Raw genomic sequence first — 55981 nt, forward strand, 5'->3', positions numbered from 1 at the left:
GAAATGGCCGTCGGCGGCAAAGCAGACGGGCTCGGCGCCGTCGAACTGACAGTCGAAGCAGCTCCACGTGCGTTCCATGGCGCAATTCCCTTAGGCCCGAGCGGCGAGCTCGGTGTTCGGAGAATCGAATAATAGCGGCTTTCCGGCACGGTTATGTAGACGACGAGCATGTGCAGCTTCACGCCATCCGGCCCCCTGATCCGGGGGCCGGATGGCGGGCGATGCGAGGCAGCTCGGCAGCCGATAAGTCTAGCTCGCTCAGGCACTTGCCGATAAACCGCCGCGCCGTCCTCAGGCCGCCGCCGGGTGCCGGCACGCGGTGCCGATACAGGCGATGTGGCGATCGTCGGCGCCGCAGCAACCGCCGACAATGCGAATATGCGGATAGCTGCTCAGCAGGGAGCGGTACTGGGCGCCGAGTTCCTGCGGGTCGCCCGCATCGAGGTCCGGCGCTTCATTGAGTTCGGCATGGCTGCGTTTCGACGCGTTGGCGCGGATGCCGCGCAGCCGCTTCAGCCACGCGCCGCCTTCGCGCAACGTGCTCTCGAAGTGCGTCGGGTGCGCGCAATTGATCATGTAGTAGGCGGCGTAGGAGCCCGTGGCGGCATCGACGCTTCCGATGGCGTCGGCGAGGCGATCGCCGGTCGGCAGCTTGCCGTCCGTCTCCAGTGTGAACGACAGCGCGACCGGCATGCCGGCGGCCTTGGCGGTGCGTGCGATGCCGATGGCTTCCGCGGTGTTGGTCAGAGTGAAGGCGGTCAGCATGTCCGCTTCGGTGTCGGCAAAGACGCCGATCTGCTCGGCATGGTAGGCCTGCGCTTCCTGTGCGCTCATAAGCTCGCCCGCTACGTAGCCGTCGCCGCGCGGCCCGAGCGTGGCACTCACCACCATGGGCATCGCCGGCGTCTCGTGGGCGTCGCGCAGCTCCAGCGTCAGGGCCACGGCGTCGCGATTGACGGCGGCGAGAGCTTCTTTCGAGTAGCCGAGCTTCGTGCCCCAGTCCGAACTGGCGCGCCACGTCGGCCCGTCGAGGATGAAGCCGTAGCCGTTGCTGCGCGCGGCCTCGATGTAGGGAACATGGTAGTCGCGCAGCATCTCGCGCCCCTCGATGGTGCGCAGCAGGTCGAAGGCAGCGAAGTGCGGCAGCTCCACGCCCTTGTGGAAGATCAGCGTCGTCTCGAGACCGCCGTCGGTGAGGAACAGGCCGCCTTCGAGTTGGGGCAGGCGGTGGCGATACTTGGCCATGTCATGGTCTCCGGTCGTTCGGTTCGCTCCGACGCCGCGCAAGCTAGCCGAGCGGCGTCAGTGCCGGATAGCGCACCCGTGGTCCAGTCTCGGCGCCATCTGGTTTGTGAAGTGTTGTCAGCGATTTGCCGGGGACTGCCGGGGCGTGTTCAGCAACACGCGCCCGCGCGCTCCCGCCGCGACTGTACCTAAGGTACAGTTCGGGCATGGACACTGAAGCACCCCGGCGGCGCGGCGACGCCAAGGAACGCATCCTGCAGTTCGCAGAGACGGCGGTGCTGGAGAAGGGCTTCGCCGGCACCTCGATCGACGAGCTGATCGCCGCCGCCGGTATCACTAAGAGCGGCTTCTTCTATCACTTCAAGGACAAGACGGAGCTCGCCCGCGCGCTGCTCGCCCGCTACATCGCCCACGAAGACCAGCTGTTCGACGAGTTGTTCGCGCGCGCCGACGCGCTGAACGAGGACCCCCTGCACGGATTCCTCGTCGGTTTGAAGATGCTGGCCGAGCTGATGAGCGAGCTGCCGACGGGGCATCCCGGCTGCCTCATCGCCGCCTATTGCTATCAGGACCGGCTGTTCGACCAGCAGGTGCGCGACCTGAACGCCCAGGCCGTGCTCGCCTGGCGTAAGCGATTTCGCGCTCGCTTGGACCTCATCGGCGCGCGCTATCCCCCGCGCATCGAGGTCGATCTCGACGATCTCGCCGACATGCTTTCGGCGGTCGCCGACGGCGGCATCATCCTATCGAAAGTGCTGAAGGATAAGAACGCGTTGCCGCGGCAGATCATGCTCTACCGCGGCTACGTGCGCGCCGTGTTCTTGGGGGCGTGACGGCGGATGGCGCCGCTACTTCATGCTTTCGTACCGCTTGTGATGCTTCCAGTGCTTGCGGTGCTTCCACCCGCGTACTGCCCCGGCATCGGCGGTGCGGTAGCCGTGATAGCCGGCCTTTTTCCACTTGCAGGCGGCGGCCGGTGACGACAGCGCGGTGGCCATGACGAGAGCGACCGCAGTAGCGGCTGTGAGCGAAGCAAGTTTCATGATTGTTCTCCTCAACGAGCGGGAAGGAAGGCGCCCGTTGCGGCAACAACTTGAGGCGCGATTGGTTCCCCCCCGGGGGGCGCCGCCTGATGTGGCGGGCCGGGCTGGCTAACGCCGATTAGCCCTGCATTTACGACGTTTTGTACGCTGCCTCGCCACGGGCCATCGCGAATTCCTCCTCTGGCGAGAGGATCAGCTTGTGGCGGCCGATGAGCGCGAAATACACGATGCCCACGGCGAACCACGCCGCCACCCACGAGACGCCGACGACATACACGGGGTCCTGCAGCTGCATGTAGATCGTGATCAGCGCGATGATCACGGTGAGCGCCGCGCCGACGTTGCCGAGCGGGCTCTTGTACGGCCGGTCGATGTGCGGAAACTTGCGTTTCAACTGGATGTAGGTGAGGCCCTGCATCACGTACGAGAACATGGCGCCGAACACCGCCATGTTGAGCAGCGTGCCGCCGATCACCTTGGCGCCCTGGTCGGCGCCCTGGACGAACCACACCGTCAGCATCACCGCGAGGCCCAGCAATGCGCCGACGACCATGGCGATATGCGGCGTCTTGCGCGTGCCGTGCGTGATCGACAGCGCACGCGGAAAATAGCCGGCGCGTGACAGCGAGTAGATCTGCCGTCCGTAGGCAAAGATGATGGCGTGGAACGAGGCGACGAGGCCGGTGACGGCGACGAGCGCCAGCGCGCTGGCAAAGCCCTCGCCATAGATGGCGCGGAAGCCGTCGAGCAGCGGCTCGCCCGAGGTTCCGAGCTTGAACGAGCCGACGCCGATCACCGAGGGGTTGAGGAACAGCACTAGGAATGCGGAAAGCATGAGCGTGAACATGCCGAGCATGATGCCTTTGGGCATGTCGCGCTTGGGATCGACGGACTCTTCCGCGGCGAGCGGAAGCTGCTCGATGGCCAGGAACAGCCACACGGCGAAAGGCAGCGCCGCCAGCACGCCGTAAGCGCCGAACGGGAAGAGAGGTCCGTTGCCCTCGGGCAGCAGGCCACCGCCCTCGCCGATATTCAGCGCCCAGCGGTTAAAATCGATGTGCGGGATGGCGCTGACGTAGAACACCAAAAGGCACAGCAGCGCCAGGATGGTGATGATCAGCGAGAACTTCAGCGACTGCTCGACGCCCAGATAATTGAGGCCGACGAACAGCACATAGCCCGCCACCCAGAACAGCGGCTGCATCTCCACTGGTGCACCGACGATGGCGGCTCCATAGGTGCCGATGAAGAACACGATCACCGCCGCGGTCATCACGTACTCGACGTTTTCGGCAAGGCCGGTGAGGAACCCGCCCCAAGGTCCGAAAGCGGTGCGCGCGAACGAGTAGGCGCCGCCCGTGTGCGGCATGGCGGGACTCATCTCGGCAAGGGAGAAGGTGAGGCCGAGATACATGATGGCGATGAGGATGGTGGCGACGAGCATGCCGCCCCAGCCGCCGGACGCGAGGCCAAGGTTCCAACCCGAGAAGTGGCCGGAGATGACGGCGCCGACCCCGAGGGCCCAAAGGAGCCACACGCCGGCGTGGCGCTTTAGGCCGCGCGCCGCGAAGTACGCGTCATCGACCTTCTGGTAGGTGACGCTGCCCGACGTCGTCTTCTGCTGCATGACATCCCCCGCCCCTGGCGCCCGCGGCCCTAGACCGGTGCCCGAGCTTATGCCAGGGGCAGCGCACGGTCATGTCCTGCTTTTCGGCGAGCCGCGGGATTTGTGCTTATGTTTCAGGCAGCGCCGCCAGTCTGGGTCGCCCGAGAGTATCGTTGAGGGGCTGACAGTCCGCCGGCGCACCGTGGCATCTCGCTTTTGCTTGGCGCTCCGAGCGTCTAGAACCTGCGTGAATTCCGGTGGCTATGCGAAGTCGTGCAGGGAGCTTGTCATGATTGCCGATGTTCCGGTGACACGATTGGACAGAGCGACCCCGACACAAGTCGTGGAGCGGTTCAGCGAGGTATGGGCCGGCGGCGACTTCGATCGCGCCATGGAGTTCATTGCCGAGAATTGCGTCTACGCACTCTACATTTCCGAGGAGCTGTTGCCGGTCGGCGGCGAGACGCGGGGGAAACCGGGGATCGAGGCGGGACTCCGGCAGGTGCGCCGCGACTTCGACTACTTGGTCTACCGGCCGCTGGAAATGCGGGAAAAGGCCGACGAGGTCCGCTACCAGGTCGAGTTCATGTACCGCCATGTTCGCAGCGGCGAGATACTCAGCGGCCGGTTCCGCATGATCATGCGCATCGAGGGCGGCAAGATCGTGCGCGCCGACGAATATCACGACCGCGCCAAGGTCGAAGCGTTCCTCCGCCTGTTCAGCTGTTGAGCTAAGCGCGGGTCACCGCGCGCGGCGGTGGCGATGCGCCCGACGGCGCGGCGCTACTTGCGTCGGCTCGGCTGCGGCGACGGCCTCCAGGCGCGACTTTGGAACCAAGTGTACGACCTTGTAGCTGCGCTTCTTGAGCTCGGCGAGCACGGCCGGGATCGACTTGGCGGTGTTGGCGTGAATGTCATGGAAGAGGATGATGCCGCCGCCCTTCTTGTCCAGCCCGCTGAACACGTTGTGCATCACCTTCTCGGGCGTGCGGACGCGCCAGTCGAAGCTGTCGACGTCGATGCCGAACACCGCGATGTTGCGCTTCGCCAGATAGTCGCGCACGCGCTGGGGGTCGGACAGGTAGGGGAAGCGGAAGAAGGGCGCGACGCCGTTCGGCAAGGTCGCCTCGGCGACGTTGAAGGTGCTCTCGATCTGCTGCTCCGCCTGGCCCATCGAGGTGCCGCCGAGATTGCGATGCGTATAGGTGTGCGTGCCGACCGTGTGGCCTTCGGCCTGCACTTGACGCGCCATGTCGGGGAAATTCTTGATCATGCGGCCGACGTAGAAGAACGTCGCCTTCGTGCACTCGGCGGCGAGCGCAACGAGGATCTGCGGCGTGAATTCGGGATGCGGGCCGTCGTCGAAGGTGATGACGACCTCGCCCTTCTCGAGCAGCGGCCGTGGATGCATGTACTGCTCGCCGTATTCGCCGCCGGCGGTCGTATCGACCTCGAGCACGCGCGAGACGCCGAGGGCATTCTTGCAGTCGACAGGCGCTTTTGCAGCGGGCGGAGCGGCTTGCTCTGCAGTGGCCGGCTTTTCTGCCGTCGCGGCGGCGTTAGCGACGCGGTCCTCGGCTAGCGCCACCGTCGGCAGCAGCAGGGCGGCAAAAAGAAGAGCGTTCTTCATGGCGCATGTCCCTCGGCTCATGGTCGACTTCTCACCCGAGCCGCGCGTACGAAGCAAGCCGCAAACCATCGCCTGCCCCGTCTTAATTGCCGGTGAAGCCTTCACGCTACAGTGGCAAGCGTGTAACGCCGCATATGCGAAAGGCCGGCGCGGACCGGCCTTCCACAATGATGCATTGCGAGAAAAAGTCAGGCGCGAGCGGCGCCCTGCGAGTCCTTCGCCGCGTCCGGACAGGATGGATTGCCCATCGTCTTCAGCGCGTCCTGGATCTCGTCGAGCGTCATGTCCTTCTGATGGGTCGCGATCGACCACGCGTGGCCGAACGGATCGGTGACGATGCCGTAGCGGTCGCCCCAGAACATGTCGGCGACCGGCATGGTCGCCTTCGCCCCCGCCTTCACGGCGCGCGCGTACCACTTGTCGACGTCGGGGACGTTGAGGTGCAGCGTGACCGGCGTGCCCTTGAGGGACAGTGGTGACAGCGCGCCGTGCTCCGGCATCTCGTCATTGAGCATAACCGTCGCGCCGTTGATGCGCACCGCGGCGTGCATTAGGCGTCCGTCCGGGCCGGGCAGGCGCATCATCTCTTCAGCACCGAATGCCTTCTTGTAGAAGTCGATGGCCTTGGCGGCATCGCGGCAGGTGATGTGCGGCGCCAGCGTCGGCGCGAACTTGTCGATGCCGTTGGAATTTTTCTCTGCTGCTTTCGACTTGGCGGCGGGCTTCGTTTTGGTCGACGTTGCTGACTTACTCATGGCGTCTCCTCCAGAGGCTTCGACGAGTTGAACAACAGTTCGATGTAACGACGCAGGTGGTCGACACTTTCGGCGGCGACCTGCGCGCCGCCATTGGCTTTCGCGAGAATGAAGGCGCCCTGCAGCACCGCCTGGGTGTGCAGGGCGAGGCCCTTGGCGCTCCAGCCGGGCCGCATCCCGCGGGCGTCCAGCGCGGCAGCGATGTCAATTTCGACTTTGGCTGCGTGATCGGTGATGGCGCGCGCGCAGGCGTTGCGGATGGCGGGATTGGTCTCGTACGTCTCCTGCACCATCGTCCCGGCGAGGCAGGTGAAGTCGGGGATGTCGCCGACGAGGATTGCCTTGCGGAAATCGATGTAGCCGAGAAGGCGCTGCATTGGATCTGGGAGCGCATGGTAGGGGGCAGCGGCAAAGAACGCGCTCGTCGACTCCCCCCAGAACTCGGCCGCCGCGACCGCGAGGTCTTCCTTGCTTTTGAAGTAATGGAAGAAGGCGCCCTTGGTGACGCCGGCGGCCGCGCACAGATCGTCGACGCTGGTCGCTGCGTAGCCCTTGGTACGGATCACGGCGAGCGCCGACCCGAGGATCTTGCTGCGGGCTGACGGCTTCACCGGGGGCGACATCTGGGCTTCCTTGGGCTGACCCAGAAGAAATACCAACCGGTTGGTATGTTGTCAAGCCGACCATCTCATTCCACGCACGGAGGCGTTCGATCGAACAGGAGAATGCAGGGCGCAATTTCGCTAATAGGCGGGGGTGCACCGCACCGAAGGGCCTCACCAGCGCGTTCCATCTGGAGACGATCAAAAATGCCGCTTCCGACGATCCCGGCGCATATCCTGCCGATCCTGCTGCTCTCCCTCTCCAACGTCTTCATGACCTTCGCCTGGTACGGACACCTCCGCTTCAAGGAGCAGCCCCTTGCAGCGGTGGTGCTCGTCTCGTGGCTCATCGCCTTCTTCGAATACTGCTTGGCGGTGCCGGCCAATCGATACGGAAGTGCCGTCTACTCCGCTGCCGAGCTCAAGACGATGCAGGAGGTGATCACGCTCGCGGTGTTCGCGATCTTCTCGACGCTCTACCTGAAGGAGCCGATGGGTCTGAACCAGCTCATAGGGTTCGCGTTCATCGCGGTGGGAGCGTTCTTTGTCTTCTCGGGCCGCGCCTGAGGCAGGTAAGGTCGCCCAAATCAACAAGCGGTCACCTCAGGAGACCTAATGGCCGAAACACGTATTGCGCTGGTAACGGGCGCCAATCGCGGCATCGGGCTCGAGATCGTGAGGCAGCTGTCGCGCGCCGGCCTCATGGCCGTTCTGGCCTCGCGTGACGTTGCCAAGGGTCGCGAAGCGGCAGCCGAGCTTGCCTCGGAAGGATTGGAGCCACCCGTGGTGGCGCTCGACGTGACCGACGAGGGCAGCATTCGCGCGGCCGTGGACGAGGTGCTGGGTGTGTTTGGGCGCATCGACGTGCTGGTCAATAACGCGGGTGTCCTGCACGAGGGGCAGACCCCCGACGTATCCAAAGTCTTGCAGCTGTCGCCCGCAATGGCGCTCGCCACCTATGAGACGAACACGCTCGGGCCGCTGCGCACGATGCAGGCGGTCGTGCCGATCATGCAGAAGGGCGGCTATGGCCGCGTGGTCAACTTGTCGTCGGGAGCGGGCCAGCTCGCCGAGATGGGATCTGGATTCCCCGCGTATCGCATGTCGAAGGCCGCGCTCAACGCGCTGACACGGGTCACGGCCGCCGAATTGGGGGCGGCGCCGATCAAGGTCAATGCGATGTGCCCCGGATGGGTCCGCACCGACATGGGCGGCCCCGATGCCACGCGCTCAGTCGAGCAGGGCGCTGAGACGGCGGTGTGGCTGGCGACGCTGCCGGATACCGGCCCGACCGGCGGTTTCTTCCGCGACAAGGCGCCGATCGCTTGGTGATCGAGGGGCCTGCGGCCTTCAAACTCCGCGCACGAGATTGCCGACCATCAGCGTGACGTAGGCTGTGATCGCCAGCCAGAACTCCTGGTGCGGCAGGTAGCGCGGGACACCCACGAAGCCGAGCTTGGTGATGAGGGCCAGGATCGCGAGCGTCAGCGAGATGAGGAAGATGGCGATGGTCGGCGGATTGAGACGCATGGCAAGATCTTCCCCCAATTGGCACTCGTCACGGCGCGTCCGGCGCCGCGCGCACGTTCCCTTGCAACAGGGCGACCATATCATGGGGCATAGGCGTTGAGGCAATACGACAGCGGCCCCGACGCGGATTACGCGTCAGGGCCGCCGGTAGGCGCCAACTGTCGAACTTAGAGTGTGCGTGCGGCCTTGGCCGACGACAGGGCCGGTAACTCGTCTCCCGCCTCGATCAGGAAGCGGACGGGGCGGCTCTGCGGATCGGCTTCGTCACGGCACGTGACGAGCAATAGCGGCGTCGGCCGCTCCGATGAGATCGGCAGCACCTGGCTATCGAGCTTATCGACGGTGACCACGTTCAGCACGCGATCGCGTCCGTTGGATGAGATTGTGATTCGGTCACCCACGGTCACGGGCCTGCTCGACGCGGCACCGGCGTCGTGCACCAGGTGGGTCAGCCAGAACTCTTCGCTGCCGGCGACGACGGGCGTCGGCTTGCCCGGGGTTGCCTGGCCGTCCATGTCGGCGATCGCCCGCTTGAAGCCGCGCTCGACCACCGCGTCGCCGTTGCCGAGAGTCACGGCAGCCGCGCCCAGCCCGACAGCCGCCAAACCGACGACGGCGATCGGAACATTCTTCCGGATGGCGCCACTACCCATTGATCAGCTCCGCTTTGTTGCTGTGCCCGGCCTGCTTAACGCCTATTCGCCGAGTACAATAGCCGTATTACCGAAATGTTAGGAGTGGAGGAGAGACCGTCAAGGGCTCCCAGCAGAGCCGGGCCCCTCCTCCACAGCACCTCGCCGCGGGGAGGCGTACTCGCGACGAAGGTGTCGGAAAAAGGCGAGGTTAAAGGCGACTATCCCGGAGAAGATGCCGGCCAGAAGCAGCATTCCCGCGCCTTTGGGGATGGTGTGGGGGGTGCTGAAGGCAGCGGCTTGCGGTACCGGAACGGCGGTCGCTACGACGGCAGCAGCGATCAAGGGGCTGTCATCAATAGAGAATTTGAGAAGATCGCCGGCGTTGGAGCTGATCGACAGTAGGCCGCCGAGACGGTGGGTCGCAGCCGAGTTGCGCTCATAGGCGCCGACCGCAAGAGCGAAGGTGAGAAAGAGGATCAACCCGACGCAAGCATCGGCCGTGGTCCGCACGATCAACCTCAAGTGCCCCGCATTGGACATCGCATGAGATCCTTCTTGGCTCACGCCGGCCGCTCGGCCGACGCTTTCCGTGATGTGAGGATGGTCACCCCGTTTCGTGGCGGGTGTGGGGACACATTGTGGCGATGGCGGCGTATTGTTTTGATTAATGCGGGTCCGCTCTTCGTTGTGGCCCACCGGTCACAACGGCTGTCCGAGACCGCCGATTTCCGTGCCTAACCCACGGCACGGGAATGCAACGGCGCGATGTATTGAAGTCACCGCGACCTGCAGATAGTGTCCGCGCCGCTCGCGCCAAACGGACTATTTCGAAAGGCCAGACAATATGGGTTTCATCGCCGACAGCTTGAATCGCATTCAGCCATCCGCGACCATCGCGGTGTCGACGAAGGCGCGGCAGCTCAAAGCGGCCGGTCGTGACGTCATCTCGCTGTCGGCCGGCGAGCCCGATTTCGATACGCCCGACAACATCAAGCAAGCTGCGGTCAAGGCGCTGAGCGAAGGCAAGACGAAGTATACCGACGTCGACGGCACGCCTGAGCTCAAGGCGGCGATCGTGCGCAAGTTCAAGCGCGAGAACAGTCTCGACTACAAGCCGAACCAGATCTCGGTCGGCACCGGCGGCAAGCAGGTGATCTATAATGCGCTGCTGGCGACGCTGAACCCCGGTGACGAGGTCATTATTCCGGCGCCGTGCTGGGTGTCCTACGCCGACATCGTCATGCTGGCGGATGGCAAGCCGGTGTTCGTCGATACGAAGATCGAGGATGGTTTCCGGCTGAAGCCAGAAGCGCTCGAAGCCGCCATCACGCCGAAGACGAAGTGGCTCATCTTCAACTCGCCGTCGAACCCGACGGGCGCCGCCTATTCGCGCGACGAGATCAAGGCGGTGACGGACGTGCTTCTGAAGCACCCGCACGTCTGGATCATGACCGACGACATCTACGAGCATTTGCTCTACGACGGCCACAAGTTCCATACTGTCGCCGAGGTGGAGCCGGGCCTGTTCGATCGCACGCTCACCATCAACGGCTTGTCGAAGGCCTATTGCATGACCGGCTGGCGCCTCGGCTATGCGGGCGGCCCGGTGGCGCTCATCGATGCCATGCGCAAGCTGCAGTCGCAGTCGACGTCGAACCCGTCGTCGATCACCCAGGCGGCGGCGGTCGAGGCATTGGATGGCCCGCAGGACTTCATCGCCGCCAACAACGCCAAGTTCGTCGAGCGGCGCGACCTCGTGGTGTCGATGCTCAACCAGGCGAACGGCCTGAAGTGCCCGAAGCCGGAAGGCGCCTTCTACGTCTATCCGAGCTGTGCAGGGACCATCGGCAAGACCAGCCCGTCCGGCAAGAAGATCGCCAACGACGAGGATTTCGCCACGGCTCTGCTGGAAGAGGAGGGTGTCGCCGTCGTGCACGGCGCGGCCTTTGCCTCATCGCCGGCATTTCGCATTTCGTACGCGACTTCCAAGGATGTCCTCGAGGAGGCCTGCCGGCGCATCCAGCGGTTCTGCGGGAACCTGCGCTAGAGCACTGTTATGGCCAGCGCGCGAAAAACGCCATGCAACACCTGCCTGATCTGGCGGGTGGGGCTCGCGATCGCCGTGCTGGTGCTGATCGCCGTGTGGGTCGTGCCGAGACTGTAGCGGGCAAATAAAAAGGGCGCGCCAAGGCGCGCCCATTCGGACGTCGAACGACCCGCTTAGGCGGCCGCGCGGTGATCCCAATGGTCCGCGAACCACTGCAACCACATGCGCCGCATCGCGCGCTGTGCGTTGGCGACGACGCCACGATGCACCGGGCGCACGACGACCGCGGTCGATTGCGGAACGCGTGCAACGATCGTGCGCGGATCCGCGACGTCCTCGGCGGCCATGGCATAGCCCGCAGCGTGGGCCGCTGAAATCAGCCTATTCATACTCATCGCACGCCTCATTTCTCCGGGTCGGAATGCCCTCAGCGACCCTACCGGCTCGCTTTCTAGGCTGGACGAACCGGTGAATTCATCATGCGTTAAAAAGGTTCCAAAGCAAGTAATTTCCATTGTGCTGGTGCGAATTGGAAAGTCGAATTCTTGTCTCCTGTTGTGCGACGCAATATTCGTTCGAAATCGACTTAGATCAGCAACTCTCGTCAAGCAGCGCGCAAGTTTTCGCGAAGAGGGCTTGCGCGCGTTCCGTTGCGGCGCGAACATCGAGCAGTCGCGTTCCTCCTAGAGGCGCGAGGCGCGCGACCGACGCGGGTGCGTGCGCCTCCAACCAGAGGAGGAAGACAGATGGCCCAGTCCGAAGTTCCTAAAGCGGGAGCCAATGGGAGCGCCCGCTCCCGCTGCATCGCACTCGTCGGGCCCTATCTCAGCGGCAAGACGACCCTTCTCGAAGCCATACTGGCGCGCACTGGCGCCATTCTGCGGCCAGGCAGCGTCCCCGAGAAGAGTTCGGTCGGTGACGCCAGCCCCGAGGCCCGCGACCACGGAATGAGCGTCTCGCTCAACGTCGCCGACGCCACCTTTCTCGACGACCACTTCACCTTCATCGACTGCCCAGGCTCGATCGAATTTCAGTATGAGGGCGCCCTTGCCCTGACTGCCTGCGACGCCGCCGTCGTTGTGTGCGAGGCGGATGTTCGCCGCGTACCAGCACTGCAAATCATCCTGAAGCAGCTCGAGGACCGCGGAATCCCGCACTTCCTCTTCCTCAACAAGATCGACGAGTCGAACCTCTCCCTGCGCGAATTGATCCCGATGCTGCAGCCGGCCAGCGCGCGTCCGCTGGTGCTGCGCCAGATCCCGATTTGGGAGAAGGGCGTCGCCACCGGTTTCGTCGACCTCGCCTCCGAGCGCGCCTTCGTCTACCGGGCGAATGAACCGTCCGAGATCGTCGATCTGCCCGCGTCGGTTTCCGAGCGTGAAAAGGAAGCCCGCTTCCACATGCTCGAGCAGCTTGCCGATCATGACGACGAGCTAATGGAGCAACTCCTCACCGACATTCCCACCTCGCGCGACAAGATCTATCAGGACCTGACGCAGGAGTTCCGCGATGGACTGATCTGTCCGGTACTTCTCGGCTCGGCGCGCGACAACCACGGCATCTTCCGGCTGCTGAAGGCATTGCGCCACGAGGCCCCGACCGTCGATGTGACGGCTCGCCGGCTGAAGCTGGAGAACACCAAGTCAGCCGCCTACATCATGAAGACGCTGCACACCGCGCACGGCGGCAAGCTCTCTCTGGCCCGGGTGCTGACAGGCGAATTCGGCGACGGCACCGTGGTCACCGGCCCAGCAGGTCGCGACGAGCGAGCTGCCGGAGTGTTCGCGCTGCGCGGCGAGGAGCCGACGAAGCGTCCCACCGCGAAGGCTGGTGAGACGGTCGCGCTGGGCCGCCTGGAAGGCATCAAGACCGGCGATACGATCAGCACCGAGAAAGGCGGCGCGGTACAGGCGAAGGGACCTCCGGCTGCGCCACCGGTATTTGGCATCGGCCTCGGGTTGAAGGACCGCAAGGATGAGGTGAAGCTCTCCGCGGCGCTGGCCAAGCTACTCGAGGACGATCCATCGCTCCGCGTCGAGATGAACAGCGACACGCACCAGATGCTGCTGCTGGGGCAGGGCGAGATGCACTTGCGCGTGTCGCTGGAGCGCCTGCAGCGCAAGTACGGCGTGGCGGTCGAGCGGCAACCGCGGCTCGTGCCCTATAAGGAGACTATCAAGGGCGCGACGCAGGTGCGCGGCAGGCACAAGAAGCAGTCGGGCGGTCACGGGCAGTTCGGCGACGTCGTGCTGGAGATCCAGCCGCGCGCACGCGGCGCCGGCTTCGAGTTCAACGAGAAGATCACCGGCGGCGTCGTCCCCCGGCAGTTCATCCCGTCGGTGGAGATCGGCGTTAAGGACTACTTGCAGCATGGACCACTCGGATTCCCGGTGGTTGACGTAGCAGTGACTTTGCTCGACGGCAGCTATCACACGGTGGACTCGTCGGACATGGCATTCCGTCAGGCCGCACGCATCGGCATGACGGATGGATTGCCGAAGTGCTCGCCTGTGCTCTTGGAGCCTGTCATGGCGGTCGAGATTGCCGTGCCGAGCGAGGCAACCGCGCGCATCAACGGCATCATCGCGCAGCGGCGTGGGCAAATCCTCGGCTTCGACGCGCGCGAAGGCTGGGGCGGCTGGGACGTGGTGCAGGCCCAGATGCCCGCGTCCGAGATGGAGAGCCTGATCGTCGATCTGCGGTCGGCGACGTCGGGTGTCGGTACCTACACGGCGCGCTTCGATCATCTTGCGGAGCTCACCGGGCGCCTCGCCGACCAGGTGCTCGCCGCGCATCGGCAGGCGGCCGAATAGGCCTTCTGCCGGGAGAGTGTCGCGCCGGCGGTCGTATAGGCCGCCGGCGTTCGCGTGTTAAAGTCGGCGCGGACGATTGAATCGCGGCAGCGGAGGACGTGTGCAGCCCTATCTTTGGATCGCCGTCGGCAGCGCGCTCGGCGGCATGGCGCGATATTGGTGCACGGGTGCCGCGACGCGGCTGTTCGGCGAGACGTTTCCGTGGGGGACGCTGCTGATCAACATCTTGGGCTCGTTCATTATCGGCCTCTTCGTGGCGCTGACCGCCCCCGACGGCCGCTACGTCGTCGATCCGAACATCCGCGCCTTCGTCACCGTCGGGCTGTGCGGCGGTTACACGACGTTCTCCGCCTTCAGTTTGCAAACGATGGTGCTGATGCAGGAAGGCGAGTGGCTGCACGCCGGCGGCTATATTCTCGGCTCGGTGGTCCTCTGTCTTGTTTTCGTGTGGCTCGGCCACCTGCTGGCGACGCAACTCAACGCGATATAGCGACGTTCTTGAAGCTTCGTTCTTATTTGAACGTGCAAGGTAGGGCGCATGACAGGCTCCGACCGCGTATCCTACGCCGCAGGCTTTGTTGACCTCGATAGCGAGGTCGAGCCGACGCGCCTGCCGCTGCAAGGCGAGTTCCCGGCGTGGCTGACGGGCAGTCTGCTGCGCACCGGGCCGGCCAAGTTCGAAGCCGGCAGCACCAAGCTCAATCACTGGTTCGACGGCCAAGCGATGCTGCATCGCTTCGCATTCGCGGATGGCGCGGTGACGTACGTCAATCGCTTCCTGCGGGGCGACAGCTACTGCGAGGCAGCGGCAAAGGGCTCATTGGCGCGCGGCGAGTTCGCCACCGATCCGTGCCGGACGCTGTTCCAGCGCGTCGCCGCGGTTTTCTCGCCGCACCTTACCGACAACTGCAACGTCAACGTCGACATGTTCGGGGGCGAAACCGTCGCGTTGACCGAGACGACGCTGCCCGTGCGCTTCGACGCGGAGACGCTTGCGACGCTCGGGCACTACGCGGCGAGCGCCGAGGTGGGCGGCATGGTGTCGATCGCCCATCCGCACCATGACGCGGGGCGCGCCTGCCGTTTTAGCTATGTCGTTGATTTCGGCCGTCGCTCGCACTATCGGCTGTTCGCGATCCCCGACGATGGGTCGCCGGAGCGCGTCGTCGCCGAGATGCTGGTCGACAAGCCGGCGTACATGCACTCATTCGCGATGACCGAGCGCTATCTGGTGCTGACCGAGTTTCCTCTGGTCGTCGATCCGCTACGGTTGATGCTGGGATTGGCGCCGTTCATTCTCAATTATCGCTGGACGCCGGAACGCGACCTGCGCATCCACGTATTCGACAAGGACAGCGGCGCCCTTGTGGCTTCGCGGACATCCGGCGCGCTTTTCGCCTTCCATCACATCAATGCATACGAGGCCGGCGGAGACATCGTCATCGACGTCGCCACCTACGGCGATGCCGGCATCATCGATCAGCTGTACCTGTCGCGCTTACGTGCGGGCTTGCCGGTGGATGCTACCGGCAGCTTGACGCGCTTGACCGTGCCGATCGATGGTGCGACCGAGGTTGGTGTCGCCACGCTCTCCGCCGCGATGCTGGAGCTGCCGCGCATCGACTACGACCGCTGCGCCGGTAAGCCCTATAGCTACGTCTGGGGCACCGGGCGCCAGACCGGTGCCGACTTCCTCGATAGCATCGTCCGCGTCGATGTGAGGAGCGGAAAGGCCCAGACTTGGGCCGCCGACGGCTGCTTCCCCGGCGAGCCGGTTTTCGTCGCCACGCCGGGCGCCCAGCAGGAAGGGCAAGGCGTTCTTCTGTCCGTGGTGCTCGACGCGCGCCGCGGCACGTCCTTCCTCCTAGTCCTCGATGCAACAACGCTTGCCGAAATCGCCCGTGCCGACTGCCCGCATCACATCCCCTTCAGCTTCCACGGAAACTACTTCCCGGCCACCTAGCGGCTGCGACGTCGCGGCGCGGCGCTCGTTGACACGAACGTGTCGGCGGCGGCGAATAGCATCCCGAAGGTTGCCATCAGAGGGAGAACGGGAATGGGAGTGGTAAGAGCGCTAGCCGTCATGGCACTGGTGCCGGCGCTGTTTGCGCTGCCGGCATCGGCGCAGGAAGCACAGCCGGAAGAGTTGGTCGATGCACTCAATGGCGTGTTTGGCGCGCACGCAAAAATGCGGGCGGCCCATACCAAGGGTATTTGCGTCAAAGGGAATTTCACGCCGACACCCGAGGCTGCCGCACTCACCAAGGCGCCTCAGTTCGCGGCGCCTGTGCCCCTCGTCGGTCGCTTTTCACTCGGCGGCGGCAATCCAAGTGCGTCCGACAGCCAGAAGGACAACGTGCGCGGCATCGCCATGCACTTCCAGTTGCCCGACGGCAGCGTCAGCGACCTCTTGCTGATCTCCGCTCCCATCTTCGTGGCCAAGACGCCCGAGGTGTTTCTCGAGCTGCTGCGGACCGTAGCAACGAAGGACAAGGATAAAATCGACGCCTTCTTCAAGGCCAACCCGAACTCGACGAAGCAGAAGGCGTGGCTCACCGCCCGCGAGACGCCGGCCAGCTACGCCACGGCCGACTACTTCGGGGTGCATACGTTCTATCTGACCAACGCCAAGGGTGAGCGGCAGGGCGTCAAGTGGACGGCCGAGCCCGTCGGTGGCTTCAAGGGGCTCAGCGACAAGGACGCGGAGGCGAAGGGCGCCGACTTCTACGCCAAGGAGCTGAACGACCAGTTCACCAAGGGCCCGGTCGAATACAATCTCTTCGCGGTGCTCGGGCAGCCGGGCGACCAGGACGATGACCCGACCTCCGAGTGGCCGGCGGACCGCAAGTCGGTGAAGGTCGGAACGATCTCCATCACCGGCCTGGAGAATGCGGAAGCGTGCGACGTCGGCATCTTCGATCCGAACCAGCTCGCCGATGGCATCGAGCCGTCGCCGAACGACAAGATCCTGCCGATGCGCTCGCAGGACTATGCCGTGTCCTTCGGCCGGCGCACGCAGTGACGAGCAGGCGGCGCGCTTAGTTAGTGCGCTGCCGCATCGGCTTGTGAGCCCCACAGCTCCTTGAGACGGCGGTCGTGGCCGCAGCCGGCGCGGTAGCGCTTGTAGTGCGCCGTGTTCGTGTTGTGGAAGTTCTGGTGATAGTCCTCCGCCGGAGTGAACGGTCCGGCGTCGGCGATCGTCACGGCGATGGGCGTCGAGAAGCGATGGCTGGCGTCGAGCACCGCCTTGCTCTGTTCCGCCGCGCGCCGCTGCTCCGGCGTGCCCACGAAAATCACCGGACGGTATTCCTCGCCGCGATCGCAGAACTGACCGCCGGCGTCGAGCAGATCGACGTTGTGCCAGTAGTGGTCGACCAGCTGCGGATAGCTGATCACCTTCGGATCGAACGTCACCTGCACGCTTTCGGCATGGCCGGTGTTTCCGTGCGAGACTTGCGCGTAGGTCGGGTTGGGGGTTCGCCCGCCCATGAAGCCGGAGACGGTCTGCACAACGCCGGGCGCCTTGTCGAAGGCGTACTCCATGGACCAGAAGCAGCCGCCGGCGAACGTTGCGACCTCCATGCCGGGCGGAACGGAAGACTGCTGTGCCGGCGCCGCCGGGGAGGCCGAGTAGAGCGGCTGCGTCAGCGCCAGGGCGGAGATGGCGACGATCGCAGTGGCGATAGCGACGGCGAGACGTTGCATGGCAAGCCTCCTTTAGGCCGTAGGTGCAAAATAGCGGATGACGGCACCAAGCGTGACGAGCGCCAGGCCGATCCAGACGGCGATGATGACGAAGGCGGCGGTGCGGCTCGCCTGTAGTGGAACCTGCAGTGCCGTGGCGCGGTGTTCGGCCAGCACGCCTGGCGGAATGAGTTTCACCGCGACGATGATCCCGAGCGGAACGAGGATCAGGTCGTCGAGGTAGCCCAGCACCGGAATGAAGTCCGGGATCAGGTCAATGGGCGACAGCGCATAGGCGGCGACGGAGAGCGCAACGGCCTTGGCGTACCAGGGAACGCGTGGATCGCGCGCCGATAGATAGAGGGCGTGCACATCGCGCTTGATGCTGCGTGCCCAGGTACGCAGGCGTCCCACCATGGAGGCATCGCTCGATGAGGCCGTCATGGTAGGTCGCTCCGCTGCGGCTTAGCCGGTCGCTTTGGGTACGAACTTCAAGGAGACGCCATTCATGCAGTAGCGCAGACCGGTCGGCGGCGGGCCGTCCTCGAACACGTGGCCGAGGTGGCCGCCGCAGCGGCGGCAGTGCACTTCCGTGCGCGTCATGAAGTAGGTCTTGTCGACGGTATTCCCGACGGCATTGTCGAGCGGTTTATAGAAGCTCGGCCAGCCGGTACCGCTGTTGAACTTCGTCTCGGAAGAGAACAGCGGCAGGTCGCATCCGGCGCAATCGTACTTGCCGGCGGCGTAGTTCTTATCCAGCGGGCTCGTCCCGGCGCGCTCGGTGCCATGCTCGCGCAGCACCTGGAACTGCTCGGGGGTCAGGATTTTGCGCCATTCCTCAGGCGTTTTGGTGATCTCGAACGGGGCCGTGGTTGTTGTTGTCATTGTCTCCTCGTTGGCGATCGCAGACGGGTCGCGCCAACCGGCGGTCGTGGCGGCAAAGGCGAGGGTGGCGAGACCGAAGTTCCGACGTGTCAGCATATGGCACCTCCGGGGTGCGGACCGTAAAGAGCGCTAAGGCTTCGGTCGGAGATACGTTGCAAGCCGCCTTTAGTTACATGACGGAAAGTTCATCCGCCAATGCCGCTAGCGAACGAGACGCACGGACTTGTCGACCGCGATCTCCTCGGTGCTCATGCGGCAGCTGTAGGCCAGGGCCTCGACGCCGGCGTCGTGCGCCGCTCGGAAGGCCTCGGCATAGCCGGGATCGAGATCGCCCGAGATCGAAAAGCTCTCGGCGTCGGCGCGCTGGATGAGATAAACCATAACGGCGCGATGACCCTGCGCCACCATTGCCGCGAGCTCGCGCAGGTGCTTGGCACCGCGCGTCGTCACGCTATCGGGAAACTCGGCGCGGCCGGCGCGGCGCATGAGGTGGACGTTCTTGACCTCGACATAGCAGCGACCCTTGCGCGGGTCTTCAAGCAGAAGGTCGATGCGACTCGCCTCGCCGTACTTCACCTCGCGCCGCAGCGACTCGTATCCGCCAAGCTTCTTGATGCCCCCCGCGGTGATCGTTTCGCCGACGAGGCGGTTGGGGTGTAGCGGGTTGATGCCGACGAGCGTCGGTCCGCTGCCGAGGTCGGCCTCGACCATCTCCCAGGTATGCGGGTATTTGCGGTTGGCCGCCTCGCTGCGCGACAGCCACACGACTGCGCCGGGCGCCGTCAGCCCGAGCATGGCGCCCGTGTTCGGGCAGGCGGCGGTGATCGTCTCGCCGCTGTCCAGCCGCACGTCGGCGAGGAAGCGCTTGTAGCGCTGGACCAGGCGGCCGCGGACGAGGGGGGAGGGGAATCGCATGCGGCGAGCCTAGTGTGATGATCGAGAAATTCGCAATCATGAGCGGCTAGGTGCCGAGCGAATTTCTCGATCTGAATCACACTAGCAAGGGTACGATTCTAGTGTCCCTTATGATCCCGAAGTTCGCTCCAGCTCTAGCCACGAACACTGGCGAACTTCGGGATCGGGACACTAGGTGCTAAGAAGCGCACTCGCTAGGACACACGGAGAGAGACGTTGAGCGGCGACATCGTCACGGCGGCGGTGCTGGTCATCGGCGACGAGATCCTTTCCGGCCGTACACCGGATCGGAACGTCAACTATATCGCCGCGCATTGCACGCGCGTGGGCATCCGCCTGCAAGAGGTGCGCGTCGTTGGCGATGCCGAAGCGGCGATCGTCGAAGCGGTCAACGCACTGCGTGAGCGCTACACGTATCTCTTCACCACCGGCGGTATCGGGCCGACGCACGATGACATCACGGCTGATGCGATCGCCAAAGCGATGAGCGTTCCGATCGATCACGATCCACGCGCCGTCGAACTGCTGCACGCTTTCTTCGCGCGCCGCGGTATTGAAGCGACGCCCGCACGCATGCGGATGGCGCGCATTCCGCGCGGTGCCGAGCTCATTGCGAATACGGTTTCCGTGGCGCCCGGCTTCCTGATCGGCAACGTCATCGTGCTCGCCGGCGTGCCCGATATCATGCAAGTGATGCTCGACGACGTGACCGCGAAATTGCGCACCGGCGCCAAAATGCTCACCGCGACGATCCAACTTTTTCGTCCCGAGGGAGACGTCGCCGATATTTTTGCCACCCATCAAAAAAAGTTTCCCGATGTTGCAATGGGAAGCTATCCGACGTTCGCCGAAGGTCGCGTCTCTACTCAACTCGTTCTGCGTTCAACAGATTCAGCGCTGCTCGCGCGTGCGAAAGATCAACTGAACGACGCGCTGCGCGCGCGCGGTTTATTGTGAATTTAGCGGCCATCCGTCGCAGCGGCGGCATCACGCAGTGATTTGCCGCGTTATCTCCTCTTCCTGCTGTTTCATGCGGATCGCTCCGGGGGGCGTCGGCGCGGAACTGATCGTTCTGCACCGGTGTTCTCGCGGTCGCTAAAAGAAACAATCATGGAGTTCTGTAATGGCGTGTAACCGATCCACCTGGGCGAAGCGCGTTCGCCTGGCGTGCATCGCATCGATCGCGTCGGCGATCGGCGCGGTGGCCATTCCGGCAGCCCTTACGACAGCCGTTGAGGCCAAGACGCCGGGTAAGACCTATTGTTTCGTTGGCAAGTGCCATCGAGTTAAGACCATTGAAGAGACGCAGGCGCTGGTTGGCGTCGAGCAAGCCGTTGTCGCTTCGCATTACGACGACTGCAGCAAGGACCGCTTCAATCCCTGCGGTCTCACTTCATCGGGCGAGCGTTTCCATCCGGATCGTCCTGACAACACTGCGAGCCCGGTCTTTCCGGACGGTACGCAGATCCTCGTTTGGAATCCGGACAACAAGCGCGCGCTCGTCGTGCGCGTAAACAACGCCGGACCCTACTGGGGCAATCGCACGCTCGACCTGTCGCGCGCCGCCGCCGAGAAGCTTGGCTTCGAGGGCGAAGGGGTCGCCAAGCTGAAGATGCAGGTCATCAAGGCGCCGGAAGTGGCCGAGACGAAGTACGTCAAGAACCGCGAGTATGATCCGGTCCCTGGCGACATCGGCCAGTACGCGAGCCTCGGTGAGGCGCAGCGCGGCATGGCCGTGGTGCTCGCCTTCAAGGCAACGACCGGTTCGCCGTTCGCTCCGGTTACGACGGCCAACGCCTTCTCCGGTCAGAGCATCGGCTCCAACGATATGCTGGTCGCCGAGGCACCGCAGTCGATGGGCCGCACGATGACCATTGCCTACACGCCGCCCAGCACCTCGCTGGCGTTCGGCGGGTTCCGCACGCAGAGCCATCCGGATGAGAACGCCAGCCTCGCGGGCACGCAGTCGAAGTGGGGCGAGGATCGCGTCACCGATGGCCCGGTGAGACTGTCGGCCGTTACCGAGACGTCCTCCGTGACGGAGACATCCTCCATTACGCAGGCGGCTCCTGACTCCACCGCTAAGGCGGCACCTGAGCCCCGAAATGCGCCGGAGCCGAGAAAGGCACCGGAAGCCGAGAAGGGCGCGAAGGCGAAGCTTGCCGCCGCCGCTTACGACGATGCCAAGCCGCGCAAGAAGAAGACGGCGCGGAGCGACGACGAGGACGATAAGTCCGAGAAGTCGGCCAAGTCGAAGAAGTCGACCAAGACGGCGAACAAGTCCGAGCGCCGCCGCTCGCGTCGCGACGTGGCGAGCTACGAAGAGCGTGGCAGCCGCAGCTACCGCGAGGAGAACCCGCGCGTCGCCTACTCGGAGCGTAGCTACGGTGGCGGTAACGGTTACAGCGAGGGCGGCAGCCGCAGCGCCGGCCAGACGATGTCGGACAACCTCCGACCGCTGTAACGCGCGGCTAGACGTTCAACGCAACAGAGCGGCGGGAAGGCTGAAGGCCGACCCGCCGTCTTTGTATGCGAAGAACAGGTCGTATTCCGCCTCGAGGGTGTCGAGGAATTGCGCGACGAGGTCGAGCAGGGCGCCGAGCGGGAGGCGCCGGGCGACCAGGAAGTTTTCGCCAGCTACCAGCGGCGCCGTGTCGACGATTCCCGGCGCGTCCGCGGCGATCATCCCGCGGCTTCTCACATAGCCGACTAACCCGTTTCCGGCGTCGAAGTCGGCGGCGCTGACGTCGGCGCATTCCTCCACGGCATCGAGCAGGATCAGCGTGCCGGCCAGGTACAGCCGCGCCATCATGGCGAAGCGATCCTCGTTGAGCCCGACCTCCACGGCCCACTCGCGACCCTTCAGGATGCGTGCGATCAGCGCCAACTCGAAGGTGCGGATGCGCTCGATCGCGGCGCGCTGGCCGGCGCGCAGATCGGCGATCCGCTCGGGGTCGCGCGGCGGCGCGCCCGGCCAGATGAACAGCACGCTGGTCAGGTCCTCGCCGGCGGCGAGCGCGGCATCCAGATGCTCGGCCAGCAGGTAGACGCTGGCCGGCGCATCGAGGCGTTTCATCATCGCGTCGTCAGTCATTGTCGATGCCTTAGCTGCAGCCCGAGCGATCTTCGAAGTGTTGCGGGCCAACTACCTGCCGAAGCGAGCGGCGCACATTTCTAAATATGGAACGATCTTCCCGTTCTCTACGGTCCACCCGCATTGGGTCATCATATGAAATTCATTCCAGTCGATTCGAAATAGACCCGCCAAACGTACTTGTTCGGGAGGTTCTCCGCGGACGGCCGCCAGATTTTTCCAAAGCCTCAGCTTCTCTGCCGCGCGCCCCGCCGCAAGGAAAGCAGTTACTTCGCCGGGGCATTTCTTCGCGGTTGGGAACTGTGCAAAGCGCAGTGCTGCCTCACGTTGTGGGACGCGACAACACTTAGCCAGCGCCGACGCCGTGAGACTGCCGCGTACGAGCTTTTCCGGCATTAGGAAAGCACGCGCGCCAACCGTGGCCTGGAGCTCGTGCGAGTCGTCATTGTGGTAAATTGCTAGCAAGTCGTCTTTGCAGCGGAAATCAAGCTTCGCGTTCCCGTCGACAACGAGAAAGCTTCGCACTTCGGGATGAAGTACGACGTGAAATAGTTCGTGCGACAGGATGAAGCGAGTCTCTGGATCGTCCGGCTGGTTAAGCCGTGATTCTCTAATCGTGATTTCAGGAGGTGAAGTCGTTGCCCAAGCTTCCTTGTTGTCCATGTGATCGTCACTACGTGGCGTAATCCGCAGCCCATGAAGTGGGCCTGGAAGTTTCGCCAAGCGCCACAAAGCGCGGATGACATCGAAGTCAGGGTCGTCATCTGAGACGCCAGCCCGAGCACGGAGCGAGGCCGCTAATTCCTCCAGATGACGAGCTGGGATCGGACGCCCAAGTCTGTCCTCACGATCGTCCATTGTGGTTCTCTCCACTACAGCCGCGGGCTCTCAACTACAGCCGCTGGTGCCGCCGCACGTGTCGCACTTGAGGCAGGTGCCGTTGCGCACGAGCGTGAAGTTTCCGCACTCGCGGCAGTGCTCGCCCTCGTAGCCGCGGACACGCGCCTCAGCCCTCAAATCGGATTCGCGCGCCTTCACCGAGACGTCGGAGCGGGTCACCGTGCGCCGCGCGTACATCACCGTTTCGGCCTTCAGCGCCGTGGCGCCGTCGGTCATCGGATAGACGGCGGTGTCGCCTTCGACCGCCGGATAAGCGCCGGTGAGATCTTCGAGGGCGGCGACCGCCGTCTCCATCGGTCCGCGACCGCCGGAGGTGGCGAGGCGCAGCTTGTTACCGCGCATGAAGCCCTTGGACACAACCTTGCTGACGCTGTCGGGAAGCTCGAGGTCGAGCGTCTCGTCGGTCGCCTCATCGGATGAGCCGAGGCCCGTCTCGCCGACGATCTCGCGCGGGTCGACGTGCGCCAGGTCGTGGCGGCCGAGGTAGGACACGGCGAGCTCGCGGAAGATGTAGTCGAGCACCGAGGTGGCGTTCTTGATCGTCTCGTTGCCGGTGACGAGGCCGGCCGGCTCGAAGCGCGTGAAGGTGAAGGCCTCCACGTACTCTTCCAGCGGCACGCCGTACTGCAGGCCGAGCGAGATGGCGATGGCGAAGTTGTTCATCAACGAGCGGAAGGCGGCGCCTTCCTTGTGCATGTCGATGAAGATCTCGCCGAGACGCCCGTTCTCGTACTCGCCGGTGTGGAGGTACACCTTGTGGCCGCCGACGGTGGCCTTCTGCGTGTAGCTCTTGCGGCGGTTGGGGAGCTTCTCGCGCTCGCGCGCATTTGCCTGCTGCTCGGCATGCTTCAGATTGCGCTCCAGCTCGATGACGCGCCTGGCGAGCTTCTCGGCGGCAGCCAGCGCCCGCTCGATCTGCGGCTTGTCCGCGGTGAGCTGCTCGGCAACCTCCTCCTGCTCGTCCGCGTCGTCGCCGAGCACCTGCGAGTTGAGCGGCTGGGAGAGCTTCGAGCCGTCGCGGTAGAGCGCGTTGGCCTTCAGCGCCAGCTTCCAGGAGAGCATGTAGCTCGCCTTGCAGTCCTCGACAGTCGCCTCGTTCGGCATGTTAATGGTCTTGGAGATGGCGCCCGAGATGAAGGGCTGCGAGGCGGCCATCATGTAGATGTGGCTGTCGACCGAGAGGTAGCGCTTGCCCTTGCGGCCGCACGGATTGGCGCAGTCGAAGATGGAGATGTGCTCGGCCTTGAGGTGCGGCGCGCCCTCCAGCGTCATGGCTCCGCACACGTGCTCGTTGGCCGCCTCGATATCCTTCTTGGTGAAGCCGAGCGCGGTCAGAAGGTCGAAGGCAGGATCCTTGATCTTGTCGGCCGACACCTTCAGCTTGTCGACGATGTAGCTCTCGCCGAGCACCCACTTGTTGAAGACGAACTTGATGTCGAAGGCGCTTTCCAAGCCGGCGTGGATCTTGGCCAGGCCTTCGGCGTCGAAGCCCTTGGCCTTGAGGCTGGCGTTGTTGACCGCAGGGGCTTGAGCCAGCGAGCCGTGACCGACGGCGTAGGCCTCGATCTCGGCGATCTCGCTCGGACGGTATCCCAGAGTGCGCAGCGCCTCCGGCACGGCGCGGTTGATGATCTTGAAGTAGCCGCCGCCGGCGAGCTTCTTGAACTTCACCAGCGCGAAGTCGGGCTCGATGCCGGTCGTGTCGCAGTCCATGACGAGGCCGATCGTGCCGGTGGGCGCGATAACCGTTGCCTGGGCGTTGCGGTAGCCGTGGTTCTGGCCGAGCGCGATGGCTTGATCCCACGCGCGCTTGGCGGCCTCGATGAGCGACGCGTCAGGGCACGAGGCATGGTCGAGCGGCACGGGGAGCGTTGCGAGCTTCTCGTAACCGTCCTTCTGGCCGTACGCGGCGCGGCGGTGATTGCGGATCACGCGCAGCATGTCGGCGGCATTGTTGTGGTAGCCGGGGAAGGGTCCCAGCTCCCGCGCCATTTCAGCCGAGGTCGCATACGCGACGCCGGTCATCACCGCCGAGAGGGCGCCGCAGATGGCGCGGCCGGGAGCCGAGTCATAGCCAATGCCGCCCGCCATCAGCAGACCGCCGATGTTGGCGAAGCCCAGACCCAGCGTGCGGTAGCGGTAGCTGAGCTCGGCGATCTGGCGCGACGGGAATTGCGCCATCAGCACCGAGATCTCGAGCACGACCGTCCACAGCCGGCAGGCGTGCTCGAAGCCCTCGACGTCGAACGCGCCCGTTTCCTGGCTGCGGAAGGTCATCAGATTGACCGAGGCCAGGTTGCACGCCGTGTCGTCGAGGAACATGTACTCCGAGCACGGGTTCGAGGCGCGGATCGGCCCCGACTTCGGGCACGTGTGCCAGTCGTTGATCGTGGTGTGGAACTGGATGCCCGGGTCGGCCGAGGCCCAGGCGGCGTGGCCGATCTGATCCCACAGATCGCGGGCCTTGAGCGTCTTGTGCGGCTTGCCGTTGAGGCGGCGCATCAGGTCCCAGTCGGCGTCTTCCTCGACCTTGTTGAGGAAGTCGTCGGTGACGCGCACCGAGTTGTTGGAGTTCTGGCCCGAGACGGTGAGATAGGCCTCGGAGTCCCAGTCGGTGTCGTAAGTGGAGAACTCGATCTCCTTGTAGCCCTGCTTGGCGAACTGGATGACGCGCAGGATGTAGTTGTTCGGCACCTCGTCGCGGCGCGCCTCCTTGATGGCGCGCTTGAGTGCCGGGTTCTTCGCCGGATCGAAGCAGCGCTCTTCCATGCCCGCCTCCGGCAGGAGGTCTTTCTTGCCCGCCTCTGGCAGGACATCGGCGTCGCAGTTGACGCACGCCTTCATCACGGCGGCCAGGCGCTTCTGGCAAATCTTGGAGCCGGTGACGAGGGCAGCGACCTTCTGCTCCTCCTTCACCTTCCAGTTGATGTATTCCTCGATGTCCGGATGGTCGACGTCGACGACGACCATCTTCGCGGCGCGCCGCGTGGTGCCGCCCGACTTGATGGCGCCGGCCGCGCGATCGCCGATCTTCAGGAAGCTCATCAGGCCCGACGACTTGCCGCCGCCCGACAGCTTCTCGTTGGCGCCGCGCAGGCTGGAGAAGTTGGAGCCGGTGCCGGAGCCGTATTTGAAGAGGCGCGCCTCGCGCACCCACAGGTCCATGATGCCGTTCTCGTTGACGAGATCGTCGGCGACGGACTGGATGAAGCAGGCGTGCGGCTGCGGGTGCTCATAGGCGCTGTCGGAGACCGTCAGCTTGCCGGTCTCGAAGTCGACATAGAGATGGCCTTGGCCGGGACCGTCGATGCCATACGCCCAATGCAGGCCGGTGTTGAACCACTGCGGGCTGTTGGGGGCAGCCATCTGCATCGCCAGCATGTAGCGGTGCTCGTCGAAGAACGCCTGCGCGTCCTCCTCGGTCGAGAAGTAGCCGCCCTTGATGCCCCAATAGGTCCAGGTGCCGGCGAGGCGGTCGAAGACCTGGCGGGCATCGGCCTCGCCGCCGTAGCGGTCTTCCTTCGGCAGTTCGGCGAGCGCCTTCTCGTCGGGGATCGAGCGCCATGCCCATGAGGGGATCTGGGTCTCTTCGACCTTTTTCAGGCGGCGGGCGACGCCGGCCTTGCGGAAATACTTCTGCGCCAGGATGTCAGCGGCGACCTGGCTCCACTGCGCCGGCACCATGAAGCCTTCGAGGCGGAAGACGATCGAGCCGTCGGGGTTCTTGATTTCGCTGGTCGCGCGGCGGAATTCGATGAGGTCGTAGGGCGAGGTGCCGGCAGTGGTGAAGCGCCGCGTGATCTTCATAGAAGTAGTCCCCCGATGTGCATTGCGGGGCGCTAAGCGAGACTGGAAACGCCGTCTGTTTGTTGTCGGCTGCGTTAGGCGACGGGCACAATTCCGCCGTTGGCGGAAACGCCTTCCAGCGCCTTCGCCTGCCACCTACGCGATGTTTGGATTGGGTCGACGGACCCGATACTGAACGCGAACCTGAGAGCCACAGCGATGTCCCTTGCGGGACACTCGCGGCAACGTGGACCGCGCTCACTCAAAGTGGCCGATTCGACGTCCGACGCCAAAGAGTTTGTGTGTTGCGGGTCGCACCCATACTAGATGTAGATAGACACCCCAATAACTCCCGGGAAAAGCCGTGGATTTCATGTGGGGAGTTTTGTGCGTCGTGCCCGCTTTGCGCCCGGATTTCCGAGGGCTTGCGGGGATGGGAAAACGCATCTCGCCGCAACGGCCGACGACAGCAGCCTATGTCGATTCCGTGGCAGCGGACTGTGGCGCATCTGCCGCGCTTCCGCGCCGAGGTGAGCGGATTGCCGTGCCCGGCGATATCGGCGATGCTGCGGGCGCGAAACAGCGGGCGGGAATGATGGGCTTTTTCAGCGAGATCTTCTGCTGGTGGGGCGGAAATACCTGGGGTACCCGCCTTACGATCTGGCGGCAGGGGCACCTCGTCGGGAAGGACGAGTTCGGCAACCGCTACTACGAGCAGAAGAAGGGCGTGGGGCCGCTCGGCAGGCCGCGCCGCTGGGTGACGTACACTGACTTCGCCGACGCCTCGAAGGTCCCGGCCGGCTGGCACGGCTGGCTGCACTACACGGCGGACACCCCGCCTTCGCAGCAGAACTATCTGCCGCGGCCCTGGCAACGGCCGCATCTGATGAATCAGACGGGGACGCCCGACGCGTACCGGCCGCCGGGGTCGATTCTCGGCCAGGGCGTGCGGTCCAAGGCGACCGGCGACTACAAGCCCTGGCGTCCAGAGGTGTGACGCCTAGTCGGCCGCCACTCCCCAATTCGGCCCAACTCGCGGCCCAACGAGGCACGCGGCGCAGAGGTTCAGAGACATTGCAGTTCGAATGACGAAGATGCGGACGAGTTGGCGCAAATCGCAGGCAGCCTCGGTCGGCGCCATCTTGGCACTCGGCTTGCTCGCGGCGAGCAGTGCGCGTGCCGATCGCATCGACAACGGCGTCGCCGTGTTCTCCGCGCTCGACAAGGTTACGGCCCGCACGTCGAAGTTCGAGGTGCCGCTCAACTCCACCGTCCAGTTCGGCGCGCTGAAGGTGACGCCGCGCGTCTGCTATTCGCGGCCACCCGAGGAGCAGCCGAAGACGACATCCTTCGTCGAGGTCGACGAGATACAGCTCGACGGACAGGAGAAGCGCATCTTCACCGGCTGGATGTTCGCTGAGAGCCCCGGCCTCAACGCAGTCGAGCATCCGGTCTTCGACGTTTGGCTGACCGACTGCGAGAAGCCGAAGGGCAGCATTGCGCAACATAGCGCCGAGGACCCCGCTGCCGCTGCGAGCGACGCGCCGGCACCGGCGCCCGAAGAAGACCCCTTCGCGCAGCGCCGCCGCGTGCGTCGCTAAATAATCCACAGCGCTCGTCGCGCTTGCTCGGGCGCTTTTTCTCTCAAGTTTTCAGCACATATTCGCGTCGCGCCTCACGCCGCGCTCACTGAGCCACCTTCGCAAGATGGAACGAATGCCCACGCGTGGCTATTCCAGAACCGTGATAACCAGAAAAAACGGTATTGGAGGCTGCCAATGTATCCCAGACTTCTCCTTGCTCTCAGCATGGCGCTTGCGGCAGGTGCGATGGCCACTCAGCCAACATGGGCCGAGACCAAAGTCGACGCGGCGTTGATGAAGGTGCTCGATCCAGATGCCGACGGCACCGTTGATCTGGCGGAAGCCAAGGCAGCCGGCGCCGCAACATTCAAAAAGCTCGACCCCGACAACGACGGCACGCTCGACGCCAAGGAACTCGCGGGTCGCGTCACAGCGGACGAGCTCAAGGCGGCCGATCCCGACAACGACGGCACGCTCGATCTCAACGAATACAATGCGCTGATCGAGAAGCGCTTCAACGCTGCCAATCCGGACAACGACGGCACGCTCGACGAAGCGGAATTGAAGTCGCCGGCCGGGCAGTCGCTTCTACTGCTCATCCAGTAACGTAGCTGTCACACGCTGAAATGCACGCGGCGAGCCTGCGCGGTCGGTTGAACGCCGACGGCGCGGCCCGCCGCAGGTGTTCGTTCGGCTCGACAGCGGACTAAGGACACGACAGCGGCAAAGGAACACCACCGTCGGCGTGGACGTTCAACTGCGCACACCGGCAAACGCTTGCCGGCCAATGATAAGGAGAACGTCCAATGAAACGCATTTTGCTCGCTGGATTGCTGTCCAGCGCTGCGGCTTTCGGTGCTTATGCGCAGGCTGCCGATCAGGGCACGATGAAATTGTCGGCCGCTGAATGTGCGTCGCTGTGGAATCAGGCGAGCCCCGACGGCGGACCCATCACCAAACAGCAGGCCTCGGCCTACGTGACCGACTTCAAGGCCGCCAATCCCGACGGCGATACCACGATTGAGAAAGCCGAGTTCACCAAGGCCTGCAACAACGGCCTCGTGAAAAGCGGCGCTTCGTCGGGCGCCGGCACCGGTGAGGGGGGTACCGAAATGAAGTCTGATCAGCCGGCCCCCAAGAAGTATTAGATGAGGGTTGGTGGAGCGGGTGTCGAGCAGAATGCTCGGCGCCCGTTCGCCTGACTGCACGTGGCCGGACTACGCGCGTATCTCGTTGAGCACGGCCGCGGCGCGCGGCGCGAAATAGGTGAGGATGCCGGCGGCGCCGGCCCGCTTGAAGGCCAGCAGGCTTTCCATCATCACCGCGTCGCCGTCGAGCCAGCCGGCATTGGCCGCAGCTTGCAGCATCGCGTACTCGCCCGAGACTTGATACGCGAAGGTCGGCACGCGGAACGTCTCGGAGACGCGGCGCACGATATCGAGATAGGCCATGCCGGGCTTGACCATGATGAGGTCGGCGCCCTCGGCGAGATCCATCGCCACCTCGCGCAGTGCCTCGTCCGAGTTCGCCGGGTCCATCTGATAGGAGCGCTTGTCGCGCTTTTCCGGCGAGGAGGCGAGTGTCATCGATGAGCCGACGGCATCGCGGAATGGCCCGTAGAACGCCGAGGCGTACTTCGCGGCATAAGCCATAATGAGCGTGTTGACGTAGCCGTTGGTCTCGAGCGCCGTGCGGATGGCGCCGACGCGGCCGTCCATCATGTCGGACGGCGCGAGAATGTCGGCACCCGCTTCGGCCTGCACCAGAGATTGGCGCACCAGCGCTTCGATCGTCTCGTCGTTGGCGATTTCCGTCCCGCGCATCAGGCCGTCATGGCCGTGGCTGGTGTAGGGATCGAGTGCCACATCCAGGACAATGCCGATCTCGATACCGGCCGCCTTGATGGCGCGCGCGGCACGGCAGACCAGGTTCTCCGGATTGAACGCCTCGCGCGCATCGTCGCTACGCAGCTTCGGCTCGGTGTAGGGAAAGAGCGCGATGGCGGGGATGCCAAGCTGCACGGCCTGCTCGGCGCTGGCAACGATGTTGTCGACCGACAGTCGCTCGACGCCCGGCATAGAGGCGATAGGGACGCGCTTGTTGCTGCCCTCGATGACGAACATTGGCCAGATCAGGTCGTCGACGGTGAGCCGATGCTCGGCGACGAGGCGGCGCGACCAGCGCGTCGAGCGAACGCGACGCAGGCGCACGCTCGGGTACGAGCCCGCAGCGGTCGGGGCGGCGCGCTCGGGCGCTTCACCGCGGGCGGCGGGCTGCAAAGGGGTGACAGGTTGGCGAGACTTCATCTTGGGCGTCCGGCTGAGCGTGCTCCACACTCACCGTAACCACCGGGTATTGCAAGAGGACCAAGTGCGCGGCACCGCGCGGCGTTAGTCGCAGATTTTCTTAATCTTCCGCTCGGCCATGTCGACGTGGAAGTGATTGCGGTGCGCTTCGTTCGCCTCCGGCCCGAGGGTGGTGCCGAAGATGCGGCAGGCGGCCGCGTGGGCCTCGCGCAGGAAACGGGCGCGCGGTCCGTCCGGCGGCGTTGCTAATGCATCAGTGCTGAGCGGAGCCTTGGCGCCGGGTTGCTCGCCAACCGACCGCGGCTTCGCGGGCAGGCCGTTGTCGGCGGGGCCGCCAAGCCGGGCTGCAACCTGCTGCTTCTTGCTCCCTCCCGGGAGGATGACGGTGACCATGTCGACGCCGCGGGACCGCGTCGCTTTGACAGCGCCGGCCGCCGGCGTGCCGAGCGCGCTCGTCGCTGTGGTGGGAGCCCGACCGGCGCCGGTCTCGGACTTTGCATCTTTCAAGTTGGCGCGCTCGGCGTTGCCGGCCTCGGCCTGCGCCGCCGCCAATGCCTCCTGCTTGATCCTGGCGGCCTCGGCAGCCGCAATGATGTCCCGCTTGGTGGCGCCCCAGCCGTTGAGCACGGCCACCTGCTCGCCCCTGGCAGTGACGAAGCCGCGTATGTCGAGAGCATCGACGTAGGCATGCTGGCTGAGCTTGCGGCCGACCCGCCCGAACGCCGTGCGGCACGAATAGTCGCTCATCACTTCGATCTCGGTGATCTTGGCGCCGAACTGGCGCTGAGCGGCCCGCTGAAGGTCCTTGCTGATCCAGGTGTTAAGCGGCTGGAGCATCCCGCAGTTGATCAGCGCGGCGGGCTTGAACGTGACGTTGCCAAGACGGGAGACGCGAATGGGAGCAGGGGTGCCGCACAATCCCTCTTTGATGGGGGGCTCGTAAGCCAGCTGCACGTTGAGGCCTTTGACCGCTGCGGCGCATGCGGCCTTGGCGATATCGACCTCGGCCTGCGTCCAGGTCTCCGGCACAGGCGGGACGGGCGAGGCGGCGGCCGTCTTGCGTTCCGGCAGTGGCGGCACCATCAGCGGTTGTGCGGTGATCACGGCGCGATCCTTGCCGAGTGCGTGGCGCGCCTTTTCCATCTTTGAATCGGAGGGGACGGCCGTTTCGGCCGACTGGGCTGGCGCGCAAGCCGCGAGCGCGCCGAGCGCAACCGCCAAGCCAAGTCCGAATCGCAGCATCGTCACATCTCCACCTTCGGGAAAGTGCGGGGGAATGGGGCCTTATCGGCCGGGATCTTGGGCGAATCAGCCCCGCAAGTTTCGTCGCAATCGGCCGCAGTGTATAGGTCCAAATCGGCCCGATTGATGATGCGGTGCGTCATGGTGCGGGCCTGGGGGCACAAAGCTGTGCAAGGCAATGCAACAGGAGCGTGGATGACGGCCGACGGTTCCAGCGAACAGCCCGCCGACGAGGTCGTGATCGAGGTGCGAGGCTCGTGTCCGGTGATCACGCTCAACCGGCCTCGGGCGCTCAATGCCCTGACGACGGCTATGCGGGCGCAGCTCTCCGAGGCGTACCCTCGCTTTGCTCGCGAAGCGCAGACCTATTGCGTCGTCATCCAGTCATCGTCCGAGAAGGCTTTCTCTGTCGGCGGGGACGTGCGCGAGATGACCACCTGGGGGCGCGAGGACCGCAAGCGGGCCCGCCGCGCGTTCGCCGACGAGTACGCCCTCAACTGGCTGCACGAGTGCTTCTCCAAGCCGACCATTTCCCTGATCGACGGGCCGGTCATGGGCTCGGGCGTGGGCATCACCCTGTTCGGCACCCATCGGGTCGCCGGCGAGCGGTACCGCTTTGCAATGCCGGAGACCGCCATCGGATTGTTCCCGGACGTCGGCACCGCCTGGACGCTGTCGCGCCTGCCCGGCAACGTCGGCATGTACCTCGGGCTCACGGGACGTTCGATTGGCGCGGCGGATGCCTACGCGCTGGGTCTACTGACACATTGCATTCCGGCCGCGCGCTACGAGGAGATCAAAACGGCGTTTGCCGACACGTGGCCCGTCGATACGATCCTCGATGAGCGCCACGTCGATCCTGGCCCCGGCGAGCTTCCGTTCACGGTGCCGATCATCTCCCGCTGCTTTTCAGCGCCGACCGTCGAGGAGATCATCGCGCGTCTACGAGCGGTGGGGGGGATTCACGGCGACTGGGCGCAGGGCGTGGTCGCCGATCTGGAGAAGCGTGCGCCGCTTTCGCTCAAAGTCACGCATCGGCACATTCGCGATGCGCGGGCGCTCGACCTGCGGCAGACGCTGATCGTCGACTACCGCCTCGCCTGCCGCTTCCTCGACGGGAGCGACTTCTATGAAGGTGTGCGCGCCGCTCTGGTCGACAAGGATGGCAGCCCGAAGTGGCGCCCCGCAGCACTCGAAGACGTCACCCCTGCGATAGTCGAAGACTATTTTGCGCCGATGGGTGCAGAGGAGTTGACGCTCTTGACGCGCCAGGAAATGCAGGCGGCGCGCGTCTAGTTATGCTCGCTCCGTGCATGCAGCAGCGTGAATGAAGCGTTTCGCCGACACCCCGATACTATTCATTTACTATGGGTATTTAGGTGACTTTTAGTTTTATGCCTTACCTCTTGGGCTAACCCGGACAAAACAAAAAACCCGGGACCGGCGTCAAACAGTGTGAGGCAGTTATGAGTGTTGCGCTCGACGTAGCGCGCCATCGTGCGCCAGGGCAATCCGACAGTTTCCGTTCCGAGTACCTGCAAGCGTTGCGCCTTGTCGAACGGCTGCATCGTCTGCTGCTCGACGTGATCAAGGACGAGTTCGACCGCCTCGGCGGTGCCGACCTCAACAGCGTGCAAGCGCTGCTGCTCTACAATATCGGTGACAGCGAGCTGACCGCCGGCGAGCTCAAGACTCGCGGTTACTATCTCGGCTCGAACGTCTCCTACAATCTCAAGAAGCTCGTCGACATGGGCTACCTGCACTACAAGCGGTCGGAGACCGACCGTCGTAGCGTGCGCGTCAGCCTGACCGACAAGGGCAAGGAAGCTTGCGAGGTAGTGCAGAAGCTCTACCAGCGCCAGCTCGGCTCGGTCGAGACGGTGGGTGAGGTTTCGGAGGAAGATTTCCGTGGTCTCAACAAGGCGCTCGTCCGTCTCGAGCGCTTCTGGTCGGACCAGATCCGCTACCGGCTCTAAGCCGCAATTACCACCCACGCACTGGTCGCCTAAGGGGCCGCGGTTCGATCCGCGGTCCCTTTGTCGTTTACCACCCCCAGCCAACCCACTGGGAATGCTTGCCTTGACCATAACCGGCGACGTACTTTCCGGGGGTGGGCACGTGCGGGCATTCAACGCCGTTTACATATGGACGGGAGGGCTGCGTGAGCTCTTGGGGTGATCGGACTGCCGTGCCGCTGGCCGGCGTGGTGCTCTTGCTCGGTGGTGCGCTGTCGCCATCGACCGCTCAGATCAGCTTTGGGCCGGTCGGTGAGGGGCCATCTACCTACACCAGCGGCTATGACCGCAGCTTCATCCGCGAATGGCAGGCGAACCCACCCAAGGGATATCCGACGCTGTCGAAGGCGAACTTGGCGCCGACCAAGGCGGCGATCGCGCGCTATGAGGAGATCGTCGCCAAGGGGGGCTTCCCTCTGGTGCCCGACGTCGAACTCGAGCCAGGAGCTTCGGACCCGGCGGTCGGCGTGCTCCGCCTTCGTTTGATGCGATCCGGCGACCTCACCGAGGAGTCGGGCTATCCGGACCACTTCGGCTCCGACCTCGACGCGGCGGTGAAGCGCTTCCAAGCCTCCAACGGGTTGGCCCCGACCGGCATGGTCGACAAGCGGACCGTCGCCGCACTCAACGTGCCATCCGAGGTGCGCCTCGCGCAGCTCAAGACCAACTTCGAGCGGCTGACCGATCTCACCAAGATCGTCGCCAAGCGCTACGTGCTGGTGAACATTCCGGCCGCGCAGGTGGAGACCATCGAGAACAACGCCGTCGTCACGCGTCACTCCGGCGTCGTCGGCAAGCCCGATCGTCCGACGCCGCTCTTACGTTCCACCATCACCGACCTCGCCTTCAATCCGATGTGGACGCTGCCGCCGACGGTGATCAAGGAGGACCTGATCCCCAAGGGCCGCGACATGCAGCAGAAGGGCGAGAGCGTGCTGGTGAAGTTCGGCATCGACGCCTACGAGGGCGGCAAGAAGCTGGATCCTCAATCGATCGATTGGTCGGGTGCGCAACCGACGCGGCTCTCGTATCGGCAGGCGCCGGGTAAGGAAAACCCGCTCGGATTCTTGAAAATCAATTTCGCCAATTCGAGCTCGGTCTACATGCACGACAGTCCGAAGGAGTCGCTCTTCGGGCGCAATTTCCGAGCTGCCAGCTCGGGATGTGTGCGCGTGCAAAACATCGAGCAGCTCGCCGCCTGGCTGCTGACCGGGCAGGGCACCGCCGACCAGGTCGAGCACATCAAGGAAAGCGGCCAGACAAAAACCGTGCGCCTGAAAAAGCCCGTACCGCTCTATTTTGCTTATGTAACTGCGTGGGCGACCCCCGACGGCGTCATCCAATTCCGACCTGACATTTACCTAAAGGATGGGGTCGGAGAGGTCGCCGCGGCGTACTAAATTGTCGCGCTGCACCGTTGACCCGCATCAAGGTCGCAACCACCCGCATCGGCAAAATTCTTTGCTTCGGCCTTGATGGCCGGCGCGACAATAGACACGTTGCTCGCGTTATCATGGCGGGCGATGATAAGAAAAAAGCGATAAGGGCCTAGGGGAGTGAAAGCGGGCTGATGGACTACGCTAAGAAGTTCCGGGATGCGCTGGACACTGTCCATCGTGAAGGACGGTATCGCGTGTTCGCCGACGTCAAGCGTCGGCGCGGGGCGTACCCCTCGGCCGACCACTTCAACAAATCCGAAGCTGCCCGCCCCATCACCGTCTGGTGCTCGAACGACTACCTCGGCATGGGACAGCACCCGGCCGTTCTCGGCGCCATGCACGAGGCGATCGATTCCGTCGGCGCCGGCTCGGGCGGCACCCGCAACATCTCCGGCACCACGCACTATCACGTCGAGCTCGAGCACGAGCTGGCCGACCTGCACGGCAAGGAAGCCGCGCTGCTCTTCACCTCGGCCTATGTCGCCAACGACTCGACGCTCTCGACCTTGGTCCATCTACTTCCGGGCGCCGTCATCTTCTCCGACGAGAAGAACCATGCCTCGATGATCGCCGGCATCCGCCACGGAGGCGGACCGAAGCACATCTGGCGCCACAACGACATCGAGCACCTCGAGCAGCTCCTCAAGTCCTACGACCGCGCGACGCCGAAGATTATCGCCTTCGAGAGCGTCTACTCGATGGATGGCCACATCGCCCCCATCGCCGCGATCTGCGACCTGGCTGAGAAGTACGGCGCGCTGACCTATCTCGACGAGGTCCACGCCGTCGGCCTCTACGGCCCGCGCGGCGGCGGTATCGCCGAGCGCGACGGCGTCATGCACCGGATCGACATCATCAACGGTACGCTCGCCAAGGGCTTCGGCGTGATGGGCGGCTACATCGCCGCCTCGCGCGACTGCTGCGACGCCATCCGCTCGTATGCGGCGGGCTTCATCTTCACCACCTCGCTGGCGCCCGCACTGGCCGCCGGCGCCCTGGCCAGCATTCGCCATCTGAAGGCGAGCGGCGTGGAGCGCGCCCAGCTGCAGGAGCGGGCTACGGAAGTGAAAGAGCGCCTGATCGCCGCCGGCATGCCGGTCGTCATGTCGCCGAGCCACATCGTGCCGGTGAGCATCGGCGATCCCGTCCACTGCAAGGCGGTGACGGATGCCTTGCTCGAGCACTATGCGATCTACGCGCAGCCCATCAATTATCCGACGGTTCCGCGCGGGACCGAGCGGCTCCGGCTGACGCCTTCGCCCGTGCACACACCGGCGCAGGTCGACGCCCTCATTGCGGCGATGAGCGAGCTTTGGGAGGCCTGCCCGCTGGCTCATGGACAGTACGTGCGGCTGGCGGCGGAATAGCTGCCCGCTGCGCTTCGGCGCACCCCGCAAAAATCGCTAGTTGGAAACCCCAATAAGCTGTACGGGTTGAGCCCGAAGCAGCGGGATCATACTATGGCGGCAGGCTTGCCGCCCGACCCGCGCTGGTCATACAACCTCATTCACCTGCCTGAGAACCAAGGACAAAAACCGATGTTGAATGCGAAGGCCGAGCCCAGCTCGACGAGCGGCTTTTTCAACACCCGCCTGGCCGAGAGCGATCCGGAGATCGCGGACGCCATCGGTAAGGAGCTCGGCCGCCAGCAGCACGAGATCGAGCTGATCGCTTCGGAGAACATCGTCTCCAAGGCCGTGCTCGAGGCTGCCGGCAGCGTGCTGACCAACAAGTACGCGGAAGGCTATCCGGGCCGCCGCTACTACGGCGGCTGCCAGTACGTCGACATCGTCGAGCAGCTCGCGATCGACCGCGCCAAGAAGCTCTTCGGCTGCGGCTTTGCCAACGTGCAGCCGAACTCGGGCTCGCAGGCCAACCAAGGCGTGTTCAACGCGCTGGCGCAGCCGGGCGACACCATCCTCGGCCTCAGCCTCGCCGCCGGCGGCCATCTCACGCACGGCTCGCCCGTCAACCAGTCGGGCAAGTGGTTCAAGCCGGTGTCGTACATGGTGCGTCCCGATACGCACCGCGTCGACATGGACGAGGTCTATAAGCTCGCCCTCGAGCATCGCCCGCGCATCATCATCGCCGGCGGCTCGGCCTATCCGCGCCAGTTCGAGTTCGCGGACTTCCGCGCCATCGCCAACGAGGTCGGCGCCATCCTGATGGTCGACATGGCGCACTTTGCCGGCCTCGTCGCCGGCGGCCAGCATCCGAGCCCGTTCCCGCATGCACACGTCGTCACCACGACGACGCACAAGACCCTGCGTGGTCCGCGCGGCGGCATGATCCTCACCAACGACGAGGACATCGCCAAGAAGATCAACTCGGCGATCTTCCCCGGCATCCAGGGCGGCCCGCTGATGCACGTCATCGCCGCCAAGGCCGTGGCTTTCGGTGAGGCGCTGCGCCCGGACTTCAAGATCTACGCGAAGAATGTCATCGAGAACGCCAAGGCGATGGGCGAGGTGCTGGTGAACTCCGGTTTCGCGCTGGTCTCCGGCGGCACCGACACGCACCTCATCCTTCTCGACCTGCGGCCGAAGAAGCTCACCGGCAACATCTCCGAGAAGGCGATGGAGCGCGCCCACATCACCTGCAACAAGAACGGCGTGCCGTTCGATCCCGAGAAGCCGATGGTCACGTCAGGCGTGCGTCTCGGCGCTCCGGCCGGCACGACGCGCGGTTTCGGCGTCGCCGAGTTCCAAGAGATCGGCCGCTTGATCGCCGAGGTGCTGGACGGTCTCGCCAAGAACGGCGTCGAGGGCAACGGGGCCGTGGAAGAGAAGGTCAAGGCGCAGGCCATCGACCTCTGCAAGCGTTTTCCGATCTACTCCTGATCCTCAGTTACGTACAACGCTAGTGTCCTGATCGCGAAATTCGTCTCAGTGTGCTGCGAGGTTGGAACGAATTTCGCGATCTGAAGGACACTAGCCAACTTGATCAATCTAGTGTGATTCAGATCGAGAGGTCCGCTTCACCACCCGGCCGAGCGCGATATAGCGGACATCTCGATCATCACACTAGAGGCGCGCTTGGGATATCCTGGGCGCGCCTCGTTGCTTCCGGTGTCCACGAACCGCTAATAATCGTCGACCGCGGCCAGTGCACGAGTCTGCGGGCACAGGAGGCACCGATGCGCTGCCCGTATTGCGCCGGCGAAAACACGCAAGTGAAGGATAGCCGCCCCACCGAGGAGAACGCCGCCATCCGGCGTCGGCGGATCTGTCCCGATTGCGGCGGTCGCTTCACGACCTTCGAGCGGGTGCAGCTGCGCGAGCTGCTGGTCGTCAAGCGCTCGGGGCGCAAGGTTCCCTTCGATCGCGACAAGCTCGTGCGCTCGGTGCAGATCGCCCTGCGTAAGCGCCCCATCGAGGATGAGCGGGTCGAGCGCATGGTCTCGGGTCTGGTGCGACAGCTCGAAAGCGCCGGCGAGAGCGAGGTCGCCTCGTCGACCATCGGCGGTCTCGTGATGGAGGCGCTGCGCGGCCTCGACCCCGTCGCCTACGTGCGCTTCGCCTCCGTCTACCGCGATTTCCGCGAGGCGGCCGACTTCCATGAGGTGCTGGGCGAGATTGCCGCCGAGCCTGCGAACGATGCGCCGCATATTGGTTTCGAGGGCTCCGTTGTGGAGACGGCGCCGCTCAAGAAACACTAGCGATGGCCTCCACGCCGCGCGCCGCCTTCGATGCCCACATGATGCAGATAGCGCTCGCGGTTGCGGCGCGGGGTCTCGGCCGCACCGCACCCAATCCATCGGTCGGCGCGGTGATCGCCGATGAGCGCACCGGCGAGGTGATCGCTCGCGGCTGGACGGCGCCGGGTGGGCGCCCGCACGCCGAGACCGAGGCCATTGTCCGCGCCGGTGTGCGGGCGCGCGGTGCCACCATGTACGTGACGCTCGAGCCCTGCTCGCACCACGGCGTGACGGCGCCGTGCGCCGACGCCATCCTCGAAGCCGGCCTGGCGCGGGTCGTGTGTGCCATCGAGGATCCCGATCCGCGCGTCGCCGGCCGTGGTCTCGGCCGCTTGCGGCAATCGGGCGTCGCGGTCGAGCGCGGCCTGATGATCGAGGCGGCGCACTGGCTGACTGCCGGGCACATCCTGCGGGTCACCGAGCGCCGGCCGCTGGTCACCGCCAAGCTGGCGCTCGACGCCTCAGGAGGGGTGCCGCGCGGCGCGCTGGGCCGCCCCGTGTGGGTCACGAGCCCCGCGGCGCGCGCCTTGGGGCACCTCCTGCGCGCCCGCGCCGATGCTATACTGGTCGGCCGGCGCACCGTGATCGACGACGACCCGCTGCTGACCTGTCGCCTGCCCGGCCTCGAGGCGCGCTCGCCCATACGGATCGTGCTGGCCCGCGACCTGTCGGGCTTGGAGAATTCGCGGCTGGCCAAATCGGCCGGACAATATCCGCTGTGGGTCGTGTGCCCCGAGGGCGCCGACCCGGCGAAGCTTGCGGCCATCGGCGCGCAGGTGATCACCGCGCCGCTGGTCGGCGGCGAGCTGTGGCTGCCGGCGGCGATGGAGGCGCTCGTCGCCCGCGGGATCACCCGGCTGCTCGTCGAAGGCGGCCCGGCGACCTGGCAGGCCTTCGCGCGCGCCAACCTGGTCGACGAGGTGGCGTTGTTCCATGCGCGCGGAGACGAAGCCGCCGAGCTGTCGCCCGCCGCGACACTGAAGGCGGCCGGCCGATACATCTCGACCGAAGGCTTCGATCTTTACGATCGGCGAACCATCGGCAGCGACGATATGCTGGTCATGCGCCGGCACTGGCACCGCGGCATCCGCCGCGGCCAAACCGAAGCGAGTTGAAGGCAGCGAGGAAGCCTGGCCATGTTCACCGGCATCGTCTCAGACCTCGGCGAGGTCACGGCGGCAGACAAGGGTCGCTTCACCATCCGTACGCGCTATCCGGCGACGGAGATGGAAGTCGGCGGCTCGATGTCGTGCGACGGCTGCTGCCTGACGATGACGTCACTGCGCACCGATGGTCGGGGCAGCCTCTTCACGGTCGACGTTTCGAACGAAACGCGCGGCAAGACGACGCTCGGCGGCTGGCAGCCGGGCCGCAAAGTGAACCTGGAGCGATCGCTGCGCCTCGGGCAGGAGCTGGGCGGGCACCTGGTGACGGGGCACATCGATGGGCTCGCCCGTATCGTCGATGTCGCCGCCGACGGCGAAAGCCGCCGCTTCTCCTTCGAGGTCCCCGAGCACCTGGCGCCCTATATTGCGCCCAAGGGCTCCGTGGCGCTCGACGGTGTCTCACTCACGGTGAACGAGGTGAGCGACAACCGCTTTGGCGTGAACGTGATCCCGCATACCTTGACGGTGACGACCTGGGGGGCGAAAACCCCCGGGCAATCGGTCAACCTCGAAGTTGACCTCTTCGCGCGCTACATCGCGCGGCTCCTGGAGTTCAGACCGTGACGCACGACGTTGGCAAACACGCCATCTCGGAAGGCCGCGGCTGCCTGTCCTCGATCCCTGAGATCCTCGAGGACATGCGCAATGGCCGCATGGTCGTGCTCGTCGACGCCGAAGAGCGCGAGAACGAGGGCGACCTCGTGATCCCCGCGCAGATGGCGACGCCGGATGCGGTGAACTTCATGGCCCGCTACGGCCGCGGCCTCATTTGCCTCACGCTCACCGGCGCGCGCGCCGAGGAGCTCGAGCTCGAGGCGATGGTCGGGCGCAACCGCTCGCGCAACCGCACGGCTTTCACTCAGTCGATCGAGGCGCGCGAGGGCATCTCGACCGGCATCTCGGCCGCCGATCGGGCGCGCACCATCGCCACGGCGATCGACGCCACGAAGGGTGCCGCCGACATCGTCTCGCCGGGGCACATATTTCCGCTCGTCGCGCGCGAGGGCGGCGCTCTGATCCGTGCGGGCCACACGGAGGCCTCCGTCGATCTGGCCCGTCTCGCCGGGCTCTATCCGGCAGCTGTGATCTGCGAGATCATGAACGACGACGGCACGATGGCGCGCCTGCCGGACCTCGTCGCGTTCGCGCAGCGGCATGGACTGAAGATCGGTGCGATCGAAGAGCTCATCGCATATCGGCTGCAGAATGAGCATCTCGTTCGCGCGGTGGCCAAGACTCGCATTGGCACCGCCGCCGGCCAGTTCGACTTGCACGTCTACGAACCCACCGTCGAGCCGGGCGAACACCTGGCACTGGTCAAGGGCGACCTTTCCGAGCCGGGGCCCGTGCTGGTGCGCGTGCATGCGGTGAGCCTGCTCGGCGATGTCATTGGCGTCGGCGATGCGGGCGAGGGCACGCAGATCGCGAATTCTCTGCGTATGATCGAGAAGGAAGGCCGCGGGGTCGTGGTCCTGATCCGCGATTTGCGGCCGAAGTCGGTATCCGAGTGGATCGCTTCGCGGGCGCAGCCCAAGAAGCCCGCCGAGGGCTCGCGCGAGCGCCGGCAGGTGGAGATCGGCGTGGGCTCGCAGATACTCAGGGAACTGGGCGTGCGCGACATGGTGCTACTGACCAATTCGCCAGCGCACGTGTATGTCGGTTTGGAAGGCTTCGGATTGCGCATTGTCGGCACTCGCGGGATCGAATGAGCATGGTCGTCAAAACTGATCCTCCAGCGCGCAGCATTGGCCGGCCCCCAAGGGCTGAGTTGCGGTCGCGGGTGCTCATCATCGAAGGACGCTTCTACGACCACATTTCCGATGAGCTGATCAGTGGAGCTGTTGCTGCCCTTGATGCGCAGAGCGTCGCCTATGAGCGCATCACGGTCCCCGGAGCGCTCGAAATACCGCAGGTTCTGGCGCAAGCTGCCGCATCGGGTCTCATTCCGCGCCGCGCGGAGAACGGCAAGTTCGACGGCGCAATAGTGCTCGGCTGCGTCATTCGCGGCGAGACTTCGCACTACGATATCGTCTGCAACAACGCCAACCACTGGCTGATGGAGGTTGCCATCAAGCATGCGATTCCGGTCGGCAACGGCATTCTGACGGTGGATACCGAGGCGCAGGCGCTGGCGCGCGCGAAGGGCGGCATCAACGGCAAGGGCGGAGATGCGGCGCGGGCTTGTTTGCGGCTGGTCGAGCTGCAGCGCGTGTTCGAGGGACAAAGCGCATGACGACGACGAGCAAAGCCACGCCCATTCCAGGCAAGATTGCGCTGCAGCCGCGCACGGCGGCGCGCGTCGCGACCGTGCAGGGCCTCTATCAGATGGATCTCGCCGGAACCGATCTCAACGACGTCGTCGACGAGTTCGTGCGGCTGAGGTTCCCGCGCGCGCCGGGCGACGAGGCGGCCGCGGGCGCCGACGCTGCCTTTTTCGCCGAGCTTCTGCGCGGCGTCGTGCGCCGCCAGCGTGACATCGACCCGCTGGTCGACCAGCAGCTTGCCGAAGGCTGGCGGCTGGTGCGCATCGACGCCATCGTCCGCGCCATCTTGCGCGCCGGTGTGTTCGAGCTGATGGAGCGGCGCGACGTTCCGAGCCGCGTCGTCATCAACGAATATATCAATGTCGCGCACTCGTTCTTTTCCGAGGACGAGCCAAAGGTGGTGAACGGCGTGCTCGACAATCTGGCGCGTCAGTTGCGCGCCGCCGAGTTCGATCGCGATGCCACGCGCACCAAATGAGGCGACCGACGAAGAGGCGCTGATAGCCGAGTACTGGGCGCCGCTGGCGGCCGGTTTCGCGGGTGCTTACGGCCTCAAGGACGACTGCGCCACGATCGAGCCTCCTCCCGGCCACGAGCTCGTCGTCACGACGGATGCGCTTATCGAAGGCGTGCACTTTTTGCCTACGGCCGATGCAGCCGACGTCGGTTGGAAGGCCTTGGCGGTCAACGTGTCTGACCTCGTCGCCAAAGGCGCCACACCGCTCGCCTACGTCATGAGCATCGCGTTGCCGCGGCTGGACCGCATCTGGCTGGCCAATTTCACGACTGGGCTAGCTGCCGCGCAGAGCGCCTTTGGGTGCCCGCTTGCCGGCGGGGATACGGATCGCACGCCTGGTCCGCTATCGGTGTCGATCACCGCGTTCGGCAGCGTGCCTAAGGGGCGCATGGTGCAGCGCGCGACGGCGCGGCCGGACGATCTCGTCTACGTCAGCGGCACGATCGGCGATGCAACGCTGGGCTTGGCACTCCGCCAGGACCCGCAGCTGCGCGCTTTCTGGAACCTGGACGACGCAGCCTGCCGGTTCCTCGAGGCGAAGTTCTCCCGGCCGCATCCGCCCGTTGCCCTCGCTCCCGCCCTGCTGGCGTACGCGTCAGCAGCCATGGACGTATCGGACGGGCTGATGAAGGACTTTGCCCGCCTATGCCGCGCCTCGGAGGTCGGCGGGCGTCTCGAGGCGGCGCAGGTGCCACTCTCCGGCCCAGCAAAGTCCGTTGTTGCCGCGAGCGACAATTGGCTGGAGCGGTTGATGAGCGGCGGCGAAGACTACGAGATATTGGCATGTGTGCCGCCTGCAAACGCGGCCCAGTTCGAGCAACGGGCCGAGCAGGCGCACACACGGGTCACGTGCATTGGGGCCATCGACACTTCTGCCGCTGGCATCGCCGCGATCGGCGCGGCGGGAGCGCCCATGCAATTCACCAAGACGGGATGGGATCACTTTTCGGCGCGCTGAGCGTCTTGCAAGGATGATTCCGATTGCCCAGTTCGCGGCCCGGCAGGTACGCCACGCCGCGGGACAATTTAACAGCATCCAATCGTCTTCGTTTGGCCATATCCTGGCGGCTATTGGGGCGGCTGGGCGCTGGGTCCGAAGGGTGGATTCCTAGCCAGGCCCGTCATTTGCGGCACTTGGGGCAATCGGGACGGTTTCATGCTGGCATTTCGCGCGGCTGCGCGGCCCTTCGCTTCGTTGATTGCGGGATTGATCACGAGTTCCGGCCGTCCGGCGGCTCTGGCAATGGCCGTCGCGGCGCTGTCGCTGCTCGGCAACCCCGCCCAGGCGCAAGCGGCGCAAGCGAATTGGTGGGAGAGCATCACGGGCTCGGGGACGCCCGACTATACGGGGCGCCGGTCGGAGGACGGGGATCGCGAGCGCGCCGCCCGCCAGGCAGAGCCGCTCGACGACTTGCGTCCCGACGCCATGCCGATGCGTTCCGACGAGATGATCGCGGCCATCGACGCCGCTATCGCCAAGTATCAGCAGATCGCCGACAGCGGCGGCTGGCCGGTCGTGCCTCCCGGCCGGATGATGCGCGAAGGCGAGGATGACGACCGCGTGCCGCTGCTGCGCCGCCGCCTGCAGATGAGCGGCGATATGCGCACGCGCAACGACGGCTACAACTCATACACATTCGACGGCGAGCTCACCGACGCCGTGAAGCGCTATCAGCGCCGCAACGGCTTGCGCCCCACCGGGCGCGTCGAGCGCTCGACTTATCCGGCCCTCAACATGTCGGTCGACCAGCGGATTGCGCAACTGCGCATGAACCTCGGCCGCATCCGCGAGCTGATGGCGAACCCGGTTGAGGAGCGCTACGTGCTCGTCAATGTCCCGGCGTTCCAGCTCGAAGCCGTTCAGAAATACGAAGTGCAGCAGCGCCACCGCGTCATCGTCGGGCGCACGGAGCGGCAGTCGCCGTCGGTGAAGGCGACGATCCGCGCCCTAAACTTCTTTCCCTATTGGCGCGTCCCCGACAGCGTCGCCCATCTCGACCTGATCCCGCGGCTCCTGAAGGAGCCCGACTACCTGCAGAACGAGAAGATCCGTGTCCTCGACGCCGCGGGCGTCAAGGAGATCGACCCGCAGACGGTCAACTGGACCGCACCCGAGGCGCAGAAGCTCAAGTTCCGCCAGGATCCCGGGCCGCAGAACGCGCTCGGGCTCGTGCGCATCGACATGCCCAACGAGCATACCGTCTACATGCACGACACGCCGATGAAGCCGTTGTTCGCGCAGCGCTCGCGCGCCTTCAGCGCCGGCTGCGTGCGCGTCGAAGGCGTATTCAATCTGGTCGACTGGCTCGCCCACTACGAGCAGGGTTGGGGAGAGCCCGGGCGGGCACAGCAGATCGTCGAGGCCGGTCAGGCGGTCGACGTCACCCTTACGCGGCCGGTCCCTGTCTACTTCGTCTACATCACCGCCTGGGCCGAGCGCGACGGAGACGTCGAGTTCCGCCCCGACATCTATGGCCGGGATGGTGCCGTCGATCAGGTTGCGGAGATGGATCGCGATCCGAGCGAGCCTGCTCCCGCCGTGACCCTGGCGCCCTGAGCTGGAGGTCGCCGGGGCGTCCTTCCATATTTAGCCGGGGCACCGGCATGGTTGCGCGACCGCTTTACCGTGACTGAGCAGCGTTGAGCTCGTCGATTAGCCGCTGCGTCTCGGCGGCGCGCGGTTTCGAAAGCGGCGCCAGGATCCGATACATCACCGGCGTCAGGAACAACGTGAAGAGCGTTGCGAGGCCAAGACCGCCAACGATGATCCAACCGAGAGCCAAGCGCGCCTCGGCGCCGGCGCCGCTGGCGAAGATCAGCGGCACGGCACCGAGAACCGCGGCGGCCATCGTCATCATGACGGGGCGCAGACGCGTGCGGCAGGCCTCGCGGATGGCATCGTCGACGCTGGCACCCTCGTCGCGCCGGATATTGGCGAACTCGACGATGAGGATGCCGTTCTTGGCCATGACGCCGACGAGCAGCACGAGCCCGATCTGGCTGTAGACGTTGAGTGTTCCACCCGACAGCAGGATGGCGAAGGCGGCGCAAGCGAGGCCGAATGGCACCGTGCAGATGATCACGAGGGCGCTGGTTAGGCTTTCGAACTGTGCGGCGAGCACGAGGAACACCACGAGCAGGGCGATGCCGAACACGAAGGTCGTGTTTTGCGTCGTCTCGGCCAGCGTCCTCGCTTCGCCGAGCAGCGTGATCGACATGTCGGGGTCGAGCGTCGTCGCGGCTACGCCCCGCATTGCCCCGACTGCGTCGCCCAGCACCACGCCGTCGTTCAGGTTGGCGGTGATGCCGACGGCGCGCTGGCGGTCCTCGCGTCCCAGCGTCGGCGCGATGGCGACCTCCTTGATCGTCACCAGCGACGACAGCGTGATGAAGCTGCCGTCGGCCGTTTTCACGAACAGGTTCTGCAAGTCGGAGGGATCGTTGATCGGGCGGCCGCCGGACATGACCTGGATCTCGACGATGTCGTCGTCGATGAAAAGGTCGGCCGCCTTCTGATAGTCGATCATCGCGTTGATGAGGCTGGTGATCGTCTCTATCGGTACGCCGAGCTTGGTTGCCGCCTCGCGGTTGATGCGCACCGAAAGCTGCGGCTGGGTCGTGTCATAGTCCGTTCGCACGCTGCGGAAATTGGGCAGCTCCTGCAGCTTGTTGACCATCTTCAAGGCGGTCGCCGACAGCCGCTCGTAGTTCGGTCCGACGATGGCGAAGCGCAGGCCCTGGCCGCCGCCGCGAATGCCGAGGCTGTTGGCGCCCACCAGCGAGACCTGCACACCCGCGATCTTGTCGAGCTTCTTCTGCAGCTCGGCCTGGATCTGCTGCTGGCTGCGCTCACGATGATGCCAATCGGCGAGCGAGACGATCACCATGGCGCGGTTGGCGCCGCCGTTGCCGATCGAGCTTAGGACGCTCGTCACCTCACCCGATTGCTTGTACGGCGCCACGACCTCTTCAACGCGCTGGGTCAGCTTCGACATGTATTCGAGGTTGACGCCCTGTTGGGCAGTGAGGCGGACTTGGATGACGCCGCGGTCTTCCGCGGGAGTGATCTCCTGCTTCAGGAGCTTGAACGCCCCGAACCCCACGACGCCGATCGCCAGGCATCCAAGGACGACGATCCAGCGCAGGCGGATGCAGATCTCGACGATCCACATGTAGAGATTGGACAGACCCTTGCCGATTCGTCCGACGATGCCCTTGTCGTCGTGGCCTTCCTCGCCGGTGCCGAACTTGGACGCGAGCATCGGGCAAACCGTGAGGGCAACGGCGGCTGAAATGCTCACCGAGAAGGCCAGCACGAAGCCGAACTCCGAGAACAGGCTGCCCACCAGGCCGGGCATGAAAGATACGGGTATGAAGACCGCCGCCAGGGTCGCTGTGGTGGCGAGCACGGCGAAGACGATCTCCTTCGTGCCCAGCACCGCGGCGGCGCGCGGACCGGCGCCCATCACGCGATGCCGGGCGATGTTCTCGACGACGACGATCGCGTCGTCGACGACGAGGCCGGTGGCGACCACGAGCGCCAGCAGCGTAATGACGTTGATCGAGAAGCCGACCGCCCAGATCGCCGCCAGCGTGCCGATCAGCGATACGGGAATGGAGATCGCCGGTGCAAGCGTGGCGCGGAACGAGCGAAGGAACGCCAGAATAATGAGAATGACGATGACGTTGGCGAGGACGAGGCTGATGATGACCTCGCGCACGGACTCGCGAATGAACACCGCGTCGTCGCGGGTGATCGAGATGTCGACGCCCGCGGGCAGCGTCTTGCGCAGCTCGTCGACCGCCTGATGCACACCCTCTGAGATATCGATTGTATTTGCCTGCGCCTGGCGAATGATGTCGATGCCGATGGCCGTCTTGCCGTCGAGGCGCGTCATCGCCGTGGCTTCCTGGAAGCCCCAGCGGACATAGGCGATGTCCTTCACCTTCGTCTGCGGGGTGATCTCCAGGTTGGCGACGTCCTCCGGCGTCGCGACGGGCGCCTCGGCGCGGACAAGCAGCTGCTGCGTCGCGTTTTCCAAGGCGCCGGACGGCGCGGTCACCGAGGCTTTGCCGATGGCCGCGATGAGCTCGGCGAGGCTGATGCCGCGCGAAGCGAGCGCCGTCTGGTTGACGCGCACCTCGATGGTCTTGGCGCGCAGGCCGTAGGAGTTCGCCGCGGCAACGCCTTCCACCGCCGCCAGCTTGTCCTCGATGACGTTGTTGACGAGGTCGGTCAACTCGCCCTCGGAAAGCTTCGCGGCCGAGACCGACATCTGCATGATAGGCGTGGCGTCGGCGTCGGCTTTGACGACGCGCGGCTCGTCCTCCATGTCCTTGGGGAGCTGATTGACGACGCCGGCGACAGCATCGCGCACGTCCATCGCCGCGGTATCGAGATTGGTGTTACTCGAGAACTCGATCGAGATGCGTGCCGAGCCGTAGGATGAGTTCGATGAAATGCTGGTGACGCCCTGAACGCGCGACACGGCACTTTCGAGAACGGCGGTGATCTGCGAGTCGATGCTTTCCGGCGTGGCGCCGGCATAAGTGGCGCGCACCGTCACCACGGGACGGTCGACGTCGGGGAGCTCGCGAACCTCGATGCCCTGATAGGCGGCGATGCCGGCGATGATGATGAGCAGGTTGAGAACGAGCGCCAGGATCGGCCGGCGGACGAAAATGCCGATCCAGCCGCCGTCGTCTGCGCTGCGTTGGGGGCTTCCCGGGTGAGCGGCGGCCATCGTTCTAATCCCGTTTGTTGCTTTGGCTGGAAACCGAGGTCGACATCAGGCGCCGCTCACGAGCCTTGCGGCTGAACGGTCTGTCCGTTTCGCAGCACGCTGCCGCCTTCGAACACGACTTTGTCGCCGGCCTTGAGGTCGGCATCGACGTGCACGCGATCGGCGTCACGCGCCAGGATCGCGACGTTGACGCGCTCCACGGCGTTCTTATCGGTCACCCGCCATACGAAGGCGCCCTGGCGGTCCCATTGGATCGCCAATGCCGGCACGACCGGGCGATCGTCGCCCTGCAGCTGCACCGAGATGGAGAAGGTGGAGCCGGGAATGAGCTTCAGATCCGGATTGGGAATCTCGGCGCGCACCATCAGCGTGCGGGTGACGGGATCGATGCGCGTGCCGACTGCCTGGATCTTGCCCTCGTAGATCTCGCCGGAGCGGGTGACGAGGCTGGCGCGCACTGGCATCCCGATCTTCATTGACGAGGCAGTCGCCTCGGGCACCGTGAATTCGATCAATAGGGTGGAGCGATCGTCGATGGTGGCGATGGGGTTGCCGACCGCGAGGTAGTCGCCAGCTTGCAGGCTCGACAGTCCCATCATGCCCTTGAAGGGCGCCTTGATGGTCATGCGGTCGAGGTCGTCACGGGCGCGGCGCAGCGCTGCGTCGGCAACTTTCAGCGCCGTGTCCGCCTGGGCGACGGTTACCCGCGCGATAGTGCCTTCATTGAGCAGCTTGTAGCGCTCCACCGTGTCGGCCGCCTGGGCGCGCTGCGCCTCGGCTGTCTCGACGGCGATCTTCTCGGGCTCGGCGTTGAGCTTGACCAGCGGCTGGTTGGCGTCGACGAGCTGGCCACCTTGGAACAGCACCTCGGAAATGACGCCGGCCACGCGCGTGGTGAGCGTCACCTGCTGGCGGGCACGGGCCGAGCCGACGGCGGCGACGCGCTCGTTCATCCGCTCGACCTTGACGTCGGTGAGGGTGACAGTAGGGGCTGCCGGTCCGCGCGGGGCGCGCTGCGCCTGGGCAATCGAAGCGGGAAACAGGAAACCGGCGAGCGCCACGACTAACCCGAGGTTCGCCAATGAGGCGCGCACTTTCAAAGGCATAGGTTGATCCCCCAGCATGGCGTCGCGGCAGCTCTTGTGCGGCAAGGTAGGCCCGCCCGAGCGCATTTAGCAGGACAAACTCGCCGAGCGGCGCGAATCCGTCGCTGGCTGCAACAGGCAGGCGCAGAGCTTCTAGGCGCCTAGCGCGCGAGCAACAACCGGCCGATCCGCCAGCTCTGCTTCGGTTTGGGGAGTGGGAAAGGAGGCCAAAAACTTGGCTCCGCGGGTAGGATTCGAACCTACGACCATCCGATTAACAGTCGGACGCTCTACCACTGAGCTACCGCGGAATAGACTAGCCTGTAAGGCGATGCGCCTCTTAGCAGAAAGCTTTCGGCCGGGCCAGCGACTTGCGCCGGTCCCCGCCCCCGAGGGCAGCCCCTGCACTCCCACAATCACGGACAATAATCAAGGGGTTCCGGCCGACGCAGGCCCCTTCGTGTCAGCCGCGTTTGCGGGCCGGCACCTGCGTATACCGGTCGCACCAGATGTTTCCGCGGTTGGGCCATTTCTGGGCAAGGCCCTCGTCGAGCAGGATGCGGCTGACGTCGCGTCCGTCGGGCAGGTCGATATCGACCAGGATGCGCCCGTGCGGGTCGCTGCGCCCGCTTGGGCGCAGCCGATAGCCTTCGGCGAGCAACGCCCGCAGCCGGTTGCGCGCGGCAATTCCCACGCGTCGCTCGTTCTCGCAGGCGGGCTCCGACAGCTCCGGCGTATCGATGGCGATGAGACGCCACTTGCGGCCGTTGTCGCGACCCGTATCGCCGTCGATCAAGCAGGTGCGGTCTTCGTATCCGGTGCACAGGGCCACGGGGCCACTGCGGGTTTCGCCGGCGGGTTCGGTCAGCCGTTGCCAGGCGGCGATGGCCGCGAAGCCGATGCAGGCCAGAGCGATGCCGACGAGGATGCGGGTGGTCCGGCGCGACAACCCCGCGCCGCTGCGTCTGCGTCGCGCCCGCCGCCGTGGGGCACGGCTATCTGCGCCCGGCGCGGGTCCGATGTGAGACGTATCCGCCATGTGGCGGAGCTAGCCGCCGCAGCCGCTAAGAATTCGTTGGCGTCGACGCAACATATCGCGCGATCGGGGCAGATTGAGCGTGCTGCCGTCGATTTAGCCGAGATTCCGGACCGCAGCTCACGGGATCGCGCCGATGACGCCGTCGATCAGATAGCTGGTCTTCTGCAGTTCGTCGGCGTAGGGCCCGTAGCTCGTTCCGGCCGGCACGACCTGCTTGCCGGCGTTGTCCAAGATCGGTCCGACGAAGAGCGTGTCATTGTTCTTCATTGCCTGCATGGCCGTCGTCGCGGCCTGGATCGCAGAGGGCGTCGCTCCGGCGCCGAACGGGCTCGAGCGGACGTAGCTCTTGTCGTACCCGCCAGTGACAAAATTGGGCAGCTGGCCGCCGCGCTGTAGTGTCTCGACGAAGGTCTCGAACATTCCCGTCCAGTTGTAGTCGGCCCCGGTGATGTAGCCCTTCAGCGCGAGCGGGGCCTGGTCGAAGGCGTGGCCGCAGGTCTTCACGCCGCGGGCTTCCGCCGTCTCGATCACGACCTTCGGGTCGTCGAGGTGACAACCGATCACGTCGCACCCCGCATCGACCAGCGCGTTCGTCGCCGCGGCGTCGTGCGCGTCGTCCTCCCAGTCGCCGGTGAAGAACACGCGCACGGTGGCATGGGGGTTGGTCTGGCGGCTTCCCAAGAGGAAAGAGTTCAAGTTGAGAAGCACGGGGCCGAACGGCTTGCCGGCAACGAAGCCGAGCTGGTTTGTCTTGGTGCAAAGGCCGGCGGCTACGCCGTTCACGTAGTGGCCCTGATTGATCAACGCATTTTGGCTGCCGACATTGCTCGGGTTGGCGGTGTTGGCAATCGCCGACGCCTGCCGGAACACGACATCGGGATGCTTCTTCGCCACCGCGAGGAGGAATGGATCGTCGTCGAAGGACGTCGAGAAGATCAGCCTGGCGCCATCGGCGATCAGTCCCTCCATCGCCGCCGTGTAGGCCTTGGTCTCGGGTGTCTCCTTGCCGCTGCCGTAGTCGGTGGTCTCGGGCAGATAGCCGGCCTCGATCGTCCTGACGTTGGGAACGCCACGCAGTTCCGCCGCCGCCAGCGCATGCGACTGGTTCCAGCCCCAATCCAGGCGCGGGCCGATATAGACGAAGCCCGCCGTGAGACCGGCCGCGCGTGCGGAACCGGAGGTCAGGTACGCGGGGACAAGGCCGGCAACACCCAGGAGGGCTATTCGTTTAAGGACGTCGCGCCGTTCGGGATCGAATCCGGACATGTCGCCTCTCCAGATGCCCGATCTATTGCAAGGGACGGCAGTTCAACGCCACGGTCTGCATGGTGCGTCCGGCCTTCCCATCGCAGCCGAGGCGCGTCGTGTGGCCGAAGGGCGGATCGAGGAAGTACTCGTAGTCGTCCGGATCGTCGTTCTCGATGATCCGGTACAACTTGTACGGCGCGCCGTCGCAGATCAGCTCCTCGCTATCGACGAACAGCGATGCCGGCAGCACGAGTACATGCTCGACGTTCGGATCGGCCGTGCACCACTTCTCTTTCAGCTCGGCGTGATCCTTCGCCTGGATGATCGAGACTTCGGGCTCGGAAAATGCCGGCGTGCCGGCCGCGAGCACGGCTGCAAGCAGAGCGGCAACGGCCCGTCGATGCACCTTGCGTCTCCATTGGTCTGCGCATCCCTAGGCGATCAATACGCGGCGCCGGTTTGCGAACTGCTAAGTCGATGACGCTATCTGTATGCCTTGCGCGGCGGTCCATGCCGGGACCCGAGCCGCTCGAAGATGCGGTCGGGTGTCAGCGGCAGGTCTACAAATCTGACGCCCGTCGCGTCGGTTACCGCGTTGGCGATGGCGGGCGCCACCGCATTGATCGCGCATTCGCCCTGCGCCTTCGCCCCGAGCGGTCCGACGCTGTCGTGGGTGTCGGCGAAATAGATTTCGCTGCGCGGGATATCGGCGAACGCCGGAATGCGATAGTCGCGCAACGCGGCATTCACCATCGCACCGTTGGCGTCGTAGACCATCTTTTCCGTCAGCGCCCAGCCGATGCCCATGGCGATCGCGCCGTCGATCTGACCGCGGCATTGCATGGGGTTGATCAGCCGCCCGATGTCCGCGGCGTGCACGCTTTGCAATATCCTGATCTCGCCCGTCACGCGGTGAACGGCGACGCGCGCGCCGTGCACGTTGAAGCCAACCGACCGCGGCGACAGGTAGGCTTTGCGCCGCACCTCGAAACGGTCGCCTTGTGCCGCGCCGGCAGCGTGAAGCTCGGCGAGCGAGATCGTGCGGTTGCCGCAAAGCATCGTGTCGTCTTGCAAACGGCAATCGGCGGGGTCGCAGCGAAACTCACGGCTGGCGAAGTCGATGAGGACGTCGCGCAGCGCCGTCGCGGTTTTCTCGACCGCCTGCCCCGCAACGACCGTGCCGGTGCTGGCGAACGTGCCCGTGTCGTACGGCGTGCGGTCGGTATTGCCGTTGATGATGGCAATCCGGCCCGCTCGCGTGCCAAGCACAGCTGCCGCCAGCTGACGATGCGACGTGGTAGAGCCGTTGCCCATCTCGGTCGATCCCACGGCGAGATGGTAGGTGCCATCGGCGAGGAGACGCATTTCCGCGCCGGAACGGTGCTCCGTGGGCGGGCCAGATTCGAGCATCGACAGCGCCACGCCGGTGCCTTCGCGCCAGTCCTCGCCTTCGGGTATGGGATCGCCGCGCCCGCTCGCCAGCGCCGCCTCGACGAGATCGAGGCACTGATCGATCCCATAGCTGCCCATCACGACATCGGACGGCTCTTTCCAGATCGACTCGATCCGGTCGGTGGCGTGGATCTTGTTCTTGCGCCTGATCTCGAACGGGCTGATCCCCAGCATCCTGGCCAGATCGTCGAGAGCGCATTCGATGGCAAAGGTTGTCTGCGACGCGCCGTAGCCGCGGAAGCCACCCGCCGGCACCATGTTGGTGTAGACGGCATAGCCGTCGGCCTTCTTGTTGACGCAGCGATAGGCGGCGATGGGACTGCCGAGCGCGGCGGCAAGCGTTTCGCCACCGTGGCCGCCGTAGGCGCCGGTGTTGGAGACGACATTGACCTGGATCGCGGTCAGCGTGCCGTCCCGCTTTGCGCCGAGCTTGACGCGGGTTTTCATCGGATGGCGCGTCGTGGCGCCGATGAACTGCTCCTCGCGGGTGAATTCCCACATCACCGGCCGGCCGGTCAGCAGCGTGGCGAGGACGCACAGATCCTCGCAGAGCATCTCCTGCTTGCCGCCGAAGCCGCCGCCGATGCGCTCGGTGAACACGTGCACGTCGCGATCGAATATGCCGAACAGGTAGGAGAGCTTCTGCTTGGTGATGAACGGCGCCTGCGAGCTCGTCCTGACATGCAGGCGCCGGTCGTCGCCTCGCCAGGCGAGGCAGCCGTGCGTTTCAAGGTGGACGTGCTGCACTCGCGACGTCGAATACGTTTGCTCGTACATGACGTCGGCGTCGCGGAAGCCCTCGGCGACGTTGCCGAGCTCGCCGTGGATGTCGACGTAGATGTTGTCGTGAAAGGCGATGCTGCGTTCGTGCAGCACGGGAGCGCCGGGCTTCATCGCTGCGTCGGCCTCGAATACCGCCGGCAGCAGTTCGTATTCGACCTCGAGCAGGCGGCAAGCTTCCTCCGCCGCGCCGACGGTTTCCGCTACGACGGCCGCCACCCGCTGGCCCACAAAGCGGACCACATCGTCGAGGATGTAGGTGTCGTCGGGATCGACGAGATGGTCTTCGTGCGTCGCCGTGCTGTAGAGCCGGCGCGGTACGTCGCGCCATGTGTAGACAGCGACGACGCCAGGCACGGCAGCGGCCTTTTCGCTGTTGATCGCCTTGATGCGCGCATGCGGATGCGGCGAGCGCAGCACCTTCAGGTGCAGCATCTGCTCCATCGGCGCCGTGTCGAGGGTATAGCGGGCCTGCCCCGTGACGATGTCATGCGCGAATGGGCTGCTGAGGCTCGCGCCGCAGGCGTTGCCGGCGACATCGGCTTCGACGTTTACTTTGCCATCGAGGGCGTCGGCGATGCTCCCGTAGCCCGTGCATCGGCAGAGGTTCCCCTTGAGCCTGCGTGGCAGGTCGCGGCGCGCGGCTTCGTCAAACGTGGCGGTCGTCATGATCATGCCGGCCGTGCAGAAGCCGCACTGAAATCCCTGCGCATCGAGGAATGCCTGCTGCATGGGATGCAGCCGTCCGTCGCGCTCGAGCCCCTCGATCGTCGTAATCGCCCGCCCCTCGGCGCGGAATGCCGGCGTCAGGCAGCTATGGACCGGCACGCCGTCGAGCCAGACGGTGCAAGCGCCGCAATCTCCGGCATCGCAGCCCTTCTTGACGCCGAAGCAGCCCTGCTCGCGCAAGAACGTGCGCAGGCATTGACCGGGAGCCGGCACCGCCGCGACGCTCCTGCCGTTTATGGAGAACGTCACGTTGGCGCTCCTTCGGCGAGCTCGGCGCGGATCTGCTCCGCGAAGTAGTAGGTGAGGTGGCGCTTGTAGAGCGCCGAACCGTGCACGTCCTCGAAGTAATCGGCGTCGGCGATGGACAGGAAGATCACCTCGCGCAGCAGCTGCGCATCGGGCATGTGGTCGAAGCGCAGTTGGAACGGGCGCGCTGTCGCCGCGGTGATGGTAAGGAGGAGGTCGTCGCGGCTCCGGCTCTGCGTGCCGATGACGATGATGGCCG

The 55981-nt window shown here is 65.1% G+C and carries 55 protein-coding genes and 1 tRNA gene (2 of these 56 cut by a window edge); 28 read left to right on the forward strand and 28 right to left on the reverse strand.

All coding sequences use genetic code 11. From position 1 onward, the window contains the following. Positions 1–78, reverse strand: the beginning of a protein-coding gene (locus GIW81_RS16795; protein ID WP_154740479.1) for a DUF6869 domain-containing protein. It extends 465 nt beyond the left edge of the window; only the first 78 of its 543 coding nucleotides appear in the window; the start codon lies at positions 76–78; the stop codon falls past the left edge of the window. A gap of 213 nt (positions 79–291) precedes the next feature. Beyond that, a complete protein-coding gene (locus GIW81_RS16800) occupies positions 292–1245 on the reverse strand; it encodes a homocysteine S-methyltransferase family protein (RefSeq protein ID WP_154740480.1) in 954 nt (317 codons plus the stop codon). Positions 1246–1451: 206 nt separating this feature from the next. On the opposite strand from GIW81_RS16800, the gene GIW81_RS16805 reads away from it, so the two are divergent. Beyond that, the gene (locus tag GIW81_RS16805; protein WP_154740481.1) at positions 1452–2078 is read left to right on the forward strand and encodes a TetR/AcrR family transcriptional regulator; all 627 of its coding nucleotides are present in this window, start codon (positions 1452–1454) and stop codon (positions 2076–2078) included. A 15-nt stretch (positions 2079–2093) separates the two neighbouring features. On the opposite strand, the gene GIW81_RS16810 is transcribed toward GIW81_RS16805, so the two are convergent. Together GIW81_RS16810 and eat are read right to left on the reverse strand one after the other, a co-directional pair. After that, positions 2094–2288, reverse strand: coding sequence for a hypothetical protein (locus tag GIW81_RS16810; RefSeq protein WP_154740482.1), 195 nt, complete (start codon positions 2286–2288; stop codon positions 2094–2096). A gap of 130 nt (positions 2289–2418) precedes the next feature. Continuing rightward, positions 2419–3915 (reverse strand): ethanolamine permease, encoded by a 1497-nt coding sequence (eat, locus tag GIW81_RS16815; protein WP_154740483.1) that lies wholly within the window; start codon positions 3913–3915, stop codon positions 2419–2421. 268 nt (positions 3916–4183) lie between these two features. On the opposite strand from eat, the gene GIW81_RS18875 reads away from it, so the two are divergent. Continuing rightward, on the forward strand, positions 4184–4624 hold the full coding sequence (locus GIW81_RS18875) for a nuclear transport factor 2 family protein (protein ID WP_195930615.1): 441 nt from the start codon (positions 4184–4186) through the stop codon (positions 4622–4624). Positions 4625–4636: 12 nt separating this feature from the next. Here the strand turns inward: GIW81_RS18875 and GIW81_RS16825 are convergent, their stop codons facing one another. The 3 genes from GIW81_RS16825 to GIW81_RS16835 all read right to left on the reverse strand — a co-directional run bounded on the left by GIW81_RS16825 (position 4637) and on the right by GIW81_RS16835 (position 6902). Then, positions 4637–5524, reverse strand: a complete 888-nt coding sequence (locus GIW81_RS16825) for a polysaccharide deacetylase family protein (protein ID WP_195930616.1) — start codon at positions 5522–5524, stop codon at positions 4637–4639. A 188-nt stretch (positions 5525–5712) separates the two neighbouring features. Next, entirely contained in the window at positions 5713–6279 is a 567-nt protein-coding gene (locus tag GIW81_RS16830) for a VOC family protein (RefSeq protein WP_154740486.1), read from the reverse strand. After that, positions 6276–6902, reverse strand: a complete 627-nt coding sequence (locus tag GIW81_RS16835) for a TetR/AcrR family transcriptional regulator (protein ID WP_154740487.1) — start codon at positions 6900–6902, stop codon at positions 6276–6278. The genes GIW81_RS16830 and GIW81_RS16835 overlap by 4 nt, the downstream gene beginning before the upstream one ends. 186 nt (positions 6903–7088) lie before the next feature. On the opposite strand from GIW81_RS16835, the gene GIW81_RS16840 reads away from it, so the two are divergent. Together GIW81_RS16840 and GIW81_RS16845 are read left to right on the forward strand one after the other, a co-directional pair. Next, the gene (locus tag GIW81_RS16840; protein ID WP_154740488.1) at positions 7089–7448 is read left to right on the forward strand and encodes a DMT family protein; all 360 of its coding nucleotides are present in this window, start codon (positions 7089–7091) and stop codon (positions 7446–7448) included. Positions 7449–7496: 48 nt separating this feature from the next. Further along, the gene (locus tag GIW81_RS16845; protein ID WP_154740489.1) at positions 7497–8213 is read left to right on the forward strand and encodes an SDR family oxidoreductase; all 717 of its coding nucleotides are present in this window, start codon (positions 7497–7499) and stop codon (positions 8211–8213) included. An 18-nt stretch (positions 8214–8231) separates the two neighbouring features. On the opposite strand, the gene GIW81_RS16850 is transcribed toward GIW81_RS16845, so the two are convergent. From GIW81_RS16850 to GIW81_RS16860, 3 genes are all read right to left on the reverse strand, one after another. Then, positions 8232–8411, reverse strand: coding sequence for a hypothetical protein (locus tag GIW81_RS16850; protein ID WP_154740490.1), 180 nt, complete (start codon positions 8409–8411; stop codon positions 8232–8234). 167 nt (positions 8412–8578) lie between these two features. Then, entirely contained in the window at positions 8579–9064 is a 486-nt protein-coding gene (locus GIW81_RS16855) for a sortase family protein (RefSeq protein WP_154740491.1), read from the reverse strand. A 99-nt stretch (positions 9065–9163) separates the two neighbouring features. After that, a complete protein-coding gene (locus GIW81_RS16860; RefSeq protein WP_154740492.1) occupies positions 9164–9586 on the reverse strand; it encodes a hypothetical protein in 423 nt (140 codons plus the stop codon). Positions 9587–9890: 304 nt separating this feature from the next. Between GIW81_RS16860 and GIW81_RS16865 the strand changes: the two genes are divergently transcribed. Further along, positions 9891–11093 carry a pyridoxal phosphate-dependent aminotransferase gene (locus GIW81_RS16865; RefSeq protein WP_154740493.1) on the forward strand — a complete coding sequence of 401 codons (1203 nt, stop codon included), beginning with the start codon at positions 9891–9893 and terminating at the stop codon, positions 11091–11093. Positions 11094–11266: 173 nt separating this feature from the next. On the opposite strand, the gene GIW81_RS16870 is transcribed toward GIW81_RS16865, so the two are convergent. Beyond that, the gene (locus GIW81_RS16870) at positions 11267–11440 is read right to left on the reverse strand and encodes a hypothetical protein (RefSeq protein WP_154740494.1); all 174 of its coding nucleotides are present in this window, start codon (positions 11438–11440) and stop codon (positions 11267–11269) included. Between the two features lie 399 nt (positions 11441–11839). Here GIW81_RS16870 and GIW81_RS16875 point away from each other — a divergent pair, with 399 nt between their 5' ends. The 4 genes from GIW81_RS16875 (at position 11840) to GIW81_RS16890 (ending at position 16928) form a co-directional block, all read left to right on the forward strand. Continuing rightward, positions 11840–13906 carry an elongation factor G gene (locus tag GIW81_RS16875; RefSeq protein WP_154740495.1) on the forward strand — a complete coding sequence of 689 codons (2067 nt, stop codon included), beginning with the start codon at positions 11840–11842 and terminating at the stop codon, positions 13904–13906. A 100-nt stretch (positions 13907–14006) separates the two neighbouring features. Then, entirely contained in the window at positions 14007–14396 is a 390-nt protein-coding gene (crcB, locus tag GIW81_RS16880) for a fluoride efflux transporter CrcB (RefSeq protein ID WP_324615081.1), read from the forward strand. A 48-nt stretch (positions 14397–14444) separates the two neighbouring features. Continuing rightward, entirely contained in the window at positions 14445–15869 is a 1425-nt protein-coding gene (locus GIW81_RS16885) for a carotenoid oxygenase family protein (RefSeq protein ID WP_154740496.1), read from the forward strand. A gap of 93 nt (positions 15870–15962) precedes the next feature. Continuing rightward, a complete protein-coding gene (locus GIW81_RS16890) occupies positions 15963–16928 on the forward strand; it encodes a catalase family peroxidase (protein WP_154740497.1) in 966 nt (321 codons plus the stop codon). Positions 16929–16948: 20 nt separating this feature from the next. Here the strand turns inward: GIW81_RS16890 and msrA are convergent, their stop codons facing one another. From msrA to sfsA, 4 genes are all read right to left on the reverse strand, one after another. After that, a complete protein-coding gene (msrA, locus tag GIW81_RS16895) occupies positions 16949–17611 on the reverse strand; it encodes a peptide-methionine (S)-S-oxide reductase MsrA (protein WP_154740498.1) in 663 nt (220 codons plus the stop codon). A gap of 12 nt (positions 17612–17623) precedes the next feature. Next, positions 17624–18007 (reverse strand): YkvA family protein, encoded by a 384-nt coding sequence (locus GIW81_RS16900; RefSeq protein WP_154740830.1) that lies wholly within the window; start codon positions 18005–18007, stop codon positions 17624–17626. Between the two features lie 48 nt (positions 18008–18055). Then, entirely contained in the window at positions 18056–18571 is a 516-nt protein-coding gene (gene msrB / locus GIW81_RS16905; RefSeq protein WP_210251955.1) for a peptide-methionine (R)-S-oxide reductase MsrB, read from the reverse strand. Between the two features lie 105 nt (positions 18572–18676). Next, a complete protein-coding gene (sfsA, locus tag GIW81_RS16910) occupies positions 18677–19390 on the reverse strand; it encodes a DNA/RNA nuclease SfsA (protein WP_154740499.1) in 714 nt (237 codons plus the stop codon). Between the two features lie 216 nt (positions 19391–19606). Between sfsA and GIW81_RS16915 the strand changes: the two genes are divergently transcribed. Then, complete coding sequence (locus GIW81_RS16915; protein WP_154740500.1) at positions 19607–20347, forward strand: competence/damage-inducible protein A; 741 nt, start codon at positions 19607–19609, stop codon at positions 20345–20347. 166 nt (positions 20348–20513) lie between these two features. Next, positions 20514–21854, forward strand: coding sequence for a septal ring lytic transglycosylase RlpA family protein (locus GIW81_RS16920; protein WP_154740501.1), 1341 nt, complete (start codon positions 20514–20516; stop codon positions 21852–21854). A gap of 15 nt (positions 21855–21869) precedes the next feature. Here the strand turns inward: GIW81_RS16920 and GIW81_RS16925 are convergent, their stop codons facing one another. From GIW81_RS16925 to GIW81_RS16935, 3 genes are all read right to left on the reverse strand, one after another. Next, entirely contained in the window at positions 21870–22484 is a 615-nt protein-coding gene (locus GIW81_RS16925) for a hypothetical protein (protein ID WP_154740502.1), read from the reverse strand. A gap of 51 nt (positions 22485–22535) precedes the next feature. Next, a complete protein-coding gene (locus GIW81_RS16930; protein WP_195930620.1) occupies positions 22536–23147 on the reverse strand; it encodes an ImmA/IrrE family metallo-endopeptidase in 612 nt (203 codons plus the stop codon). Between the two features lie 225 nt (positions 23148–23372). Then, positions 23373–27191, reverse strand: coding sequence for a vitamin B12-dependent ribonucleotide reductase (locus GIW81_RS16935; RefSeq protein WP_154740504.1), 3819 nt, complete (start codon positions 27189–27191; stop codon positions 23373–23375). Positions 27192–27762: 571 nt separating this feature from the next. Here GIW81_RS16935 and GIW81_RS16940 point away from each other — a divergent pair. From GIW81_RS16940 to GIW81_RS16955, 4 genes are all read left to right on the forward strand, one after another. Beyond that, positions 27763–28167: an NADH:ubiquinone oxidoreductase subunit NDUFA12 gene (locus GIW81_RS16940; RefSeq protein ID WP_229309379.1), complete on the forward strand. Its 405-nt coding sequence runs from the start codon at positions 27763–27765 to the stop codon at positions 28165–28167. Positions 28168–28255: 88 nt separating this feature from the next. Further along, a complete protein-coding gene (locus GIW81_RS16945; RefSeq protein WP_407658203.1) occupies positions 28256–28771 on the forward strand; it encodes a DUF2155 domain-containing protein in 516 nt (171 codons plus the stop codon). Positions 28772–28948: 177 nt separating this feature from the next. After that, positions 28949–29359, forward strand: coding sequence for a penta-EF hand family protein (locus GIW81_RS16950; protein ID WP_154740506.1), 411 nt, complete (start codon positions 28949–28951; stop codon positions 29357–29359). Positions 29360–29559: 200 nt separating this feature from the next. Further along, entirely contained in the window at positions 29560–29901 is a 342-nt protein-coding gene (locus GIW81_RS16955) for a hypothetical protein (RefSeq protein ID WP_154740507.1), read from the forward strand. Positions 29902–29970: 69 nt separating this feature from the next. Here GIW81_RS16955 and hemB read toward each other — a convergent pair whose 3' ends face one another. Both hemB and GIW81_RS16965 read right to left on the reverse strand, forming a co-directional pair. Next, positions 29971–31059 (reverse strand): porphobilinogen synthase, encoded by a 1089-nt coding sequence (gene hemB, locus GIW81_RS16960; protein WP_154740508.1) that lies wholly within the window; start codon positions 31057–31059, stop codon positions 29971–29973. Positions 31060–31143: 84 nt separating this feature from the next. Further along, positions 31144–32301, reverse strand: coding sequence for an extensin family protein (locus GIW81_RS16965; RefSeq protein WP_154740509.1), 1158 nt, complete (start codon positions 32299–32301; stop codon positions 31144–31146). A 195-nt stretch (positions 32302–32496) separates the two neighbouring features. Here GIW81_RS16965 and GIW81_RS16970 point away from each other — a divergent pair, with 195 nt between their 5' ends. The 13 genes from GIW81_RS16970 (at position 32497) to GIW81_RS17030 (ending at position 45956) form a co-directional block, all read left to right on the forward strand. Further along, on the forward strand, positions 32497–33597 hold the full coding sequence (locus tag GIW81_RS16970) for an enoyl-CoA hydratase/isomerase family protein (protein WP_195930622.1): 1101 nt from the start codon (positions 32497–32499) through the stop codon (positions 33595–33597). A gap of 170 nt (positions 33598–33767) precedes the next feature. Next, the gene (gene ldtR, locus GIW81_RS16975) at positions 33768–34277 is read left to right on the forward strand and encodes a transcriptional regulator LdtR (protein WP_154740511.1); all 510 of its coding nucleotides are present in this window, start codon (positions 33768–33770) and stop codon (positions 34275–34277) included. A gap of 185 nt (positions 34278–34462) precedes the next feature. Then, entirely contained in the window at positions 34463–35716 is a 1254-nt protein-coding gene (locus GIW81_RS16980) for a L,D-transpeptidase family protein (RefSeq protein WP_324615082.1), read from the forward strand. 170 nt (positions 35717–35886) lie between these two features. Further along, on the forward strand, positions 35887–37122 hold the full coding sequence (hemA, locus tag GIW81_RS16985) for a 5-aminolevulinate synthase (protein WP_154740512.1): 1236 nt from the start codon (positions 35887–35889) through the stop codon (positions 37120–37122). Positions 37123–37293: 171 nt separating this feature from the next. Beyond that, the gene (gene glyA / locus GIW81_RS16990; RefSeq protein WP_154740834.1) at positions 37294–38595 is read left to right on the forward strand and encodes a serine hydroxymethyltransferase; all 1302 of its coding nucleotides are present in this window, start codon (positions 37294–37296) and stop codon (positions 38593–38595) included. Positions 38596–38891: 296 nt separating this feature from the next. Further along, positions 38892–39413 (forward strand): transcriptional regulator NrdR, encoded by a 522-nt coding sequence (gene nrdR / locus GIW81_RS16995; protein WP_154740513.1) that lies wholly within the window; start codon positions 38892–38894, stop codon positions 39411–39413. A 2-nt stretch (positions 39414–39415) separates the two neighbouring features. After that, entirely contained in the window at positions 39416–40567 is a 1152-nt protein-coding gene (ribD, locus tag GIW81_RS17000) for a bifunctional diaminohydroxyphosphoribosylaminopyrimidine deaminase/5-amino-6-(5-phosphoribosylamino)uracil reductase RibD (protein ID WP_154740514.1), read from the forward strand. Positions 40568–40588: 21 nt separating this feature from the next. Then, positions 40589–41182, forward strand: coding sequence for a riboflavin synthase (locus GIW81_RS17005; protein WP_154740515.1), 594 nt, complete (start codon positions 40589–40591; stop codon positions 41180–41182). Next, on the forward strand, positions 41179–42327 hold the full coding sequence (gene ribB / locus GIW81_RS17010) for a 3,4-dihydroxy-2-butanone-4-phosphate synthase (RefSeq protein ID WP_324615083.1): 1149 nt from the start codon (positions 41179–41181) through the stop codon (positions 42325–42327). The genes GIW81_RS17005 and ribB overlap by 4 nt, the downstream gene beginning before the upstream one ends. 2 nt (positions 42328–42329) lie before the next feature. Continuing rightward, positions 42330–42851 carry a 6,7-dimethyl-8-ribityllumazine synthase gene (ribH, locus tag GIW81_RS17015; protein ID WP_154740516.1) on the forward strand — a complete coding sequence of 174 codons (522 nt, stop codon included), beginning with the start codon at positions 42330–42332 and terminating at the stop codon, positions 42849–42851. Further along, positions 42848–43360: a transcription antitermination factor NusB gene (gene nusB, locus GIW81_RS17020; RefSeq protein WP_154740517.1), complete on the forward strand. Its 513-nt coding sequence runs from the start codon at positions 42848–42850 to the stop codon at positions 43358–43360. The genes ribH and nusB overlap by 4 nt, the downstream gene beginning before the upstream one ends. Beyond that, on the forward strand, positions 43341–44357 hold the full coding sequence (thiL, locus tag GIW81_RS17025; protein ID WP_154740518.1) for a thiamine-phosphate kinase: 1017 nt from the start codon (positions 43341–43343) through the stop codon (positions 44355–44357). Before nusB ends, thiL begins: the two co-directional genes overlap by 20 nt. Positions 44358–44555: 198 nt before the next feature. Continuing rightward, a complete protein-coding gene (locus tag GIW81_RS17030) occupies positions 44556–45956 on the forward strand; it encodes a L,D-transpeptidase family protein (RefSeq protein ID WP_154740519.1) in 1401 nt (466 codons plus the stop codon). Positions 45957–46020: 64 nt separating this feature from the next. Here the strand turns inward: GIW81_RS17030 and GIW81_RS17035 are convergent, their stop codons facing one another. The 8 genes from GIW81_RS17035 to GIW81_RS17070 all read right to left on the reverse strand — a co-directional run. Then, positions 46021–49143 (reverse strand): efflux RND transporter permease subunit, encoded by a 3123-nt coding sequence (locus GIW81_RS17035; protein ID WP_154740520.1) that lies wholly within the window; start codon positions 49141–49143, stop codon positions 46021–46023. 56 nt (positions 49144–49199) lie between these two features. Beyond that, positions 49200–50249, reverse strand: a complete 1050-nt coding sequence (locus tag GIW81_RS17040) for an efflux RND transporter periplasmic adaptor subunit (protein WP_195930623.1) — start codon at positions 50247–50249, stop codon at positions 49200–49202. A 215-nt stretch (positions 50250–50464) separates the two neighbouring features. Beyond that, positions 50465–50539, reverse strand: a tRNA-Asn gene (locus GIW81_RS17045). A 152-nt stretch (positions 50540–50691) separates the two neighbouring features. Next, positions 50692–51177: a thermonuclease family protein gene (locus GIW81_RS17050; RefSeq protein WP_195930624.1), complete on the reverse strand. Its 486-nt coding sequence runs from the start codon at positions 51175–51177 to the stop codon at positions 50692–50694. A 207-nt stretch (positions 51178–51384) separates the two neighbouring features. After that, positions 51385–52533: a BMP family ABC transporter substrate-binding protein gene (locus GIW81_RS17055; protein WP_154740523.1), complete on the reverse strand. Its 1149-nt coding sequence runs from the start codon at positions 52531–52533 to the stop codon at positions 51385–51387. A gap of 22 nt (positions 52534–52555) precedes the next feature. Further along, positions 52556–52921 (reverse strand): hypothetical protein, encoded by a 366-nt coding sequence (locus GIW81_RS17060; protein WP_324615084.1) that lies wholly within the window; start codon positions 52919–52921, stop codon positions 52556–52558. Positions 52922–52998: 77 nt separating this feature from the next. Beyond that, positions 52999–55725, reverse strand: coding sequence for a molybdopterin-dependent oxidoreductase (locus GIW81_RS17065; protein ID WP_324615085.1), 2727 nt, complete (start codon positions 55723–55725; stop codon positions 52999–53001). After that, positions 55722–55981, reverse strand: the end of a protein-coding gene (locus tag GIW81_RS17070; RefSeq protein ID WP_154740524.1) for an FAD binding domain-containing protein. Its footprint extends 571 nt past the window's final position; 260 of the gene's 831 nt are visible here — the last part of the coding sequence; its start codon lies off the right edge, out of view — the gene reads right to left on this strand; its stop codon occupies positions 55722–55724. The genes GIW81_RS17065 and GIW81_RS17070 overlap by 4 nt, the downstream gene beginning before the upstream one ends.

Origin of the sequence: Hyphomicrobium album (assembly GCF_009708035.1) — a bacterium.
In the GTDB taxonomy this organism is placed as follows: Bacteria; Pseudomonadota; Alphaproteobacteria; order Rhizobiales; family Hyphomicrobiaceae; genus Hyphomicrobium_A; species Hyphomicrobium_A album.

Coding starts and splice junctions, on each gene's coding strand:
- glyA (WP_154740834.1), top strand. CDS start 37,294: ATGTTGAATGCGAAGGCCGAGCCCAGCTCGACGAGCGGCTTTTTCAAC.
- GIW81_RS16925 (WP_154740502.1), bottom strand. CDS start 22,484: ATGACTGACGACGCGATGATGAAACGCCTCGATGCGCCGGCCAGCGTC.
- GIW81_RS16935 (WP_154740504.1), bottom strand. CDS start 27,191: ATGAAGATCACGCGGCGCTTCACCACTGCCGGCACCTCGCCCTACGAC.
- GIW81_RS16810 (WP_154740482.1), bottom strand. CDS start 2,288: ATGAAACTTGCTTCGCTCACAGCCGCTACTGCGGTCGCTCTCGTCATG.
- GIW81_RS16830 (WP_154740486.1), bottom strand. CDS start 6,279: ATGAGTAAGTCAGCAACGTCGACCAAAACGAAGCCCGCCGCCAAGTCG.
- GIW81_RS16890 (WP_154740497.1), top strand. CDS start 15,963: ATGGGAGTGGTAAGAGCGCTAGCCGTCATGGCACTGGTGCCGGCGCTG.
- GIW81_RS16920 (WP_154740501.1), top strand. CDS start 20,514: ATGGCGTGTAACCGATCCACCTGGGCGAAGCGCGTTCGCCTGGCGTGC.
- GIW81_RS16855 (WP_154740491.1), bottom strand. CDS start 9,064: ATGGGTAGTGGCGCCATCCGGAAGAATGTTCCGATCGCCGTCGTCGGT.
- GIW81_RS17055 (WP_154740523.1), bottom strand. CDS start 52,533: ATGTCCGGATTCGATCCCGAACGGCGCGACGTCCTTAAACGAATAGCC.
- GIW81_RS16900 (WP_154740830.1), bottom strand. CDS start 18,007: ATGGTGGGACGCCTGCGTACCTGGGCACGCAGCATCAAGCGCGATGTG.
- eat (WP_154740483.1), bottom strand. CDS start 3,915: ATGCAGCAGAAGACGACGTCGGGCAGCGTCACCTACCAGAAGGTCGAT.
- GIW81_RS16805 (WP_154740481.1), top strand. CDS start 1,452: ATGGACACTGAAGCACCCCGGCGGCGCGGCGACGCCAAGGAACGCATC.
- GIW81_RS16930 (WP_195930620.1), bottom strand. CDS start 23,147: ATGGACAACAAGGAAGCTTGGGCAACGACTTCACCTCCTGAAATCACG.
- GIW81_RS16950 (WP_154740506.1), top strand. CDS start 28,949: ATGTATCCCAGACTTCTCCTTGCTCTCAGCATGGCGCTTGCGGCAGGT.
- GIW81_RS18875 (WP_195930615.1), top strand. CDS start 4,184: ATGATTGCCGATGTTCCGGTGACACGATTGGACAGAGCGACCCCGACA.
- nrdR (WP_154740513.1), top strand. CDS start 38,892: ATGCGCTGCCCGTATTGCGCCGGCGAAAACACGCAAGTGAAGGATAGC.
- GIW81_RS17030 (WP_154740519.1), top strand. CDS start 44,556: ATGCTGGCATTTCGCGCGGCTGCGCGGCCCTTCGCTTCGTTGATTGCG.
- GIW81_RS16800 (WP_154740480.1), bottom strand. CDS start 1,245: ATGGCCAAGTATCGCCACCGCCTGCCCCAACTCGAAGGCGGCCTGTTC.
- msrA (WP_154740498.1), bottom strand. CDS start 17,611: ATGCAACGTCTCGCCGTCGCTATCGCCACTGCGATCGTCGCCATCTCC.
- GIW81_RS16835 (WP_154740487.1), bottom strand. CDS start 6,902: ATGTCGCCCCCGGTGAAGCCGTCAGCCCGCAGCAAGATCCTCGGGTCG.
- GIW81_RS16845 (WP_154740489.1), top strand. CDS start 7,497: ATGGCCGAAACACGTATTGCGCTGGTAACGGGCGCCAATCGCGGCATC.
- GIW81_RS16940 (WP_229309379.1), top strand. CDS start 27,763: ATGATGGGCTTTTTCAGCGAGATCTTCTGCTGGTGGGGCGGAAATACC.
- GIW81_RS16860 (WP_154740492.1), bottom strand. CDS start 9,586: ATGTCCAATGCGGGGCACTTGAGGTTGATCGTGCGGACCACGGCCGAT.
- nusB (WP_154740517.1), top strand. CDS start 42,848: ATGACGACGACGAGCAAAGCCACGCCCATTCCAGGCAAGATTGCGCTG.
- GIW81_RS16850 (WP_154740490.1), bottom strand. CDS start 8,411: ATGCGTCTCAATCCGCCGACCATCGCCATCTTCCTCATCTCGCTGACG.
- thiL (WP_154740518.1), top strand. CDS start 43,341: ATGCCACGCGCACCAAATGAGGCGACCGACGAAGAGGCGCTGATAGCC.
- ribD (WP_154740514.1), top strand. CDS start 39,416: ATGGCCTCCACGCCGCGCGCCGCCTTCGATGCCCACATGATGCAGATA.
- GIW81_RS16945 (WP_407658203.1), top strand. CDS start 28,256: ATGACGAAGATGCGGACGAGTTGGCGCAAATCGCAGGCAGCCTCGGTC.
- GIW81_RS16965 (WP_154740509.1), bottom strand. CDS start 32,301: ATGCTGCGATTCGGACTTGGCTTGGCGGTTGCGCTCGGCGCGCTCGCG.
- GIW81_RS17005 (WP_154740515.1), top strand. CDS start 40,589: ATGTTCACCGGCATCGTCTCAGACCTCGGCGAGGTCACGGCGGCAGAC.
- sfsA (WP_154740499.1), bottom strand. CDS start 19,390: ATGCGATTCCCCTCCCCCCTCGTCCGCGGCCGCCTGGTCCAGCGCTAC.
- GIW81_RS16840 (WP_154740488.1), top strand. CDS start 7,089: ATGCCGCTTCCGACGATCCCGGCGCATATCCTGCCGATCCTGCTGCTC.
- GIW81_RS17040 (WP_195930623.1), bottom strand. CDS start 50,249: ATGCCTTTGAAAGTGCGCGCCTCATTGGCGAACCTCGGGTTAGTCGTG.
- hemB (WP_154740508.1), bottom strand. CDS start 31,059: ATGAAGTCTCGCCAACCTGTCACCCCTTTGCAGCCCGCCGCCCGCGGT.
- GIW81_RS16870 (WP_154740494.1), bottom strand. CDS start 11,440: ATGGCCGCCGAGGACGTCGCGGATCCGCGCACGATCGTTGCACGCGTT.
- GIW81_RS16955 (WP_154740507.1), top strand. CDS start 29,560: ATGAAACGCATTTTGCTCGCTGGATTGCTGTCCAGCGCTGCGGCTTTC.
- GIW81_RS16865 (WP_154740493.1), top strand. CDS start 9,891: ATGGGTTTCATCGCCGACAGCTTGAATCGCATTCAGCCATCCGCGACC.
- ribH (WP_154740516.1), top strand. CDS start 42,330: ATGGTCGTCAAAACTGATCCTCCAGCGCGCAGCATTGGCCGGCCCCCA.
- ldtR (WP_154740511.1), top strand. CDS start 33,768: ATGAGTGTTGCGCTCGACGTAGCGCGCCATCGTGCGCCAGGGCAATCC.
- GIW81_RS16970 (WP_195930622.1), top strand. CDS start 32,497: ATGACGGCCGACGGTTCCAGCGAACAGCCCGCCGACGAGGTCGTGATC.
- GIW81_RS16885 (WP_154740496.1), top strand. CDS start 14,445: ATGACAGGCTCCGACCGCGTATCCTACGCCGCAGGCTTTGTTGACCTC.
- GIW81_RS16825 (WP_195930616.1), bottom strand. CDS start 5,524: ATGAAGAACGCTCTTCTTTTTGCCGCCCTGCTGCTGCCGACGGTGGCG.
- GIW81_RS17035 (WP_154740520.1), bottom strand. CDS start 49,143: ATGGCCGCCGCTCACCCGGGAAGCCCCCAACGCAGCGCAGACGACGGC.
- msrB (WP_210251955.1), bottom strand. CDS start 18,571: ATGCTGACACGTCGGAACTTCGGTCTCGCCACCCTCGCCTTTGCCGCC.
- GIW81_RS16875 (WP_154740495.1), top strand. CDS start 11,840: ATGGCCCAGTCCGAAGTTCCTAAAGCGGGAGCCAATGGGAGCGCCCGC.
- hemA (WP_154740512.1), top strand. CDS start 35,887: ATGGACTACGCTAAGAAGTTCCGGGATGCGCTGGACACTGTCCATCGT.